The following is a 56,733-nucleotide window of genomic DNA, read 5'->3' on the forward strand; positions in this document are numbered from 1 at the left end:
GAAGTAGGCGTCCAGGGTGCCCGCGGCGACCGCACAGATGTCGAGGGCCGCGCTGCCGATCCGGCGGATGTCGCGGATGTGCGGCAGGACGCCGAGCAGCAGGGTGGCCTGCCAGTGCCGGCGACCGGTGTCGTACCCGAAACCGGTTCCCACGAGCGCGTGCCCGAGCTGGGGCGGCGCGGCGATCTCCAGCCGGGTCGCGGTCGCGGTGCCCACCTGTAGCCAGGCCCCGGAGCCGTGCCGGGCGTGGAAGAGCTCCCCCGTGACCGGGTTGACGACCGCTCCCGCGACGGGCCGCCACGCGCCCGGCGTGGTGGGGTCGCCAACCACGGCGGCGACGGACACGGCATACGACGGGATGCCGTAGAGGTAGTTGACGGTGCCGTCGATGGGGTCGACGACCCAGGTGATCTCCGAGCGGCTGGCCGCGCCGCCCTCCTCCTCGCCGAGGAAGCCGTCCTGGGGGCGTGCCTCGTGCAGCCGGGTGCGCAGCAGGTCCTGGGCGCGCTGGTCCATGACGGTCACCACGTCGGTGGCGGTGCTCTTGGTCTTCGAGACGCCGAGGTTGGCCGGGCGCTCGTCCACGATCAGCCGACCGGCCTCGACGCACACCTCGACGGCGAGGCGTTCGAGGGCTTCGAGGGTGTCCGCGTCGGGTGCTGCGAGGTCCATGGTCAGTCCCGCCCGCACAGGGCCGGCTTGGCTTCCCTCAGGTTGGGGCAGCACCCCGGGGCACAGGTCGACGGCCTGGCCTCGCGCCCGGGCCAGGCCGGGATCGGCGGGTCCTCGCCGCGTGCCTCGGCAGCCCGCTCCTGTACGAGGTCGACCAGCCCGGACACGAACTCGGGGTCGACGCCAACCGTCGGCACCCGGACGAGCTGCAGTCCGAGGCGCGCGGCAGTCGCGGCCGCCTCCGTGTCGAGGTCGTAGACGACCTCCATGTGGTCCGAGACGAAGCCGATCGGTGCCACCACGACGACCTGGGCACCCTCCAGGGCCAGCTCCTCGAGGCGGTCGTTGACGTCCGGCTCGAGCCACGGCTGGGCAGGGGGGCCGGACCGGGAGCAGAAGACGAGCTCGCCGGTGAAGTCGGTGTCGAGGGTCGCGTTGACCTCCTGCGTGATCGCCGCCCCGAGCGCGAGGTGCTGACGGCTGTAGGCGTTGCCCTCAGCGTCACCGGGGCCGGACGTGTCGTCCATGGCCGTGGGGATCGAGTGGGTGACGAAGAGCAGGCGAAGGCTGTCGGGCTCGGTACCCTCGCGCAGCGCGCCGCGCACCGCCTCGGTGACCAGCCGGGTGTTGGCACGGGCAAAGCCCGGGTGGTTGAAGTAGGGCCGGACCTTGTCGAGGTCGATCGTCATCCCGGCTTCGGATGCCGTCTGCTGCGCGCCGGCCAGGTCCTCGCGGTACTGCCGACAGGAGGAGTAGGAGGAGTAGGCGCTCGTGACCACGGTGACCAGCCGCCGCAGACCCTGGTCATGGGCCTGCTCGAGAGCCTCGGCCGTGAAGGGGGTGAAGTTGCGGTTGCCCCAGATGACGGGTGTCGAGATCTCGCGCCGGTCCAGCTCGGCGCGCAGGGCGGCCAGCAGGGCGCGGTTCTGGTCGTTGATCGGGCTGCGCCCGCCGAAGCCGTAGTAGTGCTCGCCGACCTCCTCGAGCCGCTCGTCGGGGATGTTCTTGCCGGCCGTCACGGTCCGCAGGAAGGGCAGCACGTCCTCGGGCTTCTCGGGTCCGCCGAAGGACAGCAGGAGGATGCCGTCGTACGGCTCCAGGGGGCGTTCGTCGGTGGTCACGTCAGCGAGCCGTTCATGAGTGGTCTCCAGTGCGCAGGGGCTTGGGGGCGTGGACGTCGAGGACGACCGCCACCATCCGCATACCGAAGACGAGGGCGACACACCCCCAGATGGTGAACGGGTTGATCAGGTCGAAGTGGTGGGCGGTGACGATCAGCACCGAGCCGAGCAGGGCCGGCAGCGCGTACATCTCTCGCCGCAGCACCTCCGGCACCTGGCCGGCCAGCACGTCGCGGACGATACCGCCGCCGACCGCGGTGATGCCTCCGACGATGACGGACGTGAGGGGGTCCATGCCCGCGCCCAGCGCCTTCAGCGAGCCGCCGATGGCGAACACCGCGAGGCCGGCCGCGTCGAGGATGCGGACGAAGCGCGAGATGCGCTCGACGCCCGGGTGGTAGAGGAAGGTCACCAGACCGGCGACCAGCGCCGACGTCAGCAGCCGCCAGTCGGAGATGCCCACGGGTGGCAGTGCGCCGATGAGGAGGTCGCGCAGGACTCCGCCTCCCAGGGCCGCTGCTCCGGCCAGGACGAGCACGCCGAACAGGTCGAGTCGCTTCTTCACCGCGACCAGGCCACCGGACAGCGCGAAGGCGAACACCCCGACGAGGTCGAGTGCCAGCTGGAGGTGTGCGTCGAAGGTCAGCATCGCGAGGTCAAAACTACCGTTGCGGCGTGGTCGCTTTCGCCTCGACCTCGGGGATGGCAGAGTCAGCGGCACGGTGCCCGATCCACGAGCGAGGGCGATACGGAGAAAATGGCAATGCGCGACTTGCGGTTGATCGGTGTGCAGGAGGACGGCCAGCACCTTCTGCTGTCCGATTCCGAGGGGGAACGCTTCCGGGTCCAGCTCGACGAACCGTTGCGAGCCGCCGCCCGTCGTGACCGGCCACGCCTCGGTCAGCTGCAGATCGAGATCGACGGTGGCATGCGCCCCCGCGAGGTACAGGCCCTGATCCGCGGTGGCCTGTCCGCCGAAGAGGTAGCGGACCGGTCCGGGTGGCCGGTCGAGAAGGTCCGCCGCTACGAGGGCCCGATCCTCGCCGAGCGTGAGTACGTCGCCGGCCTGGCCCGCGCAGTCCGCCTGCGTGGGCGCAGCGCGAGCGGCGCCAGCGCACCGACCCTGTCCGCCCGGACCAGCCAGCGACTCTCGGGCCGCGGCGTCGACCCGACCTCGGCCGAGTGGGACGCAGCCCGCAGCACCGAGGGCGACTGGACCGTCATCCTCACCTTCCCTGCCGGTGGCCGTGAGCGTCAGGCCCGGTGGTCCTTTGACGTGCAGGCCCGCACCGTCGCGGCCGCCGACGACGAGGCCCGCTGGCTCAGCGAGGAGGACACCACCGGCACCACGTCGCCCCTGCCGGCCCCCCACCTCGTGTCCGCGCCCGTCCGGGCGACCACCGTCTACGACGTGGAGGCCGAAGGCGGGGTCGCCTCGGGCCGCCGGGCCACGCCCCGCGCCTCGTCCTCGGGCGCCTCTCCCGAAGAACCGCTCGACCTGATGTCCGCGATGCGCGAGCGAGCGTCCCACCGCGGGCGCCCCCGTCGGCGCAAGACCGCCCCGACCCAGACCCCCGGCGACGATGCGCCCCGCGCGGATGCGCTCCCCCTCGAGGAGCTGGCGTACGACCCCGAGTCGATGCCGCCGCCCCCGGGAGCCAAGGGTCTGCACCCGCTCGACGACCACGCCAGTCCCGTGGGGGACGACGTCCTCCCGGCGGCCCCCGCTGCCCCGGCAGCGCCGATCCCTGCCCCCGAGGCAGAGCACGAGCCAGACCCCGAGGCAGACCAGGCGCCCGAGCGGGTCCAGCCGGACCGCGAACCCGTGGTTGAGCGTGCCGTCGGTCGCCCCGTCGACGCGCCCTCCGCGCCTCGCACCTCCTCGTCAGCCGACGCGGACGAGGACCAGGACGACGAGCCGCCCCGCAAGGCGGCCACCGGCTCGTCGAGGAAGCCGGCTCGCCGCAGCGTCCCGAGTTGGGACGACGTCATGTTCGGGGCCAAGCCGCGCGACTGAGGGTTCGTGGGCCGGGTGGCGAGCACGCGGCATACCGGCACCGAACCGGGGTTCAGCACGCCACGTGGGCACCGCTAGAGCTGTGGGACCGGGCAGACGTCGAGGTCGAACGGCAGGACGTCCGGCGAGGCCGCGGCGTTGCGGGCAGCCGCCGAGTTCATCCGGCGCATGAAGTGGCGGCGGCAGAGGACTTCGTACTCCACGAGGGCCTCGCTGCCGGGTTTGGTGTCACCGACGACCACCTGCTCACCCTCGACGACCATCACGCCGCCCACGACGCGGGCGTTGTGGGTCGCGCGCCGGCCGCACCAGCACAGGGCCTGCACCTGGAGGACCTGGACCTGGTCGGCGAGCTCGATCATCCGCCGCGACCCCGGGAACAGCTGGGTGCGGAAGTCGGCGGTGATGCCGAACGCGAACACGTCGATGCCCATCTCGTCGACGAGCTTCGCGAGCTGCTCGACCTGCGCCGGGGTGTAGAACTGCACCTCGTCGCAGATGAGGTAGTCGACCCGTAGCCCGTTGGTGGCCTGCTCGACGACGGCATCCCAGAAGTCGAGGTCGTCACTGACCTCGTGGGCGGCGGTGGACAACCCGAGCCGTGAGGACAGCACGTCGGTGCCGGCGCGGTCGAGCTTGGTGTAGATCAACCCGGACCGGCCGCGGGCCTGGTGGTTGTGGTCCATCTGGAGGGCAAGGGTCGACTTGCCGCAGTCCATGGTCCCGGAGAAGAAGACGAGCTCAGCCACGAGAGGACAGCCTAGGCGTTGTCCTGTCCCAGGTGTCGCGCACTAGGCGTTGTCGCGCGCCGCGACGTGGAACAGCGGCACGGCGGACTCCTCAGCGGTCAACGAGCCGTGCAGCCCGAGCAGCGCCAGCAGCTGGGGCCGCGCCCGCCGGGAGTCGACGATGGCGAAGTTGTCCCGCATCGCCACGACGAGGTCGCCGATGCGCGGCCGGTTGACTTCGCTGACCGGCCCGAACCACCCCTCGCGGGTGGCCTCCTCCCGGGTCCGGATCCAGGCCCGCTCCCCCACTCGGTCCGCCCAGGTCTGGGCCACGTCCGCGGCCGCTCCCTGCTCGCAGTAGAGCTGGAGGGCCCGGGGCTCACCGCCGACGTGACGGATGCCGGCGGCCAGCTCCGCGTCGTGGGCCAGGTCGATCCGCAAGGCGTGCGGGGCATCCACCATGCCGTGGTCGGCCGTCACGTAGACGGCGGTGTCGCTGGGCACCGAGCGCACCAGCCGGCTCAGCTCGGCGTCGATCGCCTCGAGCTCGTCACCCCACTCCCAGGACTGGCAGCCGTGCACGTGCCCGACCTTGTCGAGCTCGCCCCAGTAGAGGTAGACGAGGGCACGGGTGCTGGAGCGCACCGCCGCGAGCGATGCGTCGACGCGCTGGTCGAGGGTGTCCGCCGCGCGAAACCGCCCACCGCGCAAGGCTGCCCGCGTCAGGCCCGATCCGTCGAAGAAGCCCGGTCCGACCATGGTCACCGACACCCCGGCGGCCTCGGCGGCCTCGAAGACGGTCTCCTGCGGCTGCCAGGTGAGCGGGTCGGGGCCGTCCTCCCAGGACAGCTCGTTGACCAGGCGGTCCTCGCCGGGGACGAGCACCTCGTACCCCAGCAGGCCGTGCGAGCCGGGTGGCAGGCCGGTGCCGAAGGTCCCCATCGACGTCGCGGTCGTCGCCGGGAACCCCGCGGTGATCCGGTATGCCGCGGGCAACAGCGAGCGCAGGAAGGGCGCGTGCCCGCCGCGTCGCCTGATCAGCTCGTAGCCCAAGCCGTCGACGAGGACGACGACCGCACGACGTGCGTCAGGCAGCGCGAGGTGGGGGGAGGCGGCATACCTGGGCACGCCGAGGCTCGCGGCGACCGCGGGCAGCACCCCTGCAAGCCCGGTCTCGTCGTAGCGAGGTGGGAGAAGGCCCTCGTGTGGCATCGGCTAGGGCATCGCCTCGGGTTGGTCCGGGACGGCGAGGCGCACGTCAGCTGCCGATGCTTGCCGACAGCTCCCGCGCGAAGTCGAGCGCCTGCTGCAGGGCCGGCTCACCTTCGGCGTCGGCGCTGATCCGCAGCGAGATGTCGTCGGAGGCGACGCTGCCCTCGTAGCCGTGGTCCGCCTCGCAGTCCGGGTCGGCGCAGGTGGCCGGCATCAGGTCGATGCGGCTGACCGCGCCCCAGCCCAGGGTGAGGGTGATCTCGCGGCCCAGTGATCCGGGCTGGTACTCCTGCGGGCGGGCCACCACGTGGGTGATCATCACTCCGCGCACGGCGGACAGCGGGACGCTCTCGGTCGTGGCCGTGGCGACGTCCTCGTGGCCGGGTCGCTCGTCGGTGTGGTCGTCGGCGTGGGCGATGACCAACCGCGATGTGGTGAGCGCGAGCACCGTGATGTGGCGACGCACCACGTCGTGGTCGAACGTCGTCTCCTGGTGGACCAGGTGGGAGACGACCTCCTCACCGCCCAGCGCAGCCTGGACGACGTCTGCCACCAGCGCCGGGTAGTAGCCGGCTCGCTCGATCGCCTTGGTGAGGTCGACGGGGAGCGGGGCGGTCGGTGCCGAGGCACTGTGTGAGGCGGCCTGCTGTGCATCGGCGCCGTGGCGGGAGGTGGAACCCATGGAGCCATCTTGCCCTAGCGCGGCCGACCCCGCTCTGCGCAGGTCCCCGTTCGGCCGCCCTCAGGTGAGGGTGCGGCGCCCTGGGTCCTTGCGTCGCGGGGTGGGCGCGAGGGTCACCTCGGCACCGAGGACATCGGCCCCTCCTACCTGCGCATTCACCGGGTTGAGCACGAGACTGGCGACCTCGGGCAGGTTGTCGGCCAGCACCGACACCCGGGCGATGAGGTCGGCCAGGGCTGCCCGGTGGACGGGCGCGGCGCCGCGGTGACCGTGCAGCATGGGCGCCGCCTTGACCGACGAGATCAGGTCCGACACGTCCACGTCGGTGAGCGGGGGGATGCGGTGCCCGATGTCGCCGAGCAGCTCGGTCGGCGGTCCGGCGATGCTGAACGAGACGACCGGGCCGAACAACGGGTCCTCGTCGGTCCGGACCACGCAGGACACCCCTGGGGTGGCCATCCGCTGCACGACGAAGGAGTTGGCCGACATCGGTGCCAGCCGCTCGGTGAGCCCGTCGAAGGCCTCCCGCACCTGCGCCTCGGTCCTCAGGTCGACCCGGATGCCACTCAGTCCCGGCGAGTGCCGCATGAGCGGCGCGACCGACTTGATGACGACGGGGTAGCCGATCGCCTCGGCTGCGGCGACGGCGTCGTCGACGGTGCGCGCGGGCACGCTGCCCCACACGTTGATCCCGTAGGCGCCCAGGAACTCGGTGACCTCTTGCAGCGTCAGTCGCCGCCCTTCGGGCGACTCCTCCAGGACGCGTTCGACGAGCAGCTCGGCAGCCTCGCGGTCGATGCCCACCGGACGCAGCGGTATGCCGCGGTCGCGAGCCCGCCACTCGGCATACCTCGTCGCGGCGGCCAGGGCACGGACGGCGTCCTCGGGCATCGAGTAGGCGGGGACCACCTCGTCACGCCCGTCGTCGGTGGTCCCGGAGAGTCGCTCGACGACCCCGCGCATCCCCAGGAACGTTGCCAGACAGGGCTTCTCGGACAGCAACGCGGCACCCCGCACCGCCGTCGCGACATCCTCGTCGAGGGTCACCAGCGGCGGGATGAAGCAGGTGAGGACACTGTCGACCTCGGCGTCGGCAAAGGCGTCGGCGAGGGCCTCGGCGAACCGCTCGCCGCTGGCGTCGCTCGGCAGCGACACCGGGCCGTGGGCCACCTCGAGCCCCCAGCTGACGCAGGCCTCTGCCGTCAGGGCACCGAGGGCGTCGGAGTTGCCGACGATGGCCACCCTGTTGCCCTTGGGCAGCGGTTGGTGCACGACGAGCTGGGCGACGTCGAACATCTGGTGGACGTTCTCGACCCGGATCACCCCGGCCTGGCGCAGCATCGCGTCGAAGGCCTCGGGTCGCACCCGGGTCGGGCGGGCCCGGTGACCGGGCGGCACGCCGTAGGACGAGACGCCGGACTTCACGACGATGACCGGCTTGGTGGAGGCCAGTCGCCGCGCGATGCGGGAGAACTTGCGCGGGTTGCCCATCGACTCGAGGTAGAGGCCGACCGCGTCGGTGCTGTCGTCGTCGATCCAGTACTGCATGAAGTCGTTGCCCGAGACGTCGACGCGGTTGCCGGCCGAGGCGAAGACGGAGATCCCCAAGCCACGACGGGCGGCGGACGCCAGTACAGCGATGCCGAGGGCGCCGCTCTGGGCGAACAGGCCGAGCCGCCCCGGCGGCGGGAGCTCGGGCGCCAGCGAGGCGTTGAGCCGCACCGCGGGGTCGTTGTTGATGACGCCGAACGAGTTCGGCCCCAGCACGCGCATGCCCGCCGCCCGAGCCGCGGCCAGCAGCTGGGCCTGCAGCTGCTGCCCGTCCGGGCCGGACTCGGCGAACCCGGCGCTGACGACCAGCAGGGTCTTGACGCCGGCCTCGGCGCAGTCTGCGACGACGTTGAGGACCTCCTCGGCCGGCACGGCCACGATGGCCAGGTCGACCTCGTCCGGGATGTCGGCCACGCGCGCATGCGCAGGGAGCCCGAGTACCTCCATCGCCTCGCGGTTGACCGCGTGGACGGCTCCGTTGAAGCCCGCGGCCAGGATGTTGGACAGGATGTGGTGCCCGATCGAGCCGGACCTGCGGCTCGCACCGACCACGGCGATGGAGTCGGGGAACAGCGCCGAGTGCATGCTCACCGACTCGGCCCGGTGCTCGCGCGACAGCCGGACCGCCTCGGAGCGTTCGGTCGGCTGGATCTGGAAGGTCAGCGAGACGACGCCGTCCGCGAAGTGGCGGCTCACCTCGTAGCCCGCATCCGAGAACACCGAGATCATCTTGCGGTTCTGCGGCAGCACCTCGGCGGTGAACTCGTCGACGCCGGCCTCCCAGGCGATGAAGGCGAGGTGTTCGAGCAGGACCGAGCCGATGCCCTTGCCCTGGTAGAGGTCGGAGATGTTGAACGCCACCTCGGCGCTCGTCGGCGTGATCCGGTCGTAGCGGCCGATGCCGATGATGGCACCGCGCACGGTCGCGACGAGGGCGACCCGGTCGTGGTAGTCGACGTTGGTGAACCGGGTGACGTCCCGGTCGCTGAGCTGACGCAAGGGTGCGAAGAAGCGCATGTAGATCGACTCGTCGGACTGCCCGGCGTGGAACCGGTGGACCGCTTCGACGTCGCTCGGGGTGATCGGCCGCAGGTGGGCGACCGACCCGTCTCGCAGGACGACATCGGCCTCCCACTGTGCCGGATAGCCGGCCGGAAGCGCCGAGGCCTCACTCATGGGCGAAGCATGTCACGTCCCGGACCGGCTCCGACGACGCGGACCGAACTCAGGGTCACTTGCGCAGCGGGACGCTCTCGAACGTCGTGCCAGAGTCGTTGCTGCGCCAGTACGACAGCCCCCCGCCGACGGCGTAGACGAGTCCGCCGCCAGCCGCGCCCGCCCATGCGGTATCGGTGCCGAGCTTGGCCGGCGTCCAGTCCGCACCCGCGTTGCTGCTCGTCAGGACCGTCGGGGCCTCGTCCTGCTTACCGCTGGACGGGATCCCCTGCCGGATGGCGACGAGGTGTTTCCCGTCGGTGGCCGTCAGCCAGATTCCGGTCCCACGGGGCCGACCGAGGGCCGACGCCTCTCGCGTCGTCCAGGTCGTCCCGCGATCGGCAGACACCGCGATCGAGTACTCCTCGCTGGGCTTGCCCGCGGTGGCGCAGACGCCCACCAGGGTGCCGGGGGCGTTCGCCGTGCCTGTTACCCACATGGAGTCGTTGGAGCATCCCGTGGGCACTGAGAGCATGCCGACCTTGCCGGGCTCGTCGGAGACGCGGATCGGCGGCCACGGTGACATCGGCGCGGATGTTGCACGGTTGAGGTAGGCGTCGGACCCGTCCATCGTGATCCAGGCGTTGTCTACCGCCGAAGGGGTGCGCGGGACGGTGACTGGATGCGTCGCCGCGTCGCTGACCGCTCCGGACCGGACCTGCAGGTCCGCGCAGCCTTGGGGAGGCCGGCCTTCGCCGTGCCGGCAGGCCGTCGCCGTGGCCATCCAGACCTGCTTGCCGTCGGTTTCCAGCGAGAGCACGATGCGGCCGTCGACGTCGAGGTCGTTCCACGTCCGGCCGCCGTCCACGGTGCGCAGCGAGCGGCTGCCGTAGACATAGCCGATCTGCGCGGTGGCGAACCTGATCCCGACCAGCTGGTTGGGCTGGTCAGGCGTGACCCGCGCACCGGGAGAGGTGAGCGTCACGAAGGAGGCCCGCGTCGTCCACGTCGCCCCGTCGTCGTCGGAGGCGATGACGGCGGTGCACGCGCCCTTGGGACAGGTGGCCGCTCCCAACGCGTAGAGGTGCCCGCCACCGGCGTTGGTCATCGACCTGATGTCGAAGGTCCTCGGAGCGGGTTGGGGGGTCTGGGTGGCCGGCGTGCTGGGGGCGCTGGAAGCACCCACCGACGGCGCTGGCGCGACGACGTCCGGCCCCACGGTCTTGGTGACCGTGACCGTGGAGACCGGCGAGGTGTTGCTGGCCGGGTCGGAGGCCAGATCGGTGGACGGGAGACGGCTGGTGCCCCAGACGGCGCCACCGATCAGCACGACTGCGGCCGCGGCCGCCAGGTAGGGCAGCACGTGTCGGCGCCGCGGCCGGGACGCCTCGGTGACGATCGACTGCCAGCGGTCGGTGCCCGCCGGCAGCTCGCGGATGCCGGCGCGCTCACGGGCGAAGAAGTCCGCGACGGGATCGCGCTGCTCCCCCTCGCCGGGCAGGTCGGACAGGTCGCGGTTCATCGAATCTCTCCCAGCATCGTCGCCATCCGCTGGCGCGCGTCGAACAGGTCTCGCTTGATGGTGCCCTCCGACTTCTCAAGCTGCCGCGCCACGGTGGCCACCGGCAGGTCGGCGAAGTAGTGCAGCATCACGGCCACCCGCAGCCGGTCCGGCAGGGCCTCGACGGCGTCGCGGACGGTGAGCACCGTCGCGTGGTCGGCATCGGTCGTGAAGTCGTCGCGCCCCGCCTCGTGGCGCTGGTAGGCCGCCGCCTCGCGGCCACGCTTGCGCCAGTGGTCGCGCACGAGGTTGGCGGTCACGGTGTACAGCCACGGACGCGGGTCGTCGACGCGGTTGAACTCGCGGAACAGCTTGAGGAAGGCCTCGGTCGCCAGGTCGTGGGCGATGTCCGTGTCGCCGACCAGCTTGGCCGTCCACCCCGCGAGGCGGGCGTAGTGCACGTCGTAGATCTCACGAACGGACGCTTCCACGTCCACGCGGTCTCGCGCCGGCACTGCCACCCCTCCCGTGAATGCCACCGCGGCCAAGGTCGTCATGCCTCGTGGACGCCGCAGGAGGGCGCCAGGTTGGCCGTGGACCGGCGGTGGGTCGCCGCCAGTCTTGCAGGCGGGGTGTCCCGAGTCGGGTACGGGCACGACAGGATGGGCGGATGGAGTTTCGCGAGGTGGTGCGCCGGCGCCGCATGGTGCGCCGGTTCGACCCCGACCAGCCCGTCCCTGCCAGCGCCGTCGACGAGGTCCTGTATGCCGCGCAGCGGGCTCCCAGCGCCGGCTTCAGCCAGGGCTGGGACTTCGTGGTCCTCGCCGAGGCGGTCGACCGCACCGCATTCTGGGATGCCACCCGTGACCCGGATCTGCCCGACGACGCACCCGTCGACGGCTGGCTGGCGGGAGTCTCGGCAGCACCCGTGCTGGTGCTGTGCCTGTCCGACCCCGACACCTACCTCGACCGCTACGCCGAGCCCGACAAGGGCTGGACCGACCGCGACCCGGCGCGCTGGCCGGTCCCCTACTGGGATGTCGACACCGGCATGGCGGCGATGCTGATGCTGCTCGCAGCCGTCGACCAGGGCCTCGGTGCGCTCTTCTTCGGCATCCCCCCGGCGCGGCACGAGCAGGTCCGGCGGGCCCACGGCATACCGGACAACCGGCGACTGGTGGGTGTCGTGGCGCTGGGGCACGAGCTGCGCCGCACAGAGGGGTCCAGCCGGACCCGGCCTCGGCGGACACCCGCCGACGTCGTGCACTGGGGCCACTTCCGCGGCGGAGCCGAACACGGGGTCAGCGGCGAGTCGGGGACAGGGCCCGTCTAGGGGTGGGACAAGATTGGGGGGTTCCCCGCGCCGTGCGGGGACGACTGCAAGGAGATGTCCACACGCATGGCCCGCAAGACCCCACCAGCACCGGCCGACGAGAGCTATGTCGAGCGGATCGTCGACATCGATGTCGAGGAGGAGATGCAGGGGGCGTTCCTCGAGTACGCCTACTCGGTCATCTACTCCCGCGCCCTGCCTGACGCACGCGACGGGCTCAAGCCGGTGCAGCGCCGCATCCTCTTCTCGATGTCGGAGATGGGGCTGCGCCCCGAACGCGGCCACGTGAAGTCCTCCCGCGTCGTCGGCGACGTGATGGGCAAGTACCACCCCCACGGCGACACGGCGATCTACGACGCCCTCGTCCGGATGGCGCAGCCGTTCACGATGCGGCTCCCGCTCGTCGACGGGCACGGCAACTTCGGCTCGCTCGACGACGGACCTGCTGCCTCGCGCTACACCGAGGCTCGCCTGGCGCCGGCCGCCATCCTCATGACGACCGGGCTCGACGAGGAGACCGTCGAATTCATCCCCAACTACGACGACCAGCTGCTCCAGCCCGAGGTGCTGCCTGCCGCGTTCCCCAACCTGCTCGTCAACGGGGCCAGCGGGATCGCCGTCGGCATGGCCACGAACATGGCGCCGCACAACCTCGTCGAGGTGATCGGGGCGGCCCGCCACCTGATCGCCAACCCGACCTGCTCGCTCGACGACCTGATGCGCTTCGTGCCCGGGCCGGACCTGCCGCAGGGGGGGCGGATCATCGGGCTCGACGGGATCCGCGACGCCTACCTCAATGGGCGCGGCAGCTTCCGCACCCGCGCCACCACCCGGATCGAGAAGACCTCACCGCGGCGGATGGGCATCGTCGTCACCGAGCTGCCCTACCTCGTCGGACCCGAGAAGGTCATCGAGAAGATCAAGGACGCCGTCCAGTCCAAGAAGCTGCAGGGCATCTCGGACGTGAAGGACCTCACCGACCGCAAGCACGGCCTGCGGCTGGTCATCGAGGTCAAGAACGGCTTCAACCCCGACGCAGTCCTCGAGCAGCTCTACAAGCTGACGCCGATGGAGGACTCGTTCTCCATCAACAACGTCGCGCTGGTCGGCGGCCAGCCGAAGACGTTGGGGCTCAAGGACCTGCTGCGGGTCTACGTCGACTTCCGCACCGACGTGGTTCGCCGGCGGACGACCTACCGGCTCACCAAGTACCAGGACCGGCTGCACCTCGTCGAGGGCCTGCTCGTCGCGATCGTCGACATCGACGAGGTCATCCAGGTCATCCGGACCTCGGACGACGCGGCCGAGGCGCGCGCCCGACTCCGGGACGTCTTCGACCTGTCCGAGCCGCAGGCCAACTACATCCTCGAGCTCCAGCTGCGCCGGCTCACCAAGTTCAGTCGGCTCGAGCTCGACAAGGAGAAGACCGACCTCGAGCGGCTCATCGAGGAGCTGGAGGCGATCCTCGGCGACGAGAAGCTGCTGCTGAAGACGGTGTCCACCGAGCTCGCCGACGTCGCCAAGGCGCACGGCACGCCCCGCCGCACGGTGCTGCTCGAGTCGGCCGGAGTGCCGGCGACCACGGCCACGCCCCTCGAGGTCGCCGACGACCCCTGCTGGGTGCTGCTGTCCTCCACCGGGCTGATGGCTCGCACCGGCTCCGCCGACCCGCTGCCCGCCGATGCCTCGCGCAGCAAGCACGACGCGCTCGTCGGCGCCGTGCGCACGACCGCGCGCGGTGAGGTCGGGCTCGTGACCTCCCGCGGCCGGCTGGTCCGCCTGTCCGCGCTCGAGCTGCCCACCCTGCCGCCGACGAACGGCTCCCCCAGCCTCTCCGGTGGCGCGCCCCTGGCCGCCTATGTCGACCTCCCTGCGGGCGAGGAGCCACTGGCCCTCGTGTCGGTGTCGCCGGACTCGGCAGGCATCGCGCTCGGCACGGCGCAGGGTGTGGTCAAGCGGGTGACCACCGACTACCCGGCTCGCGCCGACTTCGAGGTGGTCTCGCTCAAGGACGGTGACGAGGTGGTCGGTGCGGTCGAACTGTCCACTGGCACGGAGGATCTCGTCTTCATCACCTCCGACGCCCAGCTGCTGCGCTTCGGCGCGGCCGTGGTGCGGCCCCAGGGTCGACCCGCTGGTGGCATGGCGGGGATCAAGCTCTCCGCTGGTCAGCGAGTCGCGTTCTTCGGCGCGGTGCCGGAAGGCGCCGAGGCGATCGTGGTCACCTCGTCCGGCTCGTCCGGTGCGCTGCCCGGCACCGAGCCCGGCTCGATCAAGGTGACCCCCTACACGGAGTACCCGGCCAAGGGGCGCGCCACCGGCGGAGTGCGCTGCCACCGGTTCCTCAAGGGTGAGGACACCCTGGTCCTTGCCTGGGCGGGCGCCCTCCCGGCCCGCGCAGCGGCAGCCAACGGTGTGGCGCTGGAGCTGCCCGAGGCGACCGGCCGACGTGACGGTTCCGGCGTCCCTGCGGCGACCGCCATCGCCCGCATCGCCGGGCCGCCGCTCCAGTGACCTCCCCCGACGCCAGTCATGCCGGCCATGCCAGTCACGCCACTCCGGCTCCAGACGCCTGCTCCGTCGGCTTCGACCTCGCTGGGGTCAGCGCCTACGGCACAGCGGCTCGAGCGACCTTCTTCGTGGCACTGGAACAGCCCGGGCCCTGGGGTCGGGATGCCGCGACACAGTCGCATCTCCCTGCAGGAGTAGGCAGCTCGCTCTCCTCGGCTTGTTCCGACCGGGGTGGCAGGCTCTCCCTGATCCGGCGACCGGGCCGGCACGCCGACGACGCGCACGTGCCTGACCACGCGGCATACCTCGCCTGGGCAGGCACCGACCCCTGGCTGTTGCGACTGACCCTCACCGACGCGGCCCTGCTCCTCGACCTGGACCTCGACGCCCTCGCCCGCGGTGACCGCGACGCGGTCCTCGCCTCGGCCCCAGGCGCCGAGACCGCGGAGCCGATCCTGTTGGTCTGCACCAACGGACGACGGGACGTGTGCTGCGCCGTCCGGGGGCGCCCCGTCGCCCTCGACGCTGCGGACGACCACCCCGGGCGGGTGTGGGAGGCATCGCACACCGGCGGCCACCGCTTCGCCCCCACCGGCGTCCTGCTCCCCCAGGGCGCGACGCTGGCTCGTCTCGACGCCGACCAGTGCGGCGAAGTACTGCGCGAGGCAGCGGAGGGCCGCCTGCCGACCGGAGTCCTGGGCCCCCTGCACGACCGAGGTCGCAGCGCTCTGACCGGACCGGAGCAGGCCGCTGAGTCGCACGTGCGGCACGAGGCCGGCATCACCGGGCTCGGCGCCCTCACGGTCAGCGCGACCGAGAGCGAGAGCGTGTATGCCGTGCAGCATCGCGACGGGCGAGGCTGGCAGGTGGCGCTCGAACGACGCGTTCACACCGATCTGCCCGAGTCGTGCGGAAAGGTCCCCGTCCACGTTGCGGACTGGCGCGCGCGGACCGTGGACCAAAGGATCAGGACAAGTCCGACGCGTCACGCGTAGGTCTTCTGCCAGTTACCCAATCGTTACCGCTAGCCACGCGTCTTCCGATTGCGGCGGAGGTGAGTAAACGTTTACATGAGGACGGTTCACCTCAGCGCCGAGGCACGTCCGCCTCAGCGCTACGCGAGAAATATGGGAGGCGGGCGTATGGCCCTTCGAATGCACAAGCGACGCACCCTCACGGTGTTGACCGGAGCTGTGGCCGTGGCGCTCGTCGCCTCGGCCTGTGGCGGCGGCGATAACACCAAGAGCACCGACACGGGTGCCGCTGCCCGTGGCCCGATCACGTACGTCCAGGGCAAGGACAACAGCAACCTGCTCGGGCCGATGGCCGAGAAGTGGAACGCTGCCCACCCGACCGAGAAGGTCACGGTCAAGGAGCAGTCCGACCAGGCCAACCAGCAGCACGATGACCTGGTCCAGCACTTCCAGGCCAAGGACCCCAGCTATGACGTGGTGTCCGTTGACGTCGTCTGGACCGCCGAGTTCGCCGCCAAGGGCTGGCTGGTGCCGCTCAAGGACAAGATGGCGCTGCCGACCACCGGGTTCCTCGAGCCGACCGTCAAGGCCGCGACCTACAACAAGACTCTCTACGCCGCACCGACCTCGTCCGACGGCGCAATGCTCTACTACCGCAGCGACCTGGTGAAGACCCCGCCGAAGACCATCGACGAGATGTGGGGCATGTGCTCCATCGCCAAGCAGAACGGCATGGACTGCTTCGCCGGCCAGTTCGCCAAGTACGAGGGCGGCACCTGTAACGCCACCGAGTGGATGAACGCCTACGGCGCCAAGGTCGTCGACGACGCGGGCAAGCCCACCGTCGACTCCCCCGAGGCGGCCAAGGGCTTGCAGGAGCTCGCCGACCACTACAAGAACGGCGACATCCCCAAGCAGGCGATCACCTACCAGGAGGAGCAGAGCCGCGCGTCATTCCAGAATGGCAAGCTGCTGTTCCTGCGCAACTGGCCCTACGTCTACAACCTGGCCAGCACGGACGCCTCGTCCAAGGTCAAGGGCAAGTTCGCGGTCGCCCCGCTCCCCGGAGTGAGCGGCCCGGGCACGTCGACCCTGGGTGGTCACATGGCGGCCATCAGCACCTACTCGAAGTACAAGGCCACCGCGCTGGACTTCCTGAAGTTCCTCACCAGCGAGGAGCAGCAGAAGACCAACATGGAGAAGGGTTCGCTGGCACCCGTCATCGAGTCCATCTACACGGACCCGGCACTGGTCGCCAAGTACCCGTACCTGCCGGTGCTGAAGGAGTCGATCTCGAACGCGGTGTCCCGTCCGGTCACCCCGTTCTACCCCGCAGTCAGCGAGGCGATCTCGACGAACTTCTTCGCAGCCATCCAGGGTCAGAAGACGCCTCAGGCAGCCGTGAAGGACATGCAAGCCGCCATGGTGGCAGCCGGCTGATCGGCCTGACGCGCACCATCCCAAGGTGTGGGGGTGATCCCCACGGGGTCACCCCCACACCTGCACCACCACCGCGACCTACCACGGTCCCTTCCGCAGGGCTCCGCACCACCGCACCACCACCTCGACTCACCACCCCTCGACTCACTGCGTCGGAGCACCACCTCGACCACCTGAGCCGCACCACCCGGGCTAGGAGCAGGCATGAGCGCAGCCACGTCAACGGCACCTCGATCGACAGGCACGAAGCCGAAGAAGTCCAAAGGACTTAACGCGGGACAGGGACGGATGGGGCTGCTGCTTGTCGCCCCGACCCTGGTGTTCCTGGCCGGCATCATCCTCTATCCACTCCTGCGGGCCATCCAGCTGTCCCTCCAGAAGGACGCCGGCCTGGACAAGGCCACCGGCCTGTTCGTGGAGGGCGGCAGCGCCGGTCTGTCGAACTACACCCACTGGCTGCTCCAGAAGTGTGGCGAGGTCGACTGCCCGCCCGGGACGCTCGGCGACCAGTTCTACAGCGCACTGTGGGTGACGCTGTTCTTCACCGTCGTGAGCGTCGTCATCGAGCTCGGCCTCGGCATGTGGTTCGCGATGATCATGAACCGTGACTTCAAGGGTCGCGCCCTGGTCCGGGCAGCAATCCTGGTCCCGTGGGCGATCCCCACGGCCGTCACCGCCAAGCTGTGGTTGTTCATCTTCGCCTTCGACGGCATCGCCAACAAGCTGATCGGCTACGTGGGGATCAACCCCCAGCTGTGGGTCAGTGACCCGTGGGCCGCCAAGTTCGCGATCATCATCGCCGATGTCTGGAAGACGACGCCGTTCATGGCGCTGCTCATCCTCGCCGGCCTCCAGCTGGTCCCGGGCGACGTCTATGAAGCCGCCCAGATCGATGGCGCGAGCAAGTGGCAGACCTTCATCAAGATCACCCTGCCCTTGGTCAAGGTCCCGCTGATGGTGGCCGTGCTGTTCCGCACGCTCGACGTGATGCGCATCTACGACCTGCCGGCGATCCTGACCAACGGCGGTGGTGGCACGACATCGCTGTCGATGCTCGTCATCAAACAGATCCAGAACGGCTTCCACAGCGCCTCGGCCCTGTCCACGATCATCTTCCTGCTGATCGCCTTCACCGCCTTCCTCTTCATCCAGTTCGGCGGCGCCGACGTCGTCCAACGACCGCCGAAGAGCAAGAAGAAGGAACCGGAGGCCGCTGTTGGCAACCCGGTCGCCGCCAACGCAACCTCGACGGGAGCCTGAGATGACCGCCACGACCACCGCTCCTCCCACCAGCGGCCGCACAGAGGCCCAGGAGATCCACTTCAAGAGCGACCGCGCCGCCAAGATCCGGATGTACCTGGGTCTGTCCGCGCTCGTCATCTGGGGGCTTGCGCCGTTCTACTGGATGGTTGTCACCGCCTTCCGCAACGTCGGCTACACCTTCGACTCCACGCCGTGGCCGACCCACGTGACGCTGGACAACTTCACGACGGCGTTCTCCACCGACCGTGGCAACCACTTCGGCGCTGCCCTCGTGCACTCGGTCATCATCGGGATCCTCACGACCGCTGTCGCCCTGCTCGTCGGGGTGTCCGCCTCGTACGCGCTCGCTCGGCTCGACTTCCCGGGCAAGTACGCCGTACTCGGCGTCATCCTCGGGGCGTCGATGTTCCCCGGCGTGGCCCTGGTGTCGCCGCTGTTCCAGTTGTTCTCCAACTTCGGGTGGCTGACCGGCGCCAACTACCAGGCGCTGATCATCCCGAACATCTCGTTCGCCCTGCCGCTCACGATCTACACCTTGACGGCGTTCCTTTCCGAGATGCCATGGGAGCTCGAGGAGTCAGCCCGCATCGACGGCTGCACCCCGGGCCAGGCCTTCCGCAAGATCATGCTGCCGCTCGCAGCGCCGGGCCTGTTCACCACCGCGATCCTGGCGTTCATCTCCAGCTGGAACGAGTTCCTCCTGGCCTCCTTGTTCTCGACCAAGCAGACCCAGACGGTCACCGTCGCGATCGCCAACTTCACTGGTGCCCAACCGCACCAGGAGCCCTACACGGCGGTCATGGCGGCCGGCACCATCGTGACCGTCCCGCTCATCATCATGGTCCTGATCTTCCAGCGGGCCATCGTGTCCGGCCTGACGGCTGGAGGTGTGAAGGGCTAGGCACTTCGCCTGAGCCTCGTCACCCATGGGAATCTTCAACCCCGGGGGCGGCACGGGCGGCCCGAGGGCAAAAGCCCAACGGCTGGACATGCTGCTCGGAATCATCGGGTTCTTCGCGTTCATGGCCGTCGTCCAGACGGTCGTCCTGGAAGTTCGCGGGGAGCCGGCGGGTACTGCCGCCGTGCTCCTCGCGGTCCTCCTGGCCGCCCTCTGGTTCGTCTGGCGGCTGCGGCGCAACATCGGCGTCTAGACCTCGACTGGGGGGTGTGAGATGACCACTATCGGCGACGTGGCCAAGGCCGCGGGCGTGTCCGTGGCCACCGTGTCCCGCGCGCTGCGCGGGGTGGACCGGGTCAGCCCTCGTACCCGTGACCGCGTCCTCGCCGCGGCCACCGAGCTGCACTACGTCGCCTCCCCCGCGGCCACCAGCCTGGTGTCGGGACGCACTCGTGGCGTAGGTGTCATCACGCCGTACTTCAACCGGTGGTTCTTCGCGACCGTGGTCAGCGGCATCGAGAAGATCCTCCGTGAGGAGGGTTACCACGTCCTGCTCTGCGACCTCGAAGGCCACACCTTCGACACCAGGCTGCCCATCACCCAGAGCATGCTCTGGAAGCGCGCCGACGGCGCGATCATCCTCAATGTCCCGCCGCTCCCCTCTGAGCGCTCCGTCCTGGAGCGTCTGGGTATGCCGGTCGTCACCGTGGGCAACCAGCAGCCCGGTTGGCCTTCGGTGCGGATCGATGACCGGGCTGCGATGGCGATCGCCACCCAGCTGGCCATCGACCTGGGGCACCGCGAGATCGGTTACGCAGGAACGGTTCCCGCCTCGATCACCCACCTGCAGACGCCCTTCGACCGGCGTGAGTCGTTCACCCAGGTGCTGTCCGACAATGGTCTCGAGTGTCCCCCGGAGTGGACCCTGGAGTGTGACTGGACCGCGGCCGGGGCGGCCGAGCACGCGAACCGGCTGTTCGACCGGCCGCACTTCCCCACCTGCATCGTGGCCGCGTCCGACGAGATGGCGTTCGGCGTGATGAGCGCCGCCCGTCGTCACGGTCTGGACGTGCCGGGCGACGTCTCGGTCATCGGCATCGACGATCACGTGCACGCGGAGATCTTCGACCTCACCACGGTGCGCCAAGACGTCGAGGCGCAAGGTCGGCGCGCTGGGCGACTGATGCTGGACGCGCTGCACGGCCGGGACTCCGCCAACATCATCGACGAGGTCCACGACGTCCAGCTGATGGTCCGCGGGTCCACGGGACCACCGAGGCGGCGCAGTAGCCGCACCCGGTCACGCCGGGCTGCCACCGCCGTGGGCGCACCCGCGACCGTCGGCAGTCCGGCCAGTTGACGCCGCGTCTGCCGCGTACCGACAGCGCGACACACCTCGCCTCTGGGCGGCGAGTCAGGCGTGTCAGGCGTCGATGCGCTCGCGGTCCAGGCCGACGGCCGAGTCGATGATGAAGTCCTTGCGCGGCGCGACGTCGTTGCCCATCAGCAGCTCGAAGACGCGCTCGGCAGCCTCGGCATCGCGCAGCGTCACCTTGCGCAGGGTGCGGTGCCGCGGGTCCATCGTGGTCTCCGCGAGCTGGTCGGCGTCCATCTCGCCCAGCCCCTTGTAGCGCTGCAGGGGCTGCTGGATGTTCTTGCCGCGCTTGCCCAGCGACGCCACCGTCGTGCGCATCTCCTTCTCGGAGTAGGTGTAGATGAGCTCGTTCTTCTTGGCTCCGGGGTTGACGACCTCGATGCGGTGCAACGGGGGCACGGCGGCATACACCCGCCCGGCCTCGACGAGGGGGCGCATGTAGCGGAAGAACAGGGTCAGCAGCAGGATCCGGATGTGGGCGCCGTCGACATCGGCGTCGGTCATGATGATGACCCGGCCGTAGCGCGCGACCTCGAGGTCGAACGAGCGACCCGAGCCCGCCCCGATGACCTGGATGATCGCGGCGCACTCGGCGTTCTTGAGCATGTCCGAGACCGAGGCCTTCTGGACGTTGAGGATCTTGCCGCGGATCGGCAGTAGCGCCTGGTAGTCGCTCGAACGCGCCAGCTTCGCGGTGCCGAGCGCGCTGTCGCCCTCGACGATGAACAGCTCGGACTTCTCGACGTCGGTCGAGCGACAGTCGGCCAGCTTGGCCGGCAGGCTGCTGGTCTCCAAGGCGTTCTTGCGACGCTGGGTCTCCTTGTGCAGCCGCGCGCTGATCCGCGACTTCATCTCCGAGACGACCTTCTCGAGCAGCAGCGCGGCCTGGGCCTTCTCACCGCGCTTGGTCGAGGTGATCCGGGCGGTCAGCTCCTGCTCGACGACCTTGGCGACGATGGCCCGCACGGCGTTGGTGCCCAGGACCTCCTTGGTCTGGCCCTCGAACTGCGGCTCGGCCAGCCGCACCGTCACCACCGCGGTCAGCCCGGCGAGGACGTCGTCCTTCTCCGGCTTGTCGCTGCCCACCTTCAGTCGCCGGCTGTTGACCTCGAGCTGCTTGCGGAACACCTTGAGCAGCGCCTGCTCGAAACCGGTCAGGTGGGTGCCGCCCTTGGGCGTGGAGATGATGTTGACGAACGAGCTGACCTTCGCGTCGTAGCCGGTGCCCCAGCGCACCGCGACGTCGACCGCGCACTCGCGCTCGACCGCGGTCGGGCTCATGTGGCCGTTGGCGTCCAGGACCGGCACCGTCTCGGTGAACGTGCCGGTGCCCTGCAGCCGCCACACCTCGGTCACCGCGGCGTCAGGGGCCAGGAACTCCGCGAACTCGGAGATGCCGCCGTCGTGGACCAGGGTCTCGATGTGGGTGGCCGACTCCCCCGGGGTGCCGGGCCGACGGCGCTCGTCCCGGATGACCAGGGTCAGCCCGGGGATCAGGAACGAGGTCTGCCGGGCCCGCGCGATCAACCCGTCGTAGTCGAACTCGGCGTCCTTGAGGAAGATCTGCTCGTCCGCCCAGTAGCGGACCCGGCTGCCGGTCACGCCGCGCTTGGCCTTGCCGACGACCGCCAGCTCGCTGGTCCGCTCATAGGGCGTGAACTCGTGGTCCGGCGCCTTGTCGTCGGTCGCGACGTCCGGGAAGTAGCCGGGCTCGCCACGGCGAAAGCTCATCGCGTAGGTGTTGCCACTGCGGTCGACCTCGACGTCGAGCCGCGCAGACACGGCGTTGACGACCGACGCGCCGACACCGTGGAGGCCACCGGAGGCGGTGTAGGAGCCACCACCGAACTTGCCGCCCGCGTGCAGCTTGGTGAAGACCACCTCGACACCGGTCAGGCCGGTCCGGGGCTCGATGTCCACCGGGATCCCGCGGCCGTTGTCGCGCACCTCCACCGAACCGTCGCGGTAGAGAATCACCTCGATCCGGTCACACACCCCCGCCAGCGCCTCGTCCACCGCGTTGTCGATGATCTCCCACATGCAGTGCATCAGCCCGCGGCCATCGGTCGAGCCGATGTACATGCCGGGACGCTTGCGGACCGCCTCGAGGCCCTCGAGGACCTGCAGGTGGTGCGCGCTGTAGTCAGACGTCGACTTGGTGGTCGCTGCCTTCTTGGCGGTGGTGGCGGTGGCCAACGGTCCTGTGCTCCTGTGGTGTGGGCTCCGGGGCCGTGGTGTGGACCCCGACGCCCCTCGCGTCACTCACGCGGGGGCAGCGCCCACGCTATCCCGGGGCGCCGACCCGACAACGCAGGCACGCGGCATACCGAGTCGGTATGCCGCGTGCCTGGGTGTGGGTGCGCTCGCGGTCAGCCCAGCGTGCCCCGGTGGGCGCCACCCGCAGGCTTGCCGGTGAGCTGCGGTGTCGTGGCCAGCCGGGTCGCGGTGGGCGCCAGGGCGGCCTTGCCTGTCTTGGCGCCGACGGGCTCCAGGAACGCCGGGTAGTACTCCAGCGTGCCTGCCACGTCCTGCACGAGGTTGGTCGTGCCGTACAGGTTGTGGATGTTGAAGTCGTTGTCCGCACCCACCGTGGACATCGTCATGTTCGACACGAGCTGGCCGGCGTAGGGGTTGAGGTTGCTCACCGACGGACGGGCATGCCCGTTGCCCCACAGGGTGAGCACCGTGGCCAGGGGCGGTTGCACTGCGGTGGTGTTGGCGACGAGCACGAGGGTGTTGTAGCCCGCGACGCTCGGCGGCGCGACCACGGTCTTGGTGACGCCCGCCCCGATGGCGGTGGTGCCCAGCGCCTTGCGGGTGTCGATGATCCGCGTGGGTGTCGGGAGGGCCTTGAACCGCAGACCGCCAGTCACGCCGTTGTCGATGTACACCCCCACCACGTCGACGATGACGTGCGCGGTGCCGGTGGACCGGTTGACCACCCCGAACCGGGGCAGGCTGTAGCCGAGGGACGAGATGTAGACCTGCGAGGCCGGCACGACCTGCATGTTGGGCACCGTGCGGCCCTTGGTGAAGTTGAGGCTCGACGTCGTCGGGATGGTGTTGTCGTCGCCGTTCCAGGCGCCGAGGTAGCCGTTGCCGGTCGGCTTGGTCACCGTGAGGTTGATGGCGAAGGCGGTGATCCGACCGGAGTAGTCCGGGCCGTAGTCGAGGGCCTGCCACAGGTACTCGTCCGGGTACAGCGGCGTGCGCTCCCAGTCGTCGCTGCGCGTGTCGACCGCGCGGTACGGGGCGTCGTCGAAGTACGACGAGTAGTTGGTCTGGGCGTAGTTGAAGGCCGTGTAGTAGCCCATCACGTCGGCGACCACGTGGGTGCTGCCGGCATTGTTGTAGATGCTGACCTTGCCGCCCGCGCCCACGGGGACGGTGATCAGGTTGGCGCCCGTCCAGCCCTTGCTGAAGTTGATCGACGAAGCGGTGGGACGGCCCAGCCCGTACGGGTAGGCGGTGAGGTAGCCCGCCTTGGTGGGACTCACCGTGGTGAGGTTGATGACCGCCGCGCGGACCCCGGCGCTCGGGACGCCCCCGCGCCCGGTCACCTGGAGGGTGAGTGTCTTGGCCGCACCGAGGGGCGTGGTGGTGCCGACTCCGACCTTCTTGCGGGTGTCCAGCAGGCGGGCCGGTGCGACTCCGACGTAGCCGCCCTCCTTGGTCTCCTTGCCGACCACGGTGACGGGCACGACGATGTCCTTGGCGACGGCGTTGCTGTCCTTCAGCGAGACCACACCCTGGACGCCGCCGAGTCGTTGCGCGTACAGGCTCACGCCGAAGCTGCAGGTCGCGCCCACGGTCACCGTCGCCCCGGTGCAGGTGTTGGCCGTGATCTTCACCAGGCCCTTGGCGTCGCCGTCGAGGGCGAGGGGTCCGTATGTCGCCGCCTCCGGTGCGGTGACCGTGACGGTCTCGACGGGGCTCCAGGTGCCTGCGGCGACCACCTTGCGCAGCAGCGGGACCGAGCTGGCCCAGCGGTACTCCTGCGCGACGTAGCTCACGCCGCCGTCGCACGTGACGTACGAGGACCCGGCGAACGAGGTCACCGCCGCCTGGTCGTCGAAGGTGACGGCGTGGATCGTGAGGCTGCCCTGGACCGGGCCTGCGCAGCTCGTGTACGGCAGCGTGGAGCTGTACCCGACGTGGTCGGCGTCGGGGCTGTCGGCCAGGGGCACCGTGCCCGCGGCGAACGGGTGGCCGTCCGCAAAGGTGAGGAAGGTGCGGCTGTAGGTGCTGCTGTTGGGCCCCCAGCCCTGCATGGCCAGGCCGTTCTGCACCGAGTAGCCGGTGGTGTTCGTGGTGGCCGCCCAGTCCCCCGGGGAGCTGCCCTGGCCCTGGGTGTCGACGGTGTACGCCGTCAGGTTGGCGGCCGGGACGACCGCCGCGTCGGCCGACAGGGGCGCCACGAGCGTGCCGACCCCCAGCGCGGCGGTGGACAAGGCGATGACGAGCTTGCGCATGGTTTGACCCCCCGGAAATGGACTGAGCAGGCGCAGCCTAGGTCTGCGATGGCCGGCTCGTCATGGTTTCTGCATGATTGCCTCTGATCGACCCGGATGAGCCACGATGGACCCCCGGGCGGGCCGCACCCATCCAGCCGCACCCATCCACCGGACACCCGATCTACGAATCACCCTTTGCGACATGACATGACCCAGATGGTGACCCAATACCCGCCGGGAAGAACGCGGCGTGCTTGACTGTTGACAACGGCACCGGACGGGCGACCAGGGAAGTATTCCCACGGTTGATCAACCGAAGTCCGGGGTAGGACGTCTCATAGAGACAAAGCGCCTCCGGGCGCAACGAAAGGAAGGCTGACGTGACCACTGCACTGGCACCCTCATTGAGCGCGGCGGACCGCTGCGACCGCTGCGGCGCCCAGGCCTACGTGCGCGCTCGCCTTCACGTTGGTGGCGAACTGCTGTTCTGTGCCCACCACGGACGCGAGCACCTGCCCAAGCTGCGCGAGCACGCGGACATCCAGGACGAGACCGAGCGCCTCCACGAGACGCCTCCGGTCGCTCCTCCCGAAGAGCGGTAGGGAGCGGCACCGGACCTCCCGCCGTGGAGGCCACCCTCTGGGTCCCCGCCGTCCTGATCCTGATCGGGATGGTGGGGATCGTCCTTCCCGTCATCCCCGGGCTGCTGTTGTGCCTGGCCGCCGTGTTCCTCTGGGCCCTCGACACGAAGGCCACCCTCGGCTGGTTCGTCTTCGGGGTGTGCGCCGTGCTCTACCTGGCCGGGCTGGCGCTGCAGTATGCCGTGCCCGGCCGGCGGCTGCGCGAGGCCGGCGTCCGCCGATCCACCCTCGTGCTGGCCGTCCTGCTGGCCATCGTGGGGTTCTTCGTGATTCCCGTGGTCGGTGCGCTGGTCGGGTTCGTGCTCGGGATCTACCTCGTCGAGCTGGGGCACTCCCAGAACCGCGCGGCGGCCTGGACGTCGACGAAGGCCGCGCTGAAGGCGGTGTTCCTGTCGATCGGGATCGAGCTGCTCGCTGCGCTGGCCATCGCCGTGACTTGGGTCGTCGGCGTGCTGGTCAGCCGGGCCTGACGGCTCGAGTCAGTAGCCGTCGTCGCGACGACGGTCCCAGCGCTCCTCGATGCGGTGCATGAACGAGCCGGCCGACTTGGGAGCCTTGGGCTTGGGGGCGGGCGTGGCCCGTCGCACGCTGCCGTCCGGCTGGACGGTGCCGAGGGCGGCCTTGCGCCGCGGCGGGGTGAGGGCAAACGCGACCGCGCCGACCATCAGGGCGAAACCGCCTGCGCCGATCCACATCGTGGTGTTGACCCCGACCAGCACGAGCGCGAGTCCGGCGACGACGCCCACCACGCCGATGGCCATCCGGCGACGCGCTGACGCGCGGGCTCCGGCGCCTTGCATCTGCGACGCGAACTTGGGGTCCTCGGCATACAGCGCCTGCTCCATCTGCTCAAGCAGCTGCTGTTCGTGCTCGGAGAGCGGCACGGTGACCTCCTGGACGTTCGGCGTGCACCCACTAAACGCATCAGGCCACGGAATCGTTGCCGCAATTGAGCATCGTTGCCGGTCAGTGGCCATCCGCTGACTTCTTCAGGATATGTCGCCGCGCGTGGTTGCACTACCCGTTCGGCAGTCCTGGTCCCCGCTGACCGCGTTCCTGGCCGAGTTCCTTGTCACGTTCCTTGCCACGTTGCTTGGCAGGGCCCTCGTCACGACGCTTGTCGCGGTACCCGTCGGGGATCAGGCTGGCCGGTCGCACGCTGCCGGCACCGAACCGGGCACTGGCCCGGTCGACGGCTCTGTCGGCGTCGCGCCAGCCGTGGTCGGGCTCGTCCAGGGTGCCCTGGATGGGGGCGCCGACGCTCTCGACCAGTCCCTCCATCCGCACTCCGACCAGCCGGATCCGGGCGCGCTGCAGCCCCAGCGCGTCGTAGAGGCTCTTGGCCGTGTCGAAGATCTCGCGGCTGACGTCGGTGGGGTCGCGCAGCGTCCTGCTGCGGGTGATCGTCGTGAAGTCGGAGAACCGCACCCTGATGGAGACGGTCCGGCCGAGCATCCCCGCGGACCGGACGCGCGCCGCGGTGCGGTCGCTCAGCTTGAGCAGCTGCCGGTGGATGTATGCCGGGTCGTCGACGTCGAACTCGAAGGTCTCGTCCGAGCCGATGCTGCGTTCGCGACGCTGGGTCTCGACGTGGCGTGGGTCGCGTCCCCATGACAGGTCGTGCAGGTGCGGCCCGGCGCTCTCGCCCAAGGCCCGGCGCAGCGTGTCGACGGGGGTGTGGGCGATGTCGGCGACAGTGTGCAGCCCGAGGCGCAGGAGCGTCTCCTCGGTCTTGTCCCCCACTCCCCACAGGGCCCCCACCGGCAGCTGTTGGACGAAGGTGACGACCTCGTCGCGCGGGACGACGACCATGCCGTCGGGTTTGGCCAGCCCCGAGGCAAGCTTGGCGACGAACTTCGTGGGGGCGACCCCCACCGAGCAGGTGATGCCCTGCTCGTCGTGGACGGTGTCGCGGATGAGCTGGCCGATCTTCGCCGGGTTGCCCAGCCGGCGCAGGGAGCCGGACACGTCGAGGAAGGCCTCGTCGAGCGAGAGCGGTTCGACGACGGGGGTGATCGTCTCGAAGGTCGCCATGACGGCGCCCGAGATCTGGCTGTAGAGGTGGTGGTCGGGGGCGATGACGGTCGCCCTGGGGCACAACCTCCTGGCCCGGGACATCGGCATCGCCGAGGCGACGCCGAACTTGCGGGCCTCGTAGGTCGCGGAGAGGACGACCCCGCGGTTGCCACCGCCGCCGATGATGACCGGGGTCCCGACGAGCTCGGGGCGGCTCAGCAGGGACGCCGAGGCGAAGAACGCGTCCATGTCGACGTGCAGGACGGTGCACCCCGTGTCGTCGGGTGGGTGCTCGGCCCCGCGCTGCGGGAGCGCGTACTGGCGCCGGCTCATCGGTGGCCTCGGCCCACCGTCAGCGTCGGGCGAGGACGTGCACGGCGGCGCCGAGCTGTCCGAGGAAGCCGAAGTCCGGATGCCGGCTGGCGACCTGCTCGAGCTCGAGCAGGGCAATGCGGTCGGCATCGGAGTCGATCAGGGCCGAGGGCACGAGGTCGCTGAACAACCGCACGCCGTGGACGTCCTCGACCACCAGCCCGGTCTGCTCGACGAGGGCCTGGAGAGCTGCGGCGTCGAACCGGCGTGGCAGCGGGTCGGCGCTGCCCCAGCGGCCGTCGGCCGACGTCAGGGCGGTGTGGGCCTGGGCGAACTGCCCGGCGAGGGCCCGGGCGAGGACGACGGCGAGCCGTCCTGCGGCCACCAGGCTGAGGTAGCCACCTGGAGCGACGACCCCGGCCAGCGCCGCGAGCGTGGCCTCGGGGTCGTCGACGACCTCGAGGGTGCCGTGGCAGCAGACCAGGTCGACCGGCTGGTCGCCCACGAGGTCGGCCAGCGAGTCGGCATCGCCCTGCAGCGCGGTGATCCGGTCGGCGACGTCGCGCTCGGCGCTGCGCCGGGACAAGGAGGCGAGGGCGTCCGGACTCGGGTCGACGACCACGACGTCGTGGCCGAGCTCGGCCAGGGGCACGGCGAGGCCGCCCGTGCCGCCACCGAGGTCCAGGACGCGCAACGGACGGCCCAGCTCGGCCTGCTGTCGCTCGATGAGGGTGCGCACTGAGGCCCACACCGCCGAGGTCCGCAGGGCTGTCTCGACGCCACCGCGTCGGGTTCGCCACTGCTCTTCGGCCACGGCGGCCACCTCCTGTGCTGGGTCTGGGGATCGGTGGCCAGCCTAATGGCCTGAGCTGGTCCGGTCGGGTGCGGCTGGAGTGCCGGCACGACCATCTCGCTAGTGGCCACTGCTGCCGGGACTTGAGTGCCAGAGCTTGCGTGGCGGGGTGAGCTGGTCGGCCCCTCCCGGGTCGGGCACCACCACCCCCTGACCGAGCCGGTGCGACCCCCGGACATCCTCTCCGGGCGGTCTGGTGTCGGCGTAGGGCGACTGCCGGAACCCCGACGCGTGCACCAGCACCCGCCGGCCGCCGTTGACCTGTGCCTGGTGGGCAGCCTCCAGCTCCTCCGCCTGCTCGGTCGCGGCGCGTTCGGTGGCGTCCATCGCGGCATACACCGCCTCGAGGCCACCACCACGCCATGCCTCCCACAACGGGGTGAGCTCCCACGCACCCGTCGCGCGCAGCGAGATGCCCCGCGGGCCGGTGCGGCGCACGACACCACGCACGAGCAGCATCCACGAGTGGAAAACCGTTTCGGCGTAAGGACCTTGGACATCCTCGAAGAAGGTCGCGTCGATCGGTCCGGTGGAGTCGTCGAGGGTGAGGAAGACGACCCGGCGCCCTGATCGGATCGGTGGCGTCTGGGTGGCGACCTTGACCCCGCACGCCCACACGGTGGAGCGGCTGCGCGCCCGCAACAGGTCACGACTGCGGGTGACCCCGAGCGCGTCGAGCATCGGGGCGTAGAAGTCAACCACGTGGGCACTCGCGTCGAGGCCGAGGATGTCGAGCTCGGCGCGGACGCGCTCGGGACCGCTCAGCTCGGGCAGCCCGGTGCCGCTGGTGAGCTCAGGCCGGTCACCGAGGTCGAGCGCGAGCTGGGTCGGCTGCTGGTCGGCCGTCCGCACCGGCAGCGCCGCCTGGGACTGCGCCGCTGCCCGGGCCCGGACCTGCCCACCCTCGAGCGTCTGGTCCGACACCGCCAGGGCCCGGCTCCCCCTCCGGCGTGGCGCCGCCCGGCGCGCGGACCGGTCCAGCGCCCGGCCGTAGCGGTCGAGCTCGGCGACGTGCAGCAGCAGGTCACGACGGGTGGTCCGGCCCCGGCGCCCCAGTCCCCCGGCATCGATGCCGGCGGAAGCCACCTGCATGCCGTAGAGGCTGTCGAACCCGCCGGCGAGCACGAGGCGTTCGGCGATGGGGCGGGAGACGTGGGCGCGGTGCCAGAAGTCGGCCAGCCCGGCATAGGGCGCCCCGGCGACGATGCGGGCCACCTCGGCCTCGTTGATGCCGCGGACGTCGGCCAGCGACAGCCGGATGCCGTAGTTGCTGGCATCGGGCAGGTCGGGGTGCGCCGGGACGAACCCGCCGCCACCACCGCCGTCGCCGTCAGCACCGTCGAGGCGTTCGATGCGGTAGCTGCCGGTCGAGACGTTGACGTCGAGCCCGAGCACCGCGATGCCCAGGCTGCGGGCGTCGTCGAGGATGAGCCGCTTGGGGTACATGCCCGGGTCGTGGGTGAGCACCCCGGCGAGGAACGCGGCGGTGTGGTGGGTCTTGAGCCACGCGGAGTGGTAGGTCGGCAGCGCGAAGGCCGCGGCGTGGGCCTTGCAGAACCCGAACGACGCGAACGCCTTGAGCACCTCCCAGATCCGGTCGACATCGGCCGGCGCGTAGCCGCGGGCCGTCGCCGCCGGTCGCCACCAGGCCTCGATCTCGAGCTGCCCCTTGGGGGTGCCGAGGGCGCGGCGCACCTCGTCGGCCTGGGCCAGCGACACACCGGTCGTCTCGGCGACGATCATCAGCACCTGCTCGTGGAAGACGACGACCCCCTCGGTCTCCCGCAGCGCCTCGATCAGCGTGGGGTGCAGGTAGCTGACCTCCTTCCAGCCGTGGCGGGCCTCGAGGAACGGCGTGATCATGTCGGACTTCACCGGGCCGGGCCGGAACAGCGAGATGTCGATGACGAGGTCCTCGAACCGCTCCGGGCCGAACTTGCCGATCAGCTCGCGCTGCCCGGGGCTCTCGATCTGGAAGCAGCCGAGGGTGTGGCTGGTGCGGATCAGCCGGAAGGTCTCCTCGTCGTCGAGCGGCACCTGGGTCTGGTCGTCGAGGTCGACCCGGATCCCGTCGACCCGCTCCACCTCCTGCACGGCGTGGGCCATCGCCGACTGCATCCGGATGCCGAGGACGTCGAGCTTGAGCAGCCCGAGGGTCTCGACGTCGTCCTTGTCGAACTGGCTCATCGGGAAACCCAGCCAGCTCGCCTCCACAGGGGTGCGGTCGAGCAGGCTGCCGTCGGACAGGATCACCCCGCACGGGTGCAGCGCGATGTGGCGGGGCAGCCCGTCGAGCCGCTCGACGAGGTCGAACAGGGCTCGCAGCCGAGGACTGTCGAGCCCTCGCGAGCGCAGCTCGGGCAGCTCGGCGATGGCGTTGCGGGCGTCTCTGGCCCGGATGTGCGGGAACGCCTTGGCGATCTCGTCGATCTCCACCGGCGGCAGCCCGAGGGCTGATCCCACGTCACGGATGGCGTGCCGCACCTTGTAGGTGTCCATCATCGACACGCAGGTGACCCGCTCGCCGCCGAACCGGTCGAGGATCCGCTCGTAGACCTCGGTGCGCCGGGCCGACTCCACGTCGATGTCGATGTCGGGCAGCTCGGCCCGCAGCGGCGAGCAGAACCGCTCCATCAGCAGGTTGTAGCGGATCGGGTCGACCCCGCTGATGCCGAGCAGGTAGTTGACCAGCGACCCCGCCCCCGAGCCGCGCGCCGCCACCCGGACCCCCATGCCGTGGATCAGGTCGACGACCTCGGCGACGGTGAGGAAGTAGGTCGGGTAGCCCAGCTCCGCGATGACCTTGAGCTCGTCGGTGAGCCGGCTCTGCACGGCCATCAGGTCGCGCTCGCTCGCGCCGGGGTAGCGCGTGGCCACCGCCCCACGGCACCGCTGCTCGAGCACCACCTGGGCGCTCATGCCGGGGTCGACGCCCACGCGTTCGGGCTCGGGCAGGTGGACCGAACCGATGCCGAGGTCGTGGCGAGCGCTCTGGGCGCAGCCGAGCCCGAGGGCCAGGGTCCGCTCGAGCAGGGCGTCGGCCCGGCCGAGGTCGCCATCGGTGACCTCACGGGCGATGGCGTGCATCGTGTCGGTCGTCGCCAGGTGGGCGGCGTCGGTGACCCGGTCGAGGTGCCGGGTGTCGAGGGCGACCAGCCGCCGCGCGGCGTCGAGCACGTCGACGACCGCCGACTCCCCCGGGTCGACGTGCCGCACCGCCGCGGTGAGCACCGCGGGGACGCCCTGTTCGTCGGCGAGCCCCAGCAGCCGCCGCGCGTGGCTGCGCGAGGCCGGGGTGCCCTCGGGTCCGCCGTGGCAGACCACCTCGATGACGACGGCGTCCGGCGGCAGCCTGCGCCGCCAGGCGGCGAGCAGCTCGCGTGCCCGGTCGGTGCGCTTGGCCAGCAGCGCCCGCCCCACGTCGGAGTCCGGGCCGAGCAGCACCACGAGCGGGCTGGGCTCCCCACCCCCTGCTCGATCAGTTCCGGTTCCACGACCGCCGCCACCACCACCGGGGCCGCCGCACGCGACTGCGAGCACGGCTGCGGAGCTCACCGGTACCCCTCGCTCACCGCGCAGGTGGGTCTGGGTGACCAACCGGCACAGCGCGGCCCACCCCACCCCGGCAGGCACCCCGGCCGCGCGCCCCCGCGCGAGGACGGTGACCCGCGGGTGCCGGGCATCGCGGTCGGCGCCACCCCGGACCGGGGTCCGCGTCGGCGCGGGCCGCGCCCCCGACCCCCCGGGGTATGCCGGGTGGCCGGCCTGGGTCGGTTGGTCCGAGCCCACCGGGTCCATTACGTCCGGACCCACCACGTCCGGGCCCACCGCGAGGTCGACGCCGAGGACGGGTGCGATGCCTGCCGCGGTGGCGGCCTGGACGAAGCGGACCGCGCCGTAGAGGCCATCGCGGTCGGTGAGCGCGAGGATCGGCTGGCGGTGCTGGGCGGCGCGTTCGACCAGCGCCTGCGGCGTCGCGGTGCCGTAGCGCATCGAGAAACCCGAGGCGACGTGCAGGTGGGCGAACTCGGCCGCGCTCATGGGGCTGCTCTCGCAGCCACACCCGCAGCGCCCACTCCCGCAGGGGTCAGGGCGGTGGGCACCAGCAGGTGGTCGTGCGGCGACACCGGCACCGGCAGGCCCAGCGTGCGGCAGACGAGCTCGAGGAAGAGCTCGGACTGGCGCAGCAGGTCGTCGGCCTCCCGCGCGCTGTGGTCGTGGTGGCGGCGGGCGCCCACGACGTCGAAGAACCCGGCCCACTCGGAGAGCTCGGGCGCGACGCTGGGCAGCAGCTCCCACAGGCTGCGCGGGCCGGACTGGCCGGTGGACGGGTGGATGGGCGTGATCCGGGTGGCGACCACGGCGGCAGCTGCGCGCAGGGCGCCGAGCTGGGCCTGGTCATAGCGCCGGGCGACCTCCTCGCTCTGGCAGGCCTCGAGCAGCGAGTGGCGGGCCCGGTCCAGCAGGTCGAGCGTGGCGCCGGCGCCGGTGGGCCCCTGGGCGTTCTGGGCGCCCATCAGTCCGCGACCCTCAGCAGGCGCCACTGGCTGGCGCGGTCGGCGCACAGGTCGTAGACCCCGACCCCGGCGGACCGGCCGGCGCTCGCCTCGACCCGCCAGACCTGCCGTTCGCGGGCATCGGTGAGCACGTCGCTGCCCTCGCGTTCGCGGGCGTCGCGCCACCACGGCCGGCGCTCCTGCCAGCGGTCGAGCACAGCCCGGACGACGTAGAGCCGGCCACGCCAGACGAAGGCGTCCGGGCCCGGTCCCGCCACACCTCCCAGCCCGGGGGTCAGGTCCTCGCGAGCGCCCTCTCGGACCTCGATGGGCTCTTCGTAGCGGCGGACCACGGGTTGCTCCTTCACATGTCTGGTGCTGGGTAGTCAGGGCAGGCTGGAGCGCCGCCGGTGGCAGGCGCGACGGCGCGCTGGAGGTGATGGGCTCTGGCCCTGTGAGGGGCGGGGTCGAGGCGCCTGCTCACAGGGCCAGAGCCGCAGTGGTCCGCGGGCGACCGTCCGCCACGGTGTGGGGCCGTGACCGGTGGATCAGTCGGTGTCGTGAACCACGAGTTCGAACATGTGTTCGATACGTTGAACCGTACACCCCGCCACGGACAGCCCGTCAAGCCCCTTCGAACGACTGGTGACAGGCATCCCCGGGCGGCCCTAGTCTTCGGCCATGACAGCGTCCGACGCGCCGACGTCGGCCCCCGACCTGACCGGCCACCCCGCCGTCCGCAGGGTCCTGCAGACCCTCGCGGTCCACCACGTCGTGCCCGAGGTGGTCACCCTCCCCGACGCCGTGCGCACCGCTGCCGCGGCCGCTGCCGCGCTGGGCATCACCCCGGCCGAGATCGCCAACTCGCTCATCTTCCGGGCGCACGCACCCGACGGCTCGGTCAGCCCGATGCTCATCCTCACCTCGGGCGCGCACAAGGTCGACCTGGTCAAGGTCGCCGAGCTGGTCGACGACGTGGACCACCTCGACCGGGCCGATGCCGACTTCGTCCTCGAGGCGACCGGCTTCACGATCGGCGGCGTCGCCCCCGTGGGCCACCACCGCCAGGTCCGCACCCTCGTCGACGTCTCACTCAGCCGCTACAAGCACGTCTGGGCCGCTGCAGGGCACAGCCACACCGTCTTCCGGACCACCTACGAGGAGCTGCTCCGGGTGACCGGAGGTCACGCCATCGAGGTCGCCTGAACGGCCGCCCCGTGTCTGGACAGGGGACGACCTGGGGACCTCCCGGCTGTCGGGTGCCGCCACCCGAGCACGGCCCACCGGTGCATATTGGGTGCCATGACAACCAGCCCCGCCCAGGAGTCCCGCAGGCACCCGGTGACGACTGCCATGACCGCCCAGCGAGCCGAGAACCTTCAGGTCAGGGTGGCCGATGCAATCACCGCCTTCGCCGGGTCGATGCTGTTCGTCTACCTCCATGCCGTCGCGTTCACGCTGTGGATGCTGTTCGCCGAGCGAAGTCCTTGGCCGACGCTCACCCTCGTCGTCTCCCTCGAGGCGATCTTCCTCTCGACGTTCGTCCTGATCGGCCAGAACCGGCAATCGGCCTTCCAGCAAGCCAAGGCAGACCACGACTTCGTCGAGTCCGAGCTCGAGCTCAAGACCAACACCGAGCTGACCCGTCAGATCCACCGCCTCACCACGGAGCTGCACCGTCGCGTCATTCCCGAGGGCGACCACGGCACCACGCCTTCCCTTCCGGGATAGCGCGAGGTCCATGAACCGCAACTCGGACACAATGGGCCCATGACCACACCCAAGCCCGTCGAGTGCTGGCTCACGGACATGGACGGCGTGCTCGTCCACGAGGAGAACGCCATCCCCGGCGCGGCCGACTTCATCACTGCGCTGCAGGAGGCCGGGCGACGGTTCCTCGTCCTGACGAACAACTCGATCTTCACCCCGCGCGACCTGCGGGCCCGGCTGCTCGCCACCGGGCTCGACGTGCCCGAGGAGGCGATCTGGACCTCCGCCTTGGCGACGGCCCAGTTCCTCGCCGACCAGCGCCCCGGTGGCAGCGCCTTCGTCGTGGGCGAGGCCGGGATGACGACCGCGCTCCACGAGGTCGGCTACACCATGACCGAGCGCGACCCGGACTACGTCGTGCTCGGCGAGACCCGCACCTACTCGTTCGAGTCGATCACCAAGGCGATTCGGCTGATCGACGCCGGAGCGCGGTTCATCGCGACCAACCCCGACGTGAGCGGACCCAGCCCCCAGGGCACGCTGCCCGCCACCGGGTCGGTCGCGGCGCTCATCTCGGCGGCCACCGGGCACCAGCCCTACTACGTCGGCAAGCCCAACCCGCTGATGATGCGCAGCGCCCTGAACCGGATCGACGCGCACTCCGAGTCGACGGTGATGATCGGCGACCGGATGGACACCGACGTGGTCAGCGGGCTCGAAGCCGGGCTGCGGACCATCCTCGTGCTGACCGGTTCGACGCGGCGCGACCAGGTGCAGCGCTTTCCCTACCAGCCGACCCGGGTCGTCGACTCGATCGCCGACATCGTGCCCCTCGTGACCGAGCTGCGCCCCCTGACGGGGCCGTCGAGCGACTGAGCGCCGCCCGCGGCCGGCCCTCAGCAGCTCCGGGTATGCCGCGTGGCCGCGTCATGCGGGCCGGCTCAGGTGCGTCGGTCAGCCGCGCGAGGCGCCGAGCACGCTGTCGAGCAGGCCGGGGAAGGTCGCGTCAAGCTCCTCGCGACGCAGCGACACCAGCCGCTCACGACCACGGGGCTCGTTGCGGATGACGCCCGCCTCGCGTAGCACCTTCATCAGGTGCGACTTGGTGGACTTGGGCAGGGTCGGGTTGGTCGCCCCGCACTGGGCCATCTCGAGCGGGCCGGACGAGAGGTCGCGGACGATCTGCAGCCGCGCCGGGTCGCTGAGCGCGAACAGCACGTCGGTGAGCGCCACGTCCGCGATGTCGGGGTGCGGCAGCTCCTGGTTGGCGGGCATGGTTCGATAATACTCGAACCAATTTCGGGAGATCGGGAATGCCTTGGCCGAATCCATAGTTCGACAAATATCGAACCGTTGTTTTCGTCCGAGAGGCCCGTCATGAGTGCAGTCAGCAGCACCCCGACCGGAACGACCACCCCGGCCACGAGCCCGACCACCGGCTCCGCCACCCACGCGGGCGACGCGGCGACGACCAATGCCACGACCGCCGCCACGAGCGGCACCGGTGGACGGCAGCGCCGCCTGCACGGCAGCCCGGCCTTCGTGCTGGCGCTCTCGTCCGTGGTGGCGCTCATGGTCGGCGCGAGCGCACCGTCGCCGTTCTACCCCGTGCTGCAGGCGCAGCTCGGCTTCTCGGCCGGCACGATGACCACCATCTTCGGCGTCTACGCCGTGACCCTGCTCGCCACGCTGCTCGTGACCGGGTCGCTGTCCGACCACGTTGGGCGTCGGCCCGTCCTGGCCGGAGGGTTCGTCGTCCTCGCCGTGAGCATGGTCGGGTTCTGGCACGCCGACGGCGTGGCGACCCTGATGGCCTCCCGGGCGGTCCAGGGCGTCGCCGCGGGACTGCTGATGTCGACCATGTCCGCGGCGGTCGTCGACCTCGAGCCCGCCAGCCGCCCCGGTCTGGCCGCGACGCTCAACAGCGTCACCCCGCTGTTCGGTCTAGCGGCCGGGGCGCTGGTGGCCGGCGCGGTGCTCGACGCCACCCCGCACGCCCTGCCGATCGTCTTCGCGACCCTCACTGTCGCCTACCTCGCCCTGGCAGCGGGCGTCCTCGCGCTGCCCGAGACCTCACCCCGTCACGAAGGCTGGCGCCGCTCGCTGCGGCCACAGGTCGGCATACCCGCTGCTGCCCGACCCGCGTTCCGACGCAGCGCCCCCGCGCTGTTCGCAGGCTGGGCGACCGGTGGCCTCTACCTCTCCCTCGGTGCACCCATCGTCGGCCAGCTGCTCGGCGGTCGCAGCCACGTCGAGCAGGGCGCGGTCGTCACCGTGCTCACCGGGGTCGGCGCCCTCAGCTCCTACCTCGGTCGGCGTCGCTCGCCGCGGCAGATCACCCTCTACGGCACCACGATGCTCGCGGTCGGGACGCTGCTGACCCTCGTGGCGCTGCACGCCGAGTCGCTGGTCGCGTTCCTGCTGGCGGCCATGGTCGCGGGGTCGGGCTTCGGCACCTCCTTCCTCGGGATCATGCGATCCATCACCCCGACGGTCGGACCCGAGCAACGCGGGGAGCTGTTCTCCAGCGTGTTCGTCGTCAGCTACCTCGCCTTCGGGCTCCCTGCCGTCGCCGCCGGCTTCGCGGCACCACACTTCGGCCTGGAGACGACCGCGACGGTCTACGGCCTGGCCGTGGTGGTGCTGTCCGCTGCGGCGGCCCTGGCCCGGGCGTTCACCACCCGCGACTGACGACGGGCTGCCGAGACGCCGGAGCCCGGATCTGAGTACCAGTACGGATGCCGGACGCCTCGTGAGCACGGCAGACTCGTCCCGTCGCTGTCGGGGGATGCGCGGCACAGCGGGACACGAGACGTGTGGCAGCCATGAGGGGAGACTGCGACCGGCTCGTGTCCCGCCTCCGCGTCCGGATGCTGCGCACCGAAGCGAGGTCCGGCGCTAGTCCCGGGGTGTGCGGGTGCGGGCAGCGAGGTCCAGGTTGCGGTAGACCTCGAGCGTCGCCGTCGAGCGGTTCATCGTGATGAAGTGCAGCCCGGGAGCGCCTTCGGACAGCATCCGGTCGGCCAGCTCGGTGGCGATCTGCACGCCCACCTCGCGGGTCGCCGCAGGATCCTGCGCCACTGCCTCCAACCGGCTGACGACGGCCTCCGGCAGCGGGGTGCCCATCAGCTCGGACATCCGGGCCACCTGCTTGAAGTTCGTCACCGGCATCAGCCCGGGCGTGATGGGCAGGTCGCGGCGGGCGGCCACGGCGTCGCGCAGCCGCAGGTAGCTCTCGGCGTCGAACACCATCTGGGTGATCGCGAAGCTCGCCCCCGCGTCGGCCTTGCGGACCATCACGTCGACGTCGTGCTCGAAGCTCGGCGAGGCCGGGTGCACGTCGGGGAAGGCCGCGACGCCGATGGTGAAGTCGCCGAGGGTCCGCACCAGGGCGACCAGGTCGGTCGCGTGGTTGAGTCCCTCGGGGTGCGCCACCCACTCGCCGCCGACGTTGCCGGGCGGGTCACCCCGCAGGGCGAGGATGTTGCGGACTCCGCTCGCGGCATACAGGCCGACGACCTGGCGCAGCGCGGCGACGGACGCGCCCACGCAGGTGAGGTGGGCCAACGGCGTCAGCGTCGTCTCGCGCGCGATCCGCTCGGTGACGCGCACGGTGCGGTCCTGGTTGGTCCCGCCCGCGCCGTAGGTGACCGAGACGAAGTCGGGGCGCACCGACTCGAGGCGCCGGATGGCGTCCCAGAGGGTCGACTCCCCCGCGTCGTCCTTGGGCGGGAAGAACTCGAAGCTGATCGACGGACGCGGCGACGCCAGCATCCCGGGGATCGACTGCGGCTGCCGCGTCAGACGATCCACTCGCGAGGTGTGCCCCAAAGCCATGGCGGTGAGACTAGTCGAGGCAGCACGCCGTAGGCTCAGTGCCAGCACAGGATGAGACATTCCTCGGACCGACGGACACCTGGGAGGAACGCGTGGTGACCAGCCCGCTCGACGCTGCCTCCCTGCGTGACCGCGTGCAGGGCACCGTCGACGACGTCCTCGCCCACCAGTCCGAGGTCCTCGCCGAGGTCGGCCCCGACGCGCAGGAGCTGCTCGGCGCCGTCGCCCGGCTGCTCACCGGCGGCAAGCGGCTGCGGGCCGCGTTCCTCTACTGGGGCTACCGCGCCGCCGGACAGCCCGACTCCGACGCGCTGGTCCGCGTCGCCGCCGCCATGGAGTTCTTCCAGGCGGCCGCCCTGATCCACGACGACGTGATGGACGACAGCGACACCCGCAGAGGTATGCCGGCTGCGCACCGTTCGCTCGCGGCCCGCCATGAGCGCGAGTCCTGGGCCGGCGACGCCGACCGGTTCGGGGTGGCCGGCGCGATCCTCGCGGGAAACCTCTGCCTCAACTGGACCGAGGAGATCTACGCGACCTCCGGACTCGACCCTGACCACCTCGCGAGGGGGCGCGGTGTCTTCGACATCATGCGAACCCAGCTGATGGGCGGCCAGTTCCTCGATGTGGTCGAGTCCGCACGGTCGTGGGACGGCGTGTCCACCCAGGAGCGGGTCGACCGGGCCGAGCACGTGATCCGGTTCAAGAGCGCCAAGTACACCGTCGAGCACCCGCTCCTCATCGGCGCCACCGCCGGCGGTGCCTCCGCCGAGGACCTCGCCGCCCTGTCCCGCTACGGGCTGGACCTGGGTCAGGCCTTCCAGCTGCGCGACGACCTGCTGGGTGTGTTCGGCAACCCCGCTGCGACCGGCAAGCCGGCCGGAGACGACCTGCGCGAGGGCAAGCGCACGGTGCTGATCGCGCACGCGCTCGCTGGGGCCGACGATGCCGGACGCGAGCTGATCGAGAGTCGGCTGGGCGACCCCGCGATCGACGACGAGACCGTGCAGTGGCTGCGCGAGGCGATCACTGCCGCGGGTGCCGTGGACGCCGTCGAGGCCGACATCGCCCGTCTCGCCGGATCGGCCCGGATGGCTCTCAAGTCGACCCGCGACCTGTCCCCCGAGGCGGCCGGCGTGCTCGACCAGCTCATCGACAGCGCGACGACCCGGGCCTACTAGCCCGGCAGCAGACAGGGCTGGGAACTAGAAGGCCTGCTCCATGGCCCGGCGCCGCACCTCGGTCTTGAAGCCGGCTGCGAGGTTGTCGACCGGTGTCCCGCTCACGCGCAGGGTCTCATCCGGGGTGAACAGCCACCGGAGGATCTCCTCGTCGTCCAGGCCGCCGTCCGCGAGCACCGTGAAGGTGCCTCGCAGGTGACGGAAGACCTCCTCCTCGATGAACTGCGTGGGGACGGCGACGACCCTGCGCTCACCGATGCGCAGGCTGAGCAGCTCACGGTCCTCGATCAGCTTGCGCACGGCCGAGAGGGGTATGCCCCACCGCTCGGCGATGTCAGGCACGGTCAGCCAGGAGCCGACCAGGTCTTCCAGGGGGATCTCGGCGGAGGCCGTGGGCTGATCGGTCACGGGACAAGAGTGCCAGCGAACTCAGGCAAAGCAAATTACATCGATGTAAGTCGATATGGAGCGCCCGAATGGTGTACCTTTCACAATCGTCACAGTCGTCCCACTGTTCACTCGCGCACCTGCACCCGCACCTGTACCAGCACCCGTTCCAGCATCCGTTCCACCACCCGTTCCAAGCCCGGGCCGCACGCCCAGCGACTGGACCGCCCGAAAGGCAGCCACCGATGTCCCCAGTGATCGCTCCCGCAGCGCTCCCTTCGGCCACCCTCTCGGCGCCGGCCGCCGTGGTCCAGAAGGCCAAGCCTGCTCCGCACGGCTGGACGACCTACACGGTCCGTGCCGGAGACACCCTGGCCGCCATCGCCGCGCGAACCAGCACGACGACGGGCGTCCTGGCCTCGCGCAACCACCTCAAGAACGGTGGCAACCACCTGTCCCTCGGACAGCACCTGTCGGTGCCCAAGACGGCTGCCCAGGCCCGCGCCGAGGCAGCTCGGGCGAAGGCGGCGGCAGCCGCGAGGGCCGCAGCGATCAAGCGCTCCACCTACGTCGTCCGGTCCGGCGACACGCTGAGCCACATCGCGGCACGCAAGGGCGTCTCCCTCGCCGCGCTCCTCAAGGCCAACCGGCTCTCCAGCCGGTCGGTCCTGCAGGTCGGCCAGAAGCTCCGGATCCCCGGGGCCGGGGCCGCCAGCGCCCACCGGCCGGCCGCGGCCGCCGTGTCGACCACGACCTACCGCGTGCGCAGCGGCGACACGCTCAGCGCGATCGCGACGCGAACCAAGACCTCGTTGGCGACCATGTACTCCCTGAACCGGCTGAACCCCCGCAGCGTCATCCATCCCGGTCAGGTGCTCAAGGTCCGTGGCACCACGCCTGCGGCCACCCGCCCGGCGGGCACCGCGGCATACCAGGTCCGCGTCGGCGACACCCTCAGCGGGATCGCCACGAAGAACAGCGTCACGCTCGCCGCACTGCTCAAGACCAACCGGCTGTCCGCAGCCTCCGTCATCTACCCGGGCCAGCGGCTCAAGGTGCCGGCCAAGCCCGCCAAGAGCGCGGCGAGCGCCAACTCCTTCGCGGGTCGCACCTATCCGAGCTCGATCGTCAACGCGGCCAACCGCAACCGCTCGGCCCTGGCCCACCGGGGGGTCCCCAGCCGCAGCCAGACCAAGGCGATGATCGTCGCCACCGCCCGTCGCCATGGCGTCGACCCCAAGCTCGCGCTGGCCGTCGGCTGGCAGGAGTCGGGCTGGAACCAGCGCCAGGTGTCGGTCGCCAACGCGATCGGCGTCATGCAGGTCATCCCGTCCTCCGGACAGTGGGCCTCAGAGATGGCAGGGCGCAAGCTCAACCTGCTCAACACCCAGGACAACATCACGGCGGGTGTCGTCATCCTGCGCTCGCTCACCCGTTCGGCCGCCAACCTGGACCAGGCGATCGGTGGCTACTACCAGGGGCTCTACTCGGTGCAGCACAACGGGATGTACGCCGACACCAAGGTCTACGTCGCCAGCATCAAGGCCCATCGCGGCCGGATGTGACCCGGCGGCAGGCCGCGGTTCGGGACGGCGCGGATGTGAGCCCGGACACCGCCCACGGACCCGCCTGCGCGAGATGACCAGCGAGACCTCCTACACTTTGCGGGTGTCTTCCGGTGTCACCGAGTCGTTGCTCGGACGTGTGCTCGACGGGCGTTACCGCGTCCTGTCGCACATCGCCGACGGCGGAATGGCGTCGGTCTACCTGGCCCTGGACACCCGTCTGGACCGCGACGTCGCGCTGAAGGTGATGCGCCACGACCTCGCCCAGGACGAGGCGTTCGTCAGCCGGTTCAAGCGCGAGGCGCGGTCCGCCGCCAGGCTTTCGCACCCCAACGTCGTGTCGGTCTTCGACCAGGGCGAGGACGACGGCCTGATGTTCCTCGCCATGGAGTACGTCCCCGGGCAGACCCTGCGCGAGGTGATGAAGGCCGAGGGGCCGCTCACTCCACGGGCTGCCCTCGACATCATGGGCCCGGTCCTGCAGGCGCTGGGCGCGGCCCACCGTGGCGGCATCATCCACCGCGACGTCAAGCCGGAGAACATCATCCTGCGCGAGGACGACGGCACCGTGAAGGTGGCCGACTTCGGGCTCGCCCGCGCCGTCTCGACCCAGACCACCGCCTCCCAGACCGGCGTGCTGCTCGGGACCGTCGCCTACCTGTCCCCCGAGCAGGTCGAGCGCGGCATCGCCGACGCACGCAGCGACGTCTACGCCGCCGGGCTGATCCTGTTCGAGATGCTCACCGGGACCAAGGCCTTCACCGGTGACACCCCCATCCACATCGCCTACCAGCACGTCCACGGGTCCATCCCGGCACCGTCGTCGCGAGTCACCTCGGTGCCCGCCGAGCTCGACGCGCTGGTCGCCCTCGCAACCTCACGCGACCCCGACCACCGACCCCACGATGCCGAGGACTTCCTGGTGGAGGTCCGCAAGTCGCGGGCGATGCTGACGCCCACCGAGCTGGACCGTCGTCCTGAGGGCCCCGCGGCCCTGGCCGGCGGCGCCAGCACCGTGGCGGTCGAGCGGACCAGCGCACTGCCGGTGCCCGCTGGGCACGCGCCGCGCCATGCCGCCCAGGTGGGCCGCCCCGTGCCACCGCTTGCGCTGCCCATCGACCGCACCCCGACCACTCCCCCCGTGCTGCACGGCCGGGTGGTCGACACCATGGGCGGCGACGACTACGACGACCGACAGCGCGGCCCGTGGCGCTGGATCTGGATCGCCCTCGGCGTCGCGCTGGTCGCCGGCCTCGCGTCGTGGTGGTTCCTCGCAGGTCCCGGCTCACCCACCGTCGTGCCGCCGACCACCAGCCTCACCTATGCCCAGGCCGAGACCAAGCTGGCCACGGCGCACCTCGGGGCGGAGCGGATCGACAGCTTCGACGAGTCGGTGCCCAATGGCGTCGTCATGTCCACCGATCCCGGCGCCGGCGCTCAGGTGCGACGCGGCACCGACGTCAAGGTCACCGTCTCCAAGGGCCCGGAGCGGTATGCCGTGCCCGACGTGGTGGGCAAGTCGCTCGCCGAGGCGCGTGACCAGATCGTCGCGAACAAGCTCGCCGTCGGGACCAGCAAGGAAGCCTTCGACGAGAAGACCGCCGCCGGCCTCGTGGTGAGCGTCGACCCCAAGGTGGGCGCCTCGCTCAAGCGCGGGACCAAGGTCAACATCGTCGTGTCCAAGGGCCGGCAGCCCATCACGGTCACCGACTTCACCAACAAGCCGGCCACCGCCGCCGTCGACGCCCTGTCGAAGGCGGGCCTCACGGTCGACGCGACCGAGCAGGCCAACAGCGACACGATCGTCAAGGGCAACGTCATCTCGCAGTCGCCTGCGGGCGGCACCCTGTTCAAGGGCGAGACGGTCAAGCTGGTCGTCTCCAAGGGCCCGGTCCTGGTCCCCGTGCCGGACGTGCAGGGCAAGCAGGAGGCCGAGGCGACCCAGATCCTCAAGACCGCGGGCTTCGAGGTCAAGGTCGAGCGCTTCATGGGCGGCATCTTCGGCACCGTGCGCAGTCAGGACCCGGGCGCCAACTCCCAGCAGCCCAAGGGCAGCACCATCACCCTGGTCATCGTCTAGCGCCACCACCGCCCGGTCGTCCGGTCGTCCGGCCGCGCTCCCGGCGCGACCCCGCGGCATACCCTCGCCGACGCTCTGCCACGCTGGGACCCGTGACCTCACGCCTGCCCGCCAGCCGCGTCGCCACGCTCCTGCTCATGTCGGTCACCGCGGTGTGGGGGTCGACGTTCTTCCTGATCCGCGACCTCGTCGAACACGTCCCGTCGGCCGACTTCCTGGCCGTGCGGTTCGCCATCGCCGCGGCGGTCATGGCCGTGCTGTTCCGCCGGCAGCTGTTGGCGCTGACCCGCCGTGAGGTGCTGATCGGCGTCGTCCTCGGCGTCCTCTACGGCCTCGCCCAGCTGCTGCAGACGGTGGGGCTCGAGCACACCGACGCCTCCGTGTCCGGGTTCGTCACGGGCACCTACGTCGTCCTGACCCCGGTGCTCGCCGCCGTCCTGCTTCGCGACCGGATCCCGGGTTCGACCTGGCTGGCCGTCCTGCTCGCCACGGTCGGGCTGGGGGTCCTGTCGTTGCGCGGCTTCTCGGTCGGGCACGGCGAGCTGCTCACCCTGGCCGCGGCGGCGCTCTACGCGCTGCACATCATCGGGCTCGGCAGGTTCTCGACGGCGCAGTCGGCAACCGGGCTGGCCACCGTCCAGGCAGCGGTGATCACGGTCGTGGCGCTGGTCGGCGCCCTGCCCGGTGGCGTCACGCTGCCAGCCACCGGCGGCCAGTGGACCTCACTGCTCTACATGGCGCTCATCGCGGGAGCCGTGGCGCTGTGGGCCCAGACCTGGGCGCAGTCGCACCTGCCCGCGACCCGCGCCGCCATCGTGATGACGATGGAACCGGTCTTCGCGGCGTTCTTCGCCGTGCTGTTCGGCGGTGAGTCGCTCACCGGCCGGATGATCGTGGGCGGCGCCCTGGTGCTCGCCGCGATGTACCTCGTCGAGCTGCTCGGGCGCCGCGCCGGCGCCTCGGCCGAGGACGACCGACCCGCCGAGCTGCTGCACCACGAGGTCTGAGACCTAGGTGCTGAGAGGTCCCCGTTCCAGCAACGGGACCAGCTCCGCGATGGCTCGGTCCGTGCCGGCGTCGTCGACGTCGAGGTGCCAGACCAGCCGCACCGCCGTGGTGCTGACCGGATAGAGGCGGATGCCGCGTCGGCCCGCCTCCTCGACGAACGCGGCGGGGGTCCACCCCGCGCCGGCCACGTCGAGGACGACGATGTTGGTCTGCACCCGCTGGGGGTCGATCGAGCCGGGGGCCGCAGCCGCTGCGGCCTCCGCGAAGCGACGAGCCCGGGCGTGGTCGTCGGCGAGCCGCTCCACGTGGTGGTCCAGCGCGTGCAGCCCGGCTGCAGCGAGGATGCCGACCTGACGCATGCCGCCCCCGAACCGCTTGCGCCAGATCCTGGCCTTGGCCATGAGGTCGCCGGATCCCACGAGGACCGAGCCGACCGGTGCTCCGAGCCCCTTGGACAGGCAGACGCTCACGGTGTCGAACAGCGCGCCGTAGGTGGCGAGCGGGACGCCGGTGGCGATGTGCGCGTTCCAGAGCCGGGCACCGTCGAGGTGCATCGCGACTCCTCTGGGCTGGGTGCCCGCGCGCAGCGCCTCGATCTGGTCGAGCGGCTGGACCGTGCCACCACCGAAGTTGTGGGTGTTCTCGACGACCACCAGCCGGGTGTTGACCTGGTAGGTGCCGCCGTCGGGAATCATCAGCGCGAGTGGCTGCGCCGCGTCCAGCAACCCGTGCTCGGCCACCCACGACCGCGAAGAGATCCCGGACAGCACTGCTGCGGCACCCATCTCGGCGCGCAGCACGTGAGCGAGCGAGTCGGCGATGAGCTCCTCGCCATGGGCGACGTGCAGGCGCAGGCAGAGCTGGTTGGCCATCGACCCGGTGGGTGCGAACAACGCGTCCTCGTGCCCGAGCAGCTCGGCCACCCGCTCCTCGAGCCGCCGGACCGTCGGGTCCTCGCCGAAGACGTCGTCGCCGACGGGTGCGTCGGCCATCGCCCGCCGCATCGCGTCGGTGGGCTGGGTGAGGGTGTCGGACAGCAGGTCGACCACGGGCGCAGCAGGCATGCGAACCAGCCTAGGAGGTGGGGGGCTTCGGCGGCCGGCGACCCGGCGGCATACCTGCTCGAGGCTCATTCGTCGGCAGGCCAGGCGGCCCGCCGCGGACGTCACTCCTTGGCCAGCATCTCCGCGACGAGGAAGGCCAGCTCGAGGCTCTGCTGGTGGTTCAGCCGCGGGTCGCAGACCGTCTCGTAGCGTTTGTTGAGATCGGCGTCGAGGATCTTCTCGGCGCCCCCGATGCACTCGGTGACGTCGTTGCCGGTGAGCTCGACGTGGATGCCGCCGGGGACCGTGCCGAGGCCCTGGTGCACCTCGAAGAAGCCGCGCACCTCCTCGACGACGTCATCGAAGTCGCGGGTCTTGTAGCCGCTGGCCGACTCGAAGGTGTTGCCGTGCATGGGATCGCAGATCCAGGTGACCTGCGCGCCGCTGCCGGTGATCTTGTCGACCAGGGAGGGCAGGGCATCGCGCACCGTCTTGGCGCCCATCCGGGTGATGAAGGTCAGCCGGCCCGGCTCGCGGTCGGGGTCGACCTTGTCGATCAGCCGCAGGACGTCGTCGACCTCGGCCTTGGCCGACAGCTTGATGCCGATCGGGTTGAGCACCTTGGAGACGAAGTCGATGTGCGCGCCGTCGATGTCGCGGGTGCGCTCCCCCACCCAGATGAAGTGCCCGCTGGTGTCGTAGAGCTCACCGGTGCGGCTGTCGACCCGGGTCAGCGGTCGCTCGTAGTCCAGCAGCAGAGCCTCGTGGGCGGAGAAGAACTCGGTCGTCCGCATGGCGTCGAAGTCGGCGCCACAGGCGGCCATGAACTTCATCGCCTTGTCGATGTCCTTGGCGAGGCGCTCGTAGCGGCTGTTGGCGGCGTTGGCGACGAAGCCGCGGTTCCAGTCGTGCACGTGCCGCAGGTCGGCGAACCCACCCTGGGTGAAGGCGCGCACGAGGTTCAGGGTGGCCGTGCTCGCGTGGTAGGCCTTGACCAGCCGCTGCGGGTCGGGCGTCCGGGACTCGAGGGTGAAGTCGAAGTCGTTGACCATGTCGCCGCGGTATGCCGGGAGGCTGACCCCCTCGCGCGTCTCGTCCCCGCTGCTACGCGGCTTGGCGTACTGCCCGGCCATCCGACCGACCTTGACGACGGGAACTGACGCGCCGTAGGTGAGGACGGCAGCCATCTGCAGGATCGTCTTGACCCGGTCGCGGATGTTGTCCGCGGTCGCGGACGCGAACGTCTCGGCGCAGTCGCCACCCTGCAGGACGAACGCCTCACCGCGTGCGGCGGCAGCCATCCGGGACTTCAGGACGTCGCACTCACCCGCGAACACCAGCGGCGGATAGGACGCGAGCTCAGCCACGGCGCTGGACAGGCGGTCTGCGTCCGGCCACTGCGGCTGCTGGGCAGCCGGGAGGTGCGTGCCGGCCGCGAGGCTGGCGAGGGCGTCATGGTGCTGCGTGGTGCTCACCGCTCAAGGATAGGTGCGACACCGCACCGGCCTCCGTCCAGCCCAGATCCCGATACCGTGAGGTCGCACGCTGGCGACCCCGTCGAGCTCGGTCGACCCTTCGATGGGAAGGATGGTGACCATGGCCGATCGACTCAGCCTCCCAGGCAACCCGTTGGCGCACCCGGACGCGGTCGTGACCGGGGACCGCTGGCGGGTCAGCGTCCTCACCCCCGGGCTGCTGCGGCTCGAGTGGTCGGAGTCGGGCGACTTCGAGGACCGGGCGAGCACGTTCGCGGTCAACCGCGCGCTGCCGGTCCCGGATGTGCAGGTCCACCGCCAGGGTGAGCGGGTGGAGCTGTCGACGGGCTGCCTGCACCTCGCCTACGACGGCGAGCCGTTCAGCCCCAGTGGCCTGGTGGTCACGGCCACCTCGGCGATGGGCGAGGCCCACACCAGCGAATGGCGCCACGGGCAGCCGGCCGACGGGCTGGGTGGCACCGCGCGCACCCTGGACGACGTCGACGGGGCCGTCCCGTTGGGCCCGGGAGTGGTGTCCCGCAACGGGATCGCCGTCATCGACGACTCCGACTCGTTCCTCATCGAGGACGGACGTCCGGCCGTGCGTCGCCCGGGCACCCAGGACCTCTACGTGTTCGCGCGCGGTCACGACTACCGCGCCGCGGTCGCCGACCTCTACGCCGTGTCCGGGGCCGTGCCGATGCTTCCCCGCTGGGCACTCGGCAACTGGTGGAGCCGCTACCACCCCTACTCCGCGGACGAGTATCTCGAGCTGCTCGACACGTTCGACGCGGAGGAGGTGCCGGTGTCGGTCGCGGTGCTCGACATGGACTGGCACCAGGTCGACATCGACCCGCGGTACGGCACCGGGTGGACCGGCTACTCGTGGAACCGCGAGCTCTTCCCCGAGCCCGAGTCCTTCCTCGCCGAGCTGCACCGGCGCGGTCTGGCCGTGACGCTCAACGTCCACCCCGCCGACGGTGTCCGGGCCTTCGAGGACGCCTACCCGCAGGTTGCCGAGGACATGGGCATCGACCCTGCCAGCGAGCGTGCCATCGCCTTCGACCCGACCGACACCCGCTTCATGGACTCCTACTTCCAGCGGCTGCACCACCCGCTCGAGGACGAGGGCGTCGACTTCTGGTGGCTGGACTGGCAGCAGGGGTCGTTCAGCCGCACACCAGGCGTGGATCCCTTGTGGCTGTTGAACATCGAGCACTTCAACGACTCGGCCAGGCGCGGTCAGCTGCCCATCACCTTCTCCCGGTATGCCGGGCCGGGCAGTCACCGCTACCCCGTCGGGTTCTCCGGCGACACCCACATCACCTGGGACTCCCTCGCCTTCCAGCCCTACTTCACGGCAAGCGCCTCGAACATCGGCTACGGCTGGTGGAGCCACGACATCGGGGGCCACTGGTACGGCAGCCGCGACGACGACCTGACCGTCCGCTGGGTGCAGCTGGGCGTCTTCTCACCGATCATGCGGCTGCACTCGACCCTGCACCCGTTCATCCGCAAGGAGCCGTGGACCTTCCCCGCCCAGGCCCGCGCCACCATCGACGCCTTCCTGCGGCTACGGCACCGGCTCGTCCCCTACCTGCACACCATGAACGCGCGCGCCGCGCGCGACGGGGCACCGCTCGTCGAGCCGATGTACTGGGGTGACCCCAGCGCCGTCGAGGCGTATGCCGTGCCGACCCAGTTCCGCTTCGGGACCGAGCTCGTGGTGGCCCCGATCACCAGCCCGCAGCAGGAGGTCCTCGGGCTCGGCAGCGCCCAGGCCTGGCTGCCCGACGGCACCTGGACCGACCTGTTCACCGGCACGCGATACCGCGGCGGCAGGCAGGTGCGGCTGCACCGGCCGCTGGAGACCTTGCCGGTGCTGGTCCGCGCCGGCGGGCTGCTCCCGCTGGCCGGGTCGGAGGACGCCAGCGTGGACACGGCACTGCCCGAGCACGTCGAGCTCGTCCTGGCCGTCGGGGCGGACGGCCGGTTCGACCTCGTCGAGGACGACGGGAGCACCGAGGCTCGCACGGCGGTCACGCAGATCACGTGGGACGAGGCCACCGGCACCCTGGTGGTCGGGCGGACCACCGGAGCCGTCGAGGTCGTCCCGTCCGCACGCACGTGGACGCTGCTCGTCCTCGGTGCCGAAGCCAGCGCCACCCGGTCTGCTCCGGGCTCGGAGGGCACGACCCTCACGCCCGAGCCCGCCACTGCCGGCACGCGTTTCGTCCTGGGCGGCGTCGCCACCGTTGACGGCCTGACGGTCACCGTCGGCGACATCCGGTCGTTCGGCTGGACCCGCACGGTCGGGCAGGTGCGCCAGGTGCTCGACCGGGCGCGGATCGACTACAACCTGAAGCGCACGGCATACGACCTGGTCGAGTCGGCGGACGGACCCACGGATGCGGCCGCGCGGCTGCGCGGCCTCGAGCTCGACCGGGAGGTGGAGGCCGCCCTGCTGGAGCTCGTGCTCGCCGAGTACTGAGCCGCGCCGCGCTCGGGCCCGGTCCTACGGTTGGCGATCCTGCTGTTGGCCATCAGCGGTTGTCAGGCGCTGCCTCGCCGCGGACGATTGACCCATGGACGCTCCGGCCTACCGGATCTGGCCACCGCTCGCGCTGGGGGTCCCCCTCGTCGCCGGCCTGGTGTTGACAGCGGTCCGGGGCGATCCGGTTGCCCTTGCTGGTGATTCGACGCGAGTGGTGGGCATCGTGCTGGTCGTCGCGTTCATCCTGTGGAACGGCTGGGCGTTGTCGGTCATGGCGGCCAACCGGACGTCGATCCTGCCGGGCGGGGCCACGACCGCGGTGCTCCACAAGGGGCCGTTCCGCCTCAGCCGCAACCCGCTGTACGTCGGGTTGATCGCACTCGATGCCGGCCTGGCGTTGGTGATCGGGTCGTTCTGGGCGCTGCTCTTGGTGCCGGTGGGGATCTGGGCGTTGCTCTGGGGAGCGATCTGGCCAGAAGAGCGTTACCTGACAGGCAAGTTCGGCGACGGGTACACGACATACCGTGCCCGGGTTCGCCGCTGGCTCTAGGACAGTCCTCGCACGGTCCGTGCGTTGTTGCCGACCGCCATCGTCGGTGTCAGCGCGCCACCCGCCAGACGCTGGGGGCCATTGTGTGCTCGCGCTTGAAGGCGCGACTGAAGGCCTCTTCCGACTCGTATCCCACCCGGGGAGCAATCGCAGCGACCGGCAACGTCGTCGTGCGCAGCAGGTCCTCCGCGACGTGCATCCGCCAGCCGGTGAGGTAGCGGATCGGCGCAAGTCCGAGCACCGAGCGAAACCGTTCGTCGAGGACCGTGGACGAGGACGTGGCCTCGCGGGCGAGGTCCGCGAGGGTCCACTTGCGGCCGGGGTCGCCGTGGATCGCGGCGAGCGCGGGGGCGACGACGGGGTCGTGCAGTGCGGCCAGCCAGCCGGTGTCGGTGGCAGGCGCGTTGGCCAGGTGCAGCTTGAGCACCTCACGAAGCAGCAGCTGCGGGATGTCGGTCGGTGCAGCGAGGCGGTCGTCGGTCACCTGGCTCGTCTGCTGGAGCACCAGGTCGCTGCTCGCCCTGACCCACGAACGGACCGGCCCCTCCGGCGGGGTGACGACGAACACCGGCGGAAAGACGCCCAGACCCGGGTCGAACAGCCGGTCGTCACAGGCGAGGTAGCCGCACACGAGCTCGCTCCGCGCTCCGCCTAGGCCGTGCACGATGTGCGGCAGCGCAGTCCACGGCGGCGGGTCGATGAGCTGCGAGATCGGGACGATCTCGGCCGCCTCGTGGCCGCCCATCCGGTGCTGGTCGTTGTAGGGCAGCACGATGACGTCACCCTCGTGGGCCCAGACCTTGTCGGACCCGGCCTCGATCCAGCAGCTGCCGGACACCACCACGTGGAAGATCACGATCCGCACGGCATCCGGGGCCAGGACCGCAGCCATGTCCTGCGAGGCCATCGACTCGTAGGCCCACGGCCCGGTGAACTCGCTGTGCAGGAAGATCGCGCCGGACAGCTGGATCTGCGCCAAGGCACTCGAAAGCGCGGCAGATCGGTCAGCTGCCGCGGCATCCCAGTCATGGTCCGGGGGCACGCTCCTCATGAGACTGAGTTTGTCAGCACTACTCACCGAGGAGACAGCAATGCAGCTCTACCTGGACGTTCACGAACAGCTGCCGGAGGGCGCCGGGGCCCAAGAGGTGGCCCACGCGCACGGCCTGGTCCCCGATCGGATCTATCCGGTGGTCGAGGGTCTGTGATGTCCCGCGCCGACCTGTTCAACGCGACCGACTTCTCGCGGTGGGTCAACGGGCCGTCCGGCCGCGCCTTCCGGCTCGTCGCCGGCGTCGCCTGGCTCGCCTTCGCAGTGACGTTCCGCGGTCAGTGGTGGGGGCTTGCCGCAGGGGTGTGGAGCTTCTTCCCGCTCACCGCGGGTCTGTTCGACGTCTGCTGGATCAGTGCCGCGCTGGGCGGCCCGCTGCGCGGCAGGACGATCCGCGCTGGGCAGGCAGTGCGGACCTCCTGACCCGCGGAGCCCACGGCGACCTTCGCGCACGGCCCCCCTGCGACACCTCCCCCGGGACAGCTCCCGCTGCGACAATTCCTGCTGTGCTCGGCTCGTACCTCCCCCAGTCAGGCGCCGCGAACCTGGTGTTCGACATCAGCGTCGGCGCCTTCGCCGTGGGAGAGCTCCAGCAGGCGTTCCGGGTCCGTCGAGCCGCCTCCCACAGCAACGTGGCTGCGGAGCTGCTGTTCAGGGCGATGTTCTTCGGCGCAGTCATGATGATCCCTGCTGGTCGCGTCGTCGCCCCGGGCGCCGTCATCGGGGGCGGGGTCTGGTCCTTCTCCGGGGGCGTGGCGGTCGGCTGGCTGGGGCTGCTGCTGCGGTGGTGGTCCTTCGTCACCCTCGGGAGGTACTTCACGGTGGTCCTGCAGACGAGCGCAGACCAGCCGGTCGTCGACCGCGGCCCGTACCGACTGCTGAGGCACCCGAGCTACACCGGGCTGCTGCTCGCCTTCGTCGGCTGCGGCCTGATGCTCGGCAACTGGGTCAGTGCCGCAGGCTCGGTGGCCCTCGTGCTGCTCGCTCTGCTCTTTCGCATCCGGATCGAGGAGCGCGCCCTGACCGCCACCCTCGGAACGAGCTACGGCGACTTCGCGGCCGGCCGCGCTCGCCTCGTCCCGTTCGTCTGGTAGCCGTGCCTACCGAGCCGCTGGACCCACACCGACGGCGGAAAGCGTCACCGGGTGGGTCGGATGCTCCTTGACAACAATTATTGTCAAGGAGCATGGTGGACGCCATGAACGACGTCGAGGTCATCGAGAACGCAGCGGCAGCCGCCTCCGCGCTGGACCCGGTCCGGGCCCGGCTGCTCAGCGAGCTCGCCGTTCCGTCCTCCGCCGCCGGACTCGCTGCACGGGTTGGCATCGCCCGCCAGAAGGTCAACTACCACCTCAAGGCACTCGAGGCGCACGGCCTGGTCGAACTGTCCGAGGAGCGCCGGCACGGAGGCATCACCGAGCGCGTGCTGCAGGCATCGGCGGCCTCGTATGTCGTGTCGCCGGCTGCCGTGACCGCGTCAGCGGCCGACCCGGGCGCCAACGACGACCACCTCTCGGCGGCATACCTCGTCGCGTTGGCCGGCCGGCTGGTGCGGGAGGTGGGTGCCCTGTCGCGCCGGGCGGGCGCCGCCGGCAAGCGGCTTCCCACCCTCACGATCGACACGCAGATCGGCTTCCGGTCCGCTGCCGACCGGGCGGCCTTCGCCGACGACCTGACCGCCGCGGTGCTCGACCTGGCCGCGCGCTACCACCATGACGACGGGCGCCCACACCGGCTCGTCGTCGCCGCGCACCCACTTCCCGAGGAGAGCTGATGAGCACCACCCCGAACGTCCCCTACCGCCTGGAGTTCAGCGTCGAGGTGCCGGGCACCCCGGAGCAGGTCTGGGCGGCCATCGCCACCGCCAAGGGCATGAGCGCCTGGTTCGGGCCGACCGAGATGGAGGAGCGCGAGGGCGGCACGCTGCACTTCACCATGGGCCCCGACATGGGCTCGGACGGCCGGGTCACCGGCTGGGACCCGCCGCGCCGCCTCGTCTACGAAGAGGACTGGGCCGCCCTCATGGGCAAGGAGCCGGACGAGCTCAGCCCGCTCACCTCGGAGTTCCTGGTCGAAGCCCAGTCCGGCGGCACGTGCCTCGTGCGCGTCACCAGCAGCGGCTTCGGCATCGGCGCCGACTGGGAGTCTGAGTTCTGGGACGACATGGGCCCCAACTGGATGCCGTTCTTCGACAACCTGCGGCTCTACCTCGCACACTTCCCCGGCCAGGAGGCCACCCAGCTCGAGGTCACCGCCTCCTACGCGGGCGACTCGGGGTCGGTCTGGGCAACCCTGCGGGACGCGCTCGGCGTGGGGGCCGAGGGATCGGCCGTCGACGTGCGCGGCGCCACCGGCACGGTCGAGCGGGTCGGCGAGCGTCAGGCCCTGGTCCGGCTCACCGGGCCGGTGCCCGGGATGCTCATGGCCTTTGCCCATGCCGACGGCGAGGGGAAAGCGACTGCGGTGGTCAGGGCATTCCTCTTCTCCCCTGACGCCGCCGACTACGTGCGGCGCGAGGAGCCGGGCTGGGATGCCTGGCTGCGAGGGCTGTCCATCCCGGCCTGATCCGGGCACACCACCGCGGCGCTCTCCGCACCCACTCAGCGGGTGACTCGCTGCAGCACGACGAAGCGGTACGACATCAGCGACACCACCGAGATGATCGCCGCGAGTCCGGCCCCGGTGGCGTTGAGCAGGACGTCGTCGATCGAGGACACCCGATCCAGCCGCAGGACATACTGCGCCGTCTCGATCAGGGCCGAGCCTGTCGCCGCCAACGCCGTGACCCGCGGAACCGATGCCAGCGCGGGGAACCGCAGCGGGGCCAGCAACCCGAAGGCCGCGAAGATCAACAGGTTGCCGACGACCTGCACCGTCGACATCGTCTCCAGGTCGCGCAGCGGCACCAGGCTCACCGCTCCGGTGACCTCGCCCGCCCGCATCCCCGGCAGCATCGTCATCCACACCAACGGCACCGTCCCGTAGGCCATGCCCACGTCGGCGAGCGACGAGCGCCAGGCCCAACCCGGCATACTCCCCCGGGCAGCTCGCCTGCGTGCCAACGCACACACTGCCTGGACCACGATGGGGAAGGCGGCCACGGTGAGGACCACGACGCCGGTGTAGGTGCCGAACAGGCCATGCCAGACACCCGTCCTCATCGGTGCATCCTCGGGTCCTGCGTGGGGTCGGCGTACATGGCCGGACAGCCGTTCAACGCGGCGCCCTGACGCAGCTCGTAGTGCCAGGGCTCGTTCCGGTAGATCTGGCACAAGCCGTAGGCCGCACCATGGCGCGACAGCCAGCTCGCGGCGGACGAGGGCCCGAGGTCGACGGCGTCACCAGACACGTGGGCCGAGGTCTCGGGGGTCGCGACCCAGCGTTCCGCCTCGTGTTTCGAGCCGTACCTGGCGATGGCTTCCCGCAGGAGCTGGCGCTGGTATGCCGCCGAGCGCCACCCGCTGTTGACCTGGAACTCGACTCCGTCGTCACGTGCCGCTGTCGCAGCCATCCGCAGCGCACTGAGCAGACCGGGATCGAGGTTGGCCACGGCAGGGCTGCCGTCGTCGAAGACGCCGGCGCCATCCCCGCGGGTGCCTTCGCCGGGGAGGGAGGTCGGCCGGGTGGGCGGTAGGCGCCCCGGCCGACCAGCGGGGACCATCGTCGCCCGCGGCGTCGACGCCCGCGACGACGCGCCGGCACCCACTGCCGCACCGGGGTATGGCCTGTGTGTCGCCTTGTCGTGCGTGAGGTCCAGCGGCGACACCGCGACGACGACCGCCGCCGCGGCGAGGAGGGCCAGGGTGACGACGATCGGCAATGCCCTGGGCCTGGCTGGGGTGGGTGGAGGTGGTTGTCGGGTCATGCCGTTACCCAAGCCAGCCCGATGTTGTGAGGGCGTATGCGGTTTTGGATACACCGGCGATATGCCCCAACTCGTAGCATCGGTCTCACCATGCGCGTGTTGGTCGTCGAGGACGAGCCCTACCTGGCCGAAGCCATCCGCGATGGACTGCGCCTGGAGGCGATTGCGGCCGACCTTGCCGGGGACGGCGACACAGCCTTGGAGCTGTTGAGCACCAACGCCTATGACATCGCCGTCCTCGACCGCGACATCCCGGGTCCGTCCGGCGACGAGGTGGCCAGACGCATAGTCGCCTCCGGCACCGGCACACCAATCCTCATGCTCACCGCCGCGGACCGGCTCGACGACCTGGCCACCGGCTTCGGGCTCGGTGCCGACGACTACCTCACCAAGCCGTTCGAGCTCCGCGAGCTGGTGCTCAGGCTGAGGGCGCTGGACCGCCGGCGGGCGCAGAACAGGCCACCGGTGCTGGAGATCGCCGGCATCCGGCTCGACCCGTTCCGCCGCGAGGTCCACCGCGACGGTCGGTACGTCGCCCTCACCCGGAAGCAGTTCGCCGTGCTCGACGTGCTCGTCGCCGCAGAGGGCGGGGTCGTGAGCGCCGAGAAGCTCCTCGAGCGGGCGTGGGACGAGAACGCCGACCCGTTCACCAATGCCGTCCGCATCACGGTCTCGGCGCTGCGCAAGAGACTCGGCGAGCCGTGGGTCATCGTCACGGTGCCAGGCGTCGGCTACCGCATCGGTCCCGGGCCCACCGCTCTCGGTGGCAGTGTCGAGGGTGGCGTAGCCGACGGTGCAACAGTCGACGGTGGCGGAGCCGGCCGTGGCGGAGCCGACGGTGGCGGAGCCGGCCGTGGCGGAGCCGACGGTGGCGGAGCCGGCCGTGGCGGAGCCGGCCGTGGATAGGGCGCCCGGCCTGAGTGTCCGCCTCAAGCTCACCCTCAGCTATGCCGGGTTCATCATGGTCGCTGGCGCCCTGCTGCTGGCGACTGTGTGGGTGTTCCTGCTCCGGTACGTGCCCACTAGCGCGACGTTCGGACCCGGCCCCTTCAGCCCTACCCGGCGGGACCTCCTGGACGCTTTCGTACCCAGGGCGGGTCAGGCACTGGTGTTCCTTCTCGTGTTCGGCCTCGTCGGCGGGTGGTTCCTCGCCGGACGCATGCTCGCTCCGCTGGCCAGGATCACCGATGCCACTCGCTACGTCGGCACCGGCTCGCTCTCCCACCGGATCCGCCTCGAAGGACGCAGCGACGAGTTCCGCGAGCTCGCCGACGCCTTCGAC

General features: G+C 70.7%; 51 protein-coding genes and 1 pseudogene (2 of these 52 cut by a window edge). 27 read left to right on the forward strand and 25 right to left on the reverse strand.

The genetic code is table 11. From position 1 onward, the window contains the following. The 3 genes in view from EAH86_RS07640 to EAH86_RS07650 are tightly spaced (at most 13 nt apart) and all read right to left on the reverse strand, a layout consistent with a single transcriptional unit that may run on beyond the window. Positions 1-672 carry the 5' portion of an inositol monophosphatase family protein gene (locus EAH86_RS07640; protein WP_140738459.1) on the reverse strand. The gene continues 198 nt to the left of window position 1, outside the view, so only the first 672 of its 870 coding nucleotides appear in the window; it begins with the start codon at positions 670-672; the stop codon falls past the left edge of the window. Positions 673-674: 2 nt separating this feature from the next. Further along, complete coding sequence (locus EAH86_RS07645; RefSeq protein ID WP_241668259.1) at positions 675-1,793, reverse strand: ferrochelatase; 1,119 nt, start codon at positions 1,791-1,793, stop codon at positions 675-677. Between the two features lie 13 nt (positions 1,794-1,806). After that, positions 1,807-2,442, reverse strand: a complete 636-nt coding sequence (locus EAH86_RS07650; RefSeq protein ID WP_140738462.1) for a trimeric intracellular cation channel family protein — start codon at positions 2,440-2,442, stop codon at positions 1,807-1,809. A 114-nt stretch (positions 2,443-2,556) separates the two neighbouring features. Between EAH86_RS07650 and sepH the strand changes: the two genes are divergently transcribed. Next, entirely contained in the window at positions 2,557-3,810 is a 1,254-nt protein-coding gene (gene sepH, locus EAH86_RS07655) for a septation protein SepH (RefSeq protein WP_140738465.1), read from the forward strand. Positions 3,811-3,884: 74 nt separating this feature from the next. Here the strand turns inward: sepH and EAH86_RS07660 are convergent, their stop codons facing one another. The 6 genes from EAH86_RS07660 to EAH86_RS07685 are packed head-to-tail and all read right to left on the reverse strand — an operon-like array spanning position 3,885 to position 11,178. Next, positions 3,885-4,559 (reverse strand): thymidine kinase, encoded by a 675-nt coding sequence (locus EAH86_RS07660; RefSeq protein ID WP_140738468.1) that lies wholly within the window; start codon positions 4,557-4,559, stop codon positions 3,885-3,887. A gap of 42 nt (positions 4,560-4,601) precedes the next feature. Continuing rightward, positions 4,602-5,750 carry an alkaline phosphatase family protein gene (locus tag EAH86_RS07665; RefSeq protein WP_140738471.1) on the reverse strand — a complete coding sequence of 383 codons (1,149 nt, stop codon included), beginning with the start codon at positions 5,748-5,750 and terminating at the stop codon, positions 4,602-4,604. Positions 5,751-5,796: 46 nt separating this feature from the next. Continuing rightward, positions 5,797-6,432, reverse strand: a complete 636-nt coding sequence (locus EAH86_RS07670) for a DUF5998 family protein (protein ID WP_241668260.1) — start codon at positions 6,430-6,432, stop codon at positions 5,797-5,799. Between the two features lie 60 nt (positions 6,433-6,492). Beyond that, the gene (locus EAH86_RS07675; protein WP_140738474.1) at positions 6,493-9,159 is read right to left on the reverse strand and encodes a bifunctional GNAT family N-acetyltransferase/acetate--CoA ligase family protein; all 2,667 of its coding nucleotides are present in this window, start codon (positions 9,157-9,159) and stop codon (positions 6,493-6,495) included. A 55-nt stretch (positions 9,160-9,214) separates the two neighbouring features. Then, entirely contained in the window at positions 9,215-10,660 is a 1,446-nt protein-coding gene (locus tag EAH86_RS07680) for a hypothetical protein (RefSeq protein ID WP_140738477.1), read from the reverse strand. Further along, positions 10,657-11,178 (reverse strand): RNA polymerase sigma factor, encoded by a 522-nt coding sequence (locus EAH86_RS07685; protein ID WP_161988593.1) that lies wholly within the window; start codon positions 11,176-11,178, stop codon positions 10,657-10,659. Before EAH86_RS07685 ends, EAH86_RS07680 begins: the two co-directional genes overlap by 4 nt. Before the next feature lie 131 nt (positions 11,179-11,309). On the opposite strand from EAH86_RS07685, the gene EAH86_RS07690 reads away from it, so the two are divergent. The 8 genes from EAH86_RS07690 (at position 11,310) to EAH86_RS07725 (ending at position 20,418) form a co-directional block, all read left to right on the forward strand. After that, entirely contained in the window at positions 11,310-11,972 is a 663-nt protein-coding gene (locus tag EAH86_RS07690) for a nitroreductase family protein (RefSeq protein WP_140738483.1), read from the forward strand. A 66-nt stretch (positions 11,973-12,038) separates the two neighbouring features. Continuing rightward, entirely contained in the window at positions 12,039-14,486 is a 2,448-nt protein-coding gene (locus tag EAH86_RS07695; RefSeq protein WP_140738486.1) for a DNA gyrase/topoisomerase IV subunit A, read from the forward strand. 281 nt (positions 14,487-14,767) lie between these two features. Further along, positions 14,768-15,478, forward strand: coding sequence for a sucrase ferredoxin (locus EAH86_RS07700; RefSeq protein WP_161988594.1), 711 nt, complete (start codon positions 14,768-14,770; stop codon positions 15,476-15,478). 159 nt (positions 15,479-15,637) lie between these two features. After that, positions 15,638-16,897 (forward strand): ABC transporter substrate-binding protein, encoded by a 1,260-nt coding sequence (locus EAH86_RS07705; protein WP_140738492.1) that lies wholly within the window; start codon positions 15,638-15,640, stop codon positions 16,895-16,897. A gap of 204 nt (positions 16,898-17,101) precedes the next feature. Continuing rightward, positions 17,102-18,157, forward strand: a complete 1,056-nt coding sequence (locus EAH86_RS07710; RefSeq protein ID WP_140738495.1) for a carbohydrate ABC transporter permease — start codon at positions 17,102-17,104, stop codon at positions 18,155-18,157. 1 nt (position 18,158) lies between these two features. Beyond that, positions 18,159-19,061 carry a carbohydrate ABC transporter permease gene (locus tag EAH86_RS07715; protein WP_140738498.1) on the forward strand — a complete coding sequence of 301 codons (903 nt, stop codon included), beginning with the start codon at positions 18,159-18,161 and terminating at the stop codon, positions 19,059-19,061. 25 nt (positions 19,062-19,086) lie between these two features. After that, entirely contained in the window at positions 19,087-19,311 is a 225-nt protein-coding gene (locus EAH86_RS07720; protein ID WP_140738501.1) for a hypothetical protein, read from the forward strand. Positions 19,312-19,332: 21 nt separating this feature from the next. Next, complete coding sequence (locus EAH86_RS07725) at positions 19,333-20,418, forward strand: LacI family DNA-binding transcriptional regulator (RefSeq protein ID WP_140738504.1); 1,086 nt, start codon at positions 19,333-19,335, stop codon at positions 20,416-20,418. A gap of 63 nt (positions 20,419-20,481) precedes the next feature. Here EAH86_RS07725 and EAH86_RS07730 read toward each other — a convergent pair whose 3' ends face one another. Continuing rightward, positions 20,482-22,629: a DNA gyrase/topoisomerase IV subunit B gene (locus EAH86_RS07730; RefSeq protein WP_140738507.1), complete on the reverse strand. Its 2,148-nt coding sequence runs from the start codon at positions 22,627-22,629 to the stop codon at positions 20,482-20,484. Positions 22,630-22,802: 173 nt separating this feature from the next. Continuing rightward, entirely contained in the window at positions 22,803-24,905 is a 2,103-nt protein-coding gene (locus EAH86_RS07735; RefSeq protein WP_140738510.1) for a hypothetical protein, read from the reverse strand. A 362-nt stretch (positions 24,906-25,267) separates the two neighbouring features. Between EAH86_RS07735 and EAH86_RS07740 the strand changes: the two genes are divergently transcribed. After that, a complete protein-coding gene (locus EAH86_RS07740; protein WP_140738513.1) occupies positions 25,268-25,489 on the forward strand; it encodes a DUF7455 domain-containing protein in 222 nt (73 codons plus the stop codon). Positions 25,490-25,512: 23 nt separating this feature from the next. Continuing rightward, a complete protein-coding gene (locus EAH86_RS07745) occupies positions 25,513-25,998 on the forward strand; it encodes a DUF456 domain-containing protein (protein ID WP_241668261.1) in 486 nt (161 codons plus the stop codon). A 9-nt stretch (positions 25,999-26,007) separates the two neighbouring features. Here EAH86_RS07745 and EAH86_RS07750 read toward each other — a convergent pair whose 3' ends face one another. The 6 genes from EAH86_RS07750 to EAH86_RS07775 form a co-directional block, all read right to left on the reverse strand. Continuing rightward, complete coding sequence (locus EAH86_RS07750) at positions 26,008-26,412, reverse strand: DUF3040 domain-containing protein (RefSeq protein WP_140738516.1); 405 nt, start codon at positions 26,410-26,412, stop codon at positions 26,008-26,010. 133 nt (positions 26,413-26,545) lie between these two features. Beyond that, a complete protein-coding gene (dinB, locus tag EAH86_RS07755; RefSeq protein ID WP_140738519.1) occupies positions 26,546-27,877 on the reverse strand; it encodes a DNA polymerase IV in 1,332 nt (443 codons plus the stop codon). A gap of 19 nt (positions 27,878-27,896) precedes the next feature. Then, a complete protein-coding gene (locus tag EAH86_RS07760) occupies positions 27,897-28,670 on the reverse strand; it encodes a methyltransferase domain-containing protein (RefSeq protein WP_140738522.1) in 774 nt (257 codons plus the stop codon). A 99-nt stretch (positions 28,671-28,769) separates the two neighbouring features. Next, positions 28,770-32,750, reverse strand: coding sequence for a DNA polymerase III subunit alpha (locus EAH86_RS07765; RefSeq protein ID WP_140738525.1), 3,981 nt, complete (start codon positions 32,748-32,750; stop codon positions 28,770-28,772). Then, entirely contained in the window at positions 32,747-33,226 is a 480-nt protein-coding gene (locus tag EAH86_RS07770; protein ID WP_161988595.1) for an SAV_6107 family HEPN domain-containing protein, read from the reverse strand. The genes EAH86_RS07765 and EAH86_RS07770 overlap by 4 nt, the downstream gene beginning before the upstream one ends. Continuing rightward, entirely contained in the window at positions 33,226-33,558 is a 333-nt protein-coding gene (locus EAH86_RS07775; protein ID WP_140738528.1) for a DUF6504 family protein, read from the reverse strand. Before EAH86_RS07775 ends, EAH86_RS07770 begins: the two co-directional genes overlap by 1 nt. A gap of 328 nt (positions 33,559-33,886) precedes the next feature. On the opposite strand from EAH86_RS07775, the gene EAH86_RS07780 reads away from it, so the two are divergent. The 3 genes from EAH86_RS07780 to EAH86_RS07790 all read left to right on the forward strand — a co-directional run bounded on the left by EAH86_RS07780 (position 33,887) and on the right by EAH86_RS07790 (position 35,791). Continuing rightward, positions 33,887-34,411: a YbaK/EbsC family protein gene (locus EAH86_RS07780; RefSeq protein WP_140738531.1), complete on the forward strand. Its 525-nt coding sequence runs from the start codon at positions 33,887-33,889 to the stop codon at positions 34,409-34,411. 96 nt (positions 34,412-34,507) lie between these two features. Next, a complete protein-coding gene (locus EAH86_RS07785; protein ID WP_140738534.1) occupies positions 34,508-34,936 on the forward strand; it encodes a DUF1003 domain-containing protein in 429 nt (142 codons plus the stop codon). Between the two features lie 39 nt (positions 34,937-34,975). Continuing rightward, complete coding sequence (locus EAH86_RS07790) at positions 34,976-35,791, forward strand: HAD-IIA family hydrolase (RefSeq protein ID WP_140738536.1); 816 nt, start codon at positions 34,976-34,978, stop codon at positions 35,789-35,791. Positions 35,792-35,869: 78 nt separating this feature from the next. On the opposite strand, the gene EAH86_RS07795 is transcribed toward EAH86_RS07790, so the two are convergent. Beyond that, the gene (locus EAH86_RS07795) at positions 35,870-36,190 is read right to left on the reverse strand and encodes an ArsR/SmtB family transcription factor (protein WP_140738538.1); all 321 of its coding nucleotides are present in this window, start codon (positions 36,188-36,190) and stop codon (positions 35,870-35,872) included. A gap of 102 nt (positions 36,191-36,292) precedes the next feature. Between EAH86_RS07795 and EAH86_RS07800 the strand changes: the two genes are divergently transcribed. Then, a complete protein-coding gene (locus EAH86_RS07800) occupies positions 36,293-37,606 on the forward strand; it encodes an MFS transporter (protein ID WP_140738541.1) in 1,314 nt (437 codons plus the stop codon). Between the two features lie 207 nt (positions 37,607-37,813). Here EAH86_RS07800 and metF read toward each other — a convergent pair whose 3' ends face one another. Next, on the reverse strand, positions 37,814-38,752 hold the full coding sequence (metF, locus tag EAH86_RS07805) for a methylenetetrahydrofolate reductase [NAD(P)H] (RefSeq protein WP_140738544.1): 939 nt from the start codon (positions 38,750-38,752) through the stop codon (positions 37,814-37,816). Between the two features lie 95 nt (positions 38,753-38,847). Between metF and EAH86_RS07810 the strand changes: the two genes are divergently transcribed. Further along, positions 38,848-39,933, forward strand: a complete 1,086-nt coding sequence (locus EAH86_RS07810) for a polyprenyl synthetase family protein (protein WP_140738547.1) — start codon at positions 38,848-38,850, stop codon at positions 39,931-39,933. A 24-nt stretch (positions 39,934-39,957) separates the two neighbouring features. Here the strand turns inward: EAH86_RS07810 and EAH86_RS07815 are convergent, their stop codons facing one another. Then, on the reverse strand, positions 39,958-40,341 hold the full coding sequence (locus tag EAH86_RS07815; protein WP_140738550.1) for an Rv2175c family DNA-binding protein: 384 nt from the start codon (positions 40,339-40,341) through the stop codon (positions 39,958-39,960). A gap of 224 nt (positions 40,342-40,565) precedes the next feature. Between EAH86_RS07815 and EAH86_RS07820 the strand changes: the two genes are divergently transcribed. The 3 genes from EAH86_RS07820 (at position 40,566) to EAH86_RS07830 (ending at position 44,972) form a co-directional block, all read left to right on the forward strand. Further along, a complete protein-coding gene (locus tag EAH86_RS07820; RefSeq protein WP_140738553.1) occupies positions 40,566-41,885 on the forward strand; it encodes a lytic transglycosylase domain-containing protein in 1,320 nt (439 codons plus the stop codon). Positions 41,886-41,988: 103 nt separating this feature from the next. Continuing rightward, positions 41,989-43,965: a Stk1 family PASTA domain-containing Ser/Thr kinase gene (gene pknB, locus EAH86_RS07825; RefSeq protein ID WP_140738556.1), complete on the forward strand. Its 1,977-nt coding sequence runs from the start codon at positions 41,989-41,991 to the stop codon at positions 43,963-43,965. A gap of 92 nt (positions 43,966-44,057) precedes the next feature. Then, entirely contained in the window at positions 44,058-44,972 is a 915-nt protein-coding gene (locus tag EAH86_RS07830) for a DMT family transporter (RefSeq protein ID WP_241668262.1), read from the forward strand. A gap of 3 nt (positions 44,973-44,975) precedes the next feature. Here EAH86_RS07830 and EAH86_RS07835 read toward each other — a convergent pair whose 3' ends face one another. Both EAH86_RS07835 and EAH86_RS07840 read right to left on the reverse strand, forming a co-directional pair. Next, positions 44,976-46,037 carry a threonine aldolase family protein gene (locus tag EAH86_RS07835; RefSeq protein ID WP_140738559.1) on the reverse strand — a complete coding sequence of 354 codons (1,062 nt, stop codon included), beginning with the start codon at positions 46,035-46,037 and terminating at the stop codon, positions 44,976-44,978. A 101-nt stretch (positions 46,038-46,138) separates the two neighbouring features. Further along, positions 46,139-47,491: a class II 3-deoxy-7-phosphoheptulonate synthase gene (locus tag EAH86_RS07840; protein ID WP_140738562.1), complete on the reverse strand. Its 1,353-nt coding sequence runs from the start codon at positions 47,489-47,491 to the stop codon at positions 46,139-46,141. 121 nt (positions 47,492-47,612) lie between these two features. On the opposite strand from EAH86_RS07840, the gene EAH86_RS07845 reads away from it, so the two are divergent. Both EAH86_RS07845 and EAH86_RS07850 read left to right on the forward strand, forming a co-directional pair. Further along, positions 47,613-49,982 (forward strand): TIM-barrel domain-containing protein, encoded by a 2,370-nt coding sequence (locus EAH86_RS07845; RefSeq protein ID WP_140738565.1) that lies wholly within the window; start codon positions 47,613-47,615, stop codon positions 49,980-49,982. A 94-nt stretch (positions 49,983-50,076) separates the two neighbouring features. Continuing rightward, positions 50,077-50,535: a methyltransferase family protein gene (locus tag EAH86_RS07850; RefSeq protein WP_140738568.1), complete on the forward strand. Its 459-nt coding sequence runs from the start codon at positions 50,077-50,079 to the stop codon at positions 50,533-50,535. A 49-nt stretch (positions 50,536-50,584) separates the two neighbouring features. Here the strand turns inward: EAH86_RS07850 and EAH86_RS07855 are convergent, their stop codons facing one another. Further along, entirely contained in the window at positions 50,585-51,586 is a 1,002-nt protein-coding gene (locus EAH86_RS07855; RefSeq protein WP_140738571.1) for an AraC family transcriptional regulator, read from the reverse strand. 156 nt (positions 51,587-51,742) lie between these two features. Here EAH86_RS07855 and EAH86_RS07860 point away from each other — a divergent pair, with 156 nt between their 5' ends. The 4 genes from EAH86_RS07860 to EAH86_RS07875 all read left to right on the forward strand — a co-directional run bounded on the left by EAH86_RS07860 (position 51,743) and on the right by EAH86_RS07875 (position 54,151). Next, positions 51,743-52,009, forward strand: coding sequence for a DUF2892 domain-containing protein (locus EAH86_RS07860; RefSeq protein WP_140738574.1), 267 nt, complete (start codon positions 51,743-51,745; stop codon positions 52,007-52,009). Between the two features lie 83 nt (positions 52,010-52,092). Then, positions 52,093-52,680 carry a methyltransferase family protein gene (locus EAH86_RS07865; protein WP_140738577.1) on the forward strand — a complete coding sequence of 196 codons (588 nt, stop codon included), beginning with the start codon at positions 52,093-52,095 and terminating at the stop codon, positions 52,678-52,680. A gap of 104 nt (positions 52,681-52,784) precedes the next feature. Further along, a complete protein-coding gene (locus tag EAH86_RS07870; RefSeq protein WP_140738580.1) occupies positions 52,785-53,360 on the forward strand; it encodes an ArsR/SmtB family transcription factor in 576 nt (191 codons plus the stop codon). Next, positions 53,360-54,151 carry an SRPBCC family protein gene (locus EAH86_RS07875; protein WP_140738583.1) on the forward strand — a complete coding sequence of 264 codons (792 nt, stop codon included), beginning with the start codon at positions 53,360-53,362 and terminating at the stop codon, positions 54,149-54,151. Before EAH86_RS07870 ends, EAH86_RS07875 begins: the two co-directional genes overlap by 1 nt. 35 nt (positions 54,152-54,186) lie before the next feature. Here the strand turns inward: EAH86_RS07875 and EAH86_RS07880 are convergent, their stop codons facing one another. Further along, the gene (locus EAH86_RS07880; RefSeq protein WP_140738586.1) at positions 54,187-54,747 is read right to left on the reverse strand and encodes a VanZ family protein; all 561 of its coding nucleotides are present in this window, start codon (positions 54,745-54,747) and stop codon (positions 54,187-54,189) included. After that, on the reverse strand, positions 54,744-55,406 hold the full coding sequence (locus tag EAH86_RS07885) for a M15 family metallopeptidase (protein ID WP_241668263.1): 663 nt from the start codon (positions 55,404-55,406) through the stop codon (positions 54,744-54,746). Before EAH86_RS07885 ends, EAH86_RS07880 begins: the two co-directional genes overlap by 4 nt. Before the next feature lie 135 nt (positions 55,407-55,541). Between EAH86_RS07885 and EAH86_RS07890 the strand changes: the two are divergent. Continuing rightward, positions 55,542-56,234 (forward strand): annotated as a pseudogene (locus EAH86_RS07890) (response regulator transcription factor); the annotation flags it as partial. A 115-nt stretch (positions 56,235-56,349) separates the two neighbouring features. Next, positions 56,350-56,733, forward strand: the beginning of a protein-coding gene (locus EAH86_RS07895; RefSeq protein ID WP_140739038.1) for a sensor histidine kinase. 708 nt of this gene lie beyond the right edge of the window; only the first 384 of its 1,092 coding nucleotides appear in the window; the start codon lies at positions 56,350-56,352; the stop codon falls past the right edge of the window.

Source organism: Pedococcus bigeumensis, assembly GCF_006438965.1.
GTDB classification, from domain to species: domain Bacteria; phylum Actinomycetota; class Actinomycetes; order Actinomycetales; family Dermatophilaceae; genus Pedococcus; species Pedococcus bigeumensis_A.

What these genes read in the sequence shown, in the direction of transcription:
- EAH86_RS07650 (WP_140738462.1), bottom strand. Translation starts at nt 2,442, where the DNA reads ATGCTGACCTTCGACGCACACCTCCAGCTGGCACTCGACCTCGTCGGG.
- sepH (WP_140738465.1), top strand. Translation starts at nt 2,557, where the DNA reads ATGCGCGACTTGCGGTTGATCGGTGTGCAGGAGGACGGCCAGCACCTT.
- EAH86_RS07665 (WP_140738471.1), bottom strand. Translation starts at nt 5,750, where the DNA reads ATGCCACACGAGGGCCTTCTCCCACCTCGCTACGACGAGACCGGGCTT.
- EAH86_RS07670 (WP_241668260.1), bottom strand. Translation starts at nt 6,432, where the DNA reads ATGGGTTCCACCTCCCGCCACGGCGCCGATGCACAGCAGGCCGCCTCA.
- EAH86_RS07675 (WP_140738474.1), bottom strand. Translation starts at nt 9,159, where the DNA reads ATGAGTGAGGCCTCGGCGCTTCCGGCCGGCTATCCGGCACAGTGGGAG.
- EAH86_RS07680 (WP_140738477.1), bottom strand. Translation starts at nt 10,660, where the DNA reads ATGAACCGCGACCTGTCCGACCTGCCCGGCGAGGGGGAGCAGCGCGAT.
- EAH86_RS07690 (WP_140738483.1), top strand. Translation starts at nt 11,310, where the DNA reads ATGGAGTTTCGCGAGGTGGTGCGCCGGCGCCGCATGGTGCGCCGGTTC.
- EAH86_RS07695 (WP_140738486.1), top strand. Translation starts at nt 12,039, where the DNA reads ATGGCCCGCAAGACCCCACCAGCACCGGCCGACGAGAGCTATGTCGAG.
- EAH86_RS07705 (WP_140738492.1), top strand. Translation starts at nt 15,638, where the DNA reads ATGCACAAGCGACGCACCCTCACGGTGTTGACCGGAGCTGTGGCCGTG.
- EAH86_RS07710 (WP_140738495.1), top strand. Translation starts at nt 17,102, where the DNA reads ATGAGCGCAGCCACGTCAACGGCACCTCGATCGACAGGCACGAAGCCG.
- EAH86_RS07715 (WP_140738498.1), top strand. Translation starts at nt 18,159, where the DNA reads ATGACCGCCACGACCACCGCTCCTCCCACCAGCGGCCGCACAGAGGCC.
- EAH86_RS07720 (WP_140738501.1), top strand. Translation starts at nt 19,087, where the DNA reads ATGGGAATCTTCAACCCCGGGGGCGGCACGGGCGGCCCGAGGGCAAAA.
- EAH86_RS07725 (WP_140738504.1), top strand. Translation starts at nt 19,333, where the DNA reads ATGACCACTATCGGCGACGTGGCCAAGGCCGCGGGCGTGTCCGTGGCC.
- EAH86_RS07735 (WP_140738510.1), bottom strand. Translation starts at nt 24,905, where the DNA reads ATGCGCAAGCTCGTCATCGCCTTGTCCACCGCCGCGCTGGGGGTCGGC.
- dinB (WP_140738519.1), bottom strand. Translation starts at nt 27,877, where the DNA reads ATGAGCCGGCGCCAGTACGCGCTCCCGCAGCGCGGGGCCGAGCACCCA.
- EAH86_RS07765 (WP_140738525.1), bottom strand. Translation starts at nt 32,750, where the DNA reads ATGAGCGCGGCCGAGTTCGCCCACCTGCACGTCGCCTCGGGTTTCTCG.
- EAH86_RS07770 (WP_161988595.1), bottom strand. Translation starts at nt 33,226, where the DNA reads ATGGGCGCCCAGAACGCCCAGGGGCCCACCGGCGCCGGCGCCACGCTC.
- EAH86_RS07780 (WP_140738531.1), top strand. Translation starts at nt 33,887, where the DNA reads ATGACAGCGTCCGACGCGCCGACGTCGGCCCCCGACCTGACCGGCCAC.
- EAH86_RS07785 (WP_140738534.1), top strand. Translation starts at nt 34,508, where the DNA reads ATGACAACCAGCCCCGCCCAGGAGTCCCGCAGGCACCCGGTGACGACT.
- EAH86_RS07790 (WP_140738536.1), top strand. Translation starts at nt 34,976, where the DNA reads ATGACCACACCCAAGCCCGTCGAGTGCTGGCTCACGGACATGGACGGC.
- EAH86_RS07795 (WP_140738538.1), bottom strand. Translation starts at nt 36,190, where the DNA reads ATGCCCGCCAACCAGGAGCTGCCGCACCCCGACATCGCGGACGTGGCG.
- EAH86_RS07800 (WP_140738541.1), top strand. Translation starts at nt 36,293, where the DNA reads ATGAGTGCAGTCAGCAGCACCCCGACCGGAACGACCACCCCGGCCACG.
- metF (WP_140738544.1), bottom strand. Translation starts at nt 38,752, where the DNA reads ATGGCTTTGGGGCACACCTCGCGAGTGGATCGTCTGACGCGGCAGCCG.
- EAH86_RS07820 (WP_140738553.1), top strand. Translation starts at nt 40,566, where the DNA reads ATGTCCCCAGTGATCGCTCCCGCAGCGCTCCCTTCGGCCACCCTCTCG.
- EAH86_RS07835 (WP_140738559.1), bottom strand. Translation starts at nt 46,037, where the DNA reads ATGCCTGCTGCGCCCGTGGTCGACCTGCTGTCCGACACCCTCACCCAG.
- EAH86_RS07845 (WP_140738565.1), top strand. Translation starts at nt 47,613, where the DNA reads ATGGCCGATCGACTCAGCCTCCCAGGCAACCCGTTGGCGCACCCGGAC.
- EAH86_RS07850 (WP_140738568.1), top strand. Translation starts at nt 50,077, where the DNA reads ATGGACGCTCCGGCCTACCGGATCTGGCCACCGCTCGCGCTGGGGGTC.
- EAH86_RS07855 (WP_140738571.1), bottom strand. Translation starts at nt 51,586, where the DNA reads ATGAGGAGCGTGCCCCCGGACCATGACTGGGATGCCGCGGCAGCTGAC.
- EAH86_RS07860 (WP_140738574.1), top strand. Translation starts at nt 51,743, where the DNA reads ATGTCCCGCGCCGACCTGTTCAACGCGACCGACTTCTCGCGGTGGGTC.
- EAH86_RS07870 (WP_140738580.1), top strand. Translation starts at nt 52,785, where the DNA reads ATGAACGACGTCGAGGTCATCGAGAACGCAGCGGCAGCCGCCTCCGCG.
- EAH86_RS07875 (WP_140738583.1), top strand. Translation starts at nt 53,360, where the DNA reads ATGAGCACCACCCCGAACGTCCCCTACCGCCTGGAGTTCAGCGTCGAG.
- EAH86_RS07880 (WP_140738586.1), bottom strand. Translation starts at nt 54,747, where the DNA reads ATGAGGACGGGTGTCTGGCATGGCCTGTTCGGCACCTACACCGGCGTC.